Below are 57,671 nucleotides of genomic sequence, written 5' to 3' on the forward strand. Positions count from 1 at the left end.
TGAGAATGAGCAATGGTTGATCAATAGCGGCGAGGAATTGAAATGTTTCGATACCGAATACGGAAGAATCGCAATCAATGTCTGCTACGACAGCGAATTTCCGATGCTGGCGCGAAAACAGGTTGAAGCCGGAGCCAACCTGATTTTGGTACCCAGCTGCACAGACACGCTCGCCGGCTATCATCGGGTCAAAATAGGCTGCCAGGCAAGGGCTCTGGAAAACCAGTGCTATGTTGTGCAATCTCCGACGGTAGGCGAAGCGCCCTGGTCCGAAGCGGTTGACGTCAATATCGGTGCGGCGGCCGTTTATACGCCTGTGGACCGCGGTTTTCCTGACAGTGGCATTCTGGCTATCGGCGAGCTCAACAAGGCGCAATGGGTCATGGCGGAAATCTCTCTCAGCGCTTGCGAGGCAGTCCGGCAACAAGGGCAGGTCTTTAATTACCGGGACTGGCCATTGCAACAAAAATTCAGTTAACTGATGCTACCCAGTCGTTTGGTCGAAGAATTCGACCAAACGACTGCCGTACTTTATAACATGGCAGTATTGCCATCATGCAATGCGAATATCCCCTGTGGCACAAGTTAATCCGTATCTATATGCATATTGATTGCGCTTGACTAAGGCCGCAACGCTCAGCGCAGCGAACAGAATCCGCCATGCGCGCAACATCAGTTCAGTTAATCAAAAAATCGCCTCGAAAGAATAACCGTTAAACTCCAATATTTCTTTCAGTCTTTTTAACGAATCCATCTGAATTTGTCTAACACGCTCTCTTGTTACACCTAACTCTTGAGCGACCTGTTCAAGCGTTGCATTTTCATAACCGCATAGCCCGTAGCGGCGGCAAATCACTTCACGTTGCTTTTCAGATAGTTGAAATACCCAATTGGCAATATTCTTTTTAATGCCGTCTTCCTGTAATTTTTCGGTCGGCGACATCGTCTCGGCATCCGAAATCGTTTCTACCAAAGGTTTGTCAAAATCTTTCCCTCCGGGTATATCCACTGATGTGACCCGTTCATTGAGCTTGAGCATTTTTTTCACCACGCTGACCGGCTTATCGAGATACTCAGCGATATCCTCGGCGCTGGGCTCACGATCCATCAACTGGGCCAAATGATGCTGGGCTTTGAGGTAAACATTCATTTCTTTTACGATATGAATCGGCAATCGGATCGTGCGGGTCTGGTTCATGATAGCCCGCTCTATTGTTTGCCTGATCCACCAAGTGGCATACGTTGAAAATCTGAATCCTTTATCAGGATCGAATTTTTCAACGGCGCGGATCAGTCCCAGATTGCCTTCCTCTATTAAATCCAGCAACGGCAGCCCTCTGTTCAAATAACGGCGGGAAATTTTGACGACAAGGCGCAAATTGCTTTCGATCATGATATTGCGGGCTGCTTCATCGCCTCGCAACGCTTTCTTGCCGTAGAATTTTTCCTGATCCGCGGTCAGTAATTGTGATTTGCCCAACTCGTTTAAATAAAACCGCGTCGCATCGAAGCTATTATCATTATGCGCTTCCATGGAAATTGCCTCGTCAACCTCCATCACTTCACCTAACACGGAATCTGTATCAAGTTCGTCGTCAAACGCTACACAAATATCATCGTCCAATACTTCACACATTTCTTCCTGCATATACCCCCCTCTGGCTAATCGACCTGAGTCGAAACACCGTTATTTTTGGTAAATAATTTAATGGATATGTTTTTTTCCATTATTTCTTATTTCAAAATGCAGCGAAGTTTGCCCGGGTCCGGCTTCTCCAATATGGCCAATAATTTGGCATTTTTTATGGTTTGCCCTTCCGAAACCAGCAAACGGTTATTATTGGCATAAGCACTTAAATACATTTATTGTGTTTGATAATTCAGTAATTACCATAGCCAATCAAACCTTTTCCGCTATACGCAACTTTTCCTGCTCCAGCAGCGCTGACGGCCTGTCGATTTTTCCTCTGATATCAATTCCTTATGTTATTCGATTGAGTAAAGTTTTTATCGGTGTTTTCCTTTATCAATCACTGCTAGTTTACTTTAACACTATTTTTTTATTGTCTGAAAAAAATAGCTTTTTTTGTGAACTACGTCCGTTTTTTTTGATAGGGTTGACCGCAGCCACTGCACTATATCCTTGATCTGAATTGAATAATTTCAGTTTCCGGACAACCGCCAAAGCGTAAGTCGGCGGCAGGTGATTCCATAGCGCCAGACGTTGATAGCCATGCCCGGAGCGCAAGCCGACCAAGTGCACTGCCTGAATTAGTCCCGGAAAATTTGGTCGTATACACACACTGATTAAACTAAGCTTAAAAATTATTATTTGCTTATAGACACTTGAGCAGGCTGGCGATGATTTTTGGGTAAATAATTTAATGGATTTACCGATTTTCCATTATTTCTTATTTCAAAATGCAGCGAAGCTTGCCCGGGTCCGGTTTTTCCAACATAGCCAATAACTTGGCCTTTTTTTATGGTTTGTCCTTCCGAAACCAGCAAACGGTTATTATTGGCATAAGCACTTAAATACCTCTCATTGTGTTTGATAATCAGTAAATTATCATAGCCAATCAAGCCTTTTCCGCTATACGCAACTTTTCCTGCTTCAGCAGCGCTGACGGCCTGTCCTGCTTTTCCGCTAATATCAATTCCTTTGTTATTCGATTGAATAAAGTTTTTTATTACCTTTCCCTCTATCGGCCACTGCCAGTTTAACTTTGCTACTATTTTGTTATTGTCTGGAAAAATCAGCTTTTTTTGCGGCTTACGTTTGTTTTTTTTGATAGGATTGACCGCAGCCACTGCGCTATATCCTTGATCTGAATTAGATAATTTCAGTTTCCGGCCAATCGCCAAAACGTAAGGCGGCGACAGGCGATTCCACTGAGCCAGGCGTTGGTAGCCATGCCCCGAACGCAAACCAATAGAATATAGGGTATCGCCTCTTTCTATCACATAGTATTTTGTTCCGGCAGTAATGCGTTTGGTATTATCTTCCGCCTCGATCTTGTTTTCTGAGGGTTTGGTCTGATTTTCAGAAGAATCAATGTCATAAGATTTTACCGGTTCAGAATTTTCATGTTCTGAACAGGCGCTTAATAGAAACACCAGCATCAGCCTTACAATAAAAACAGGCTGGGCATAACGAGAGCGCATGAGCTATCTGGCCAGCAATATCTTCTTTGCCAAATTTATTTTCGCGGCCAGATAATCTGACCCGCCGCGGTCAGGGTGTATTTTCTGCATCAATTTGCGGTGAGCTTCAATGATTTCCTGTTTCGATGCGCCTATCTTCAACCCCAGCACTTCGTAGGCCTCTTCAGCCGTCATTTTTCCCGAAGAACCTGATGCACGCTGATACGATGACGCCCCCTGCCTGGCGGAATTAAACTCAGTCCATAATCTGTGCAGTTGAGGCGCATAATGCAGCAAGACCGGTATTAATCTGAACAAAGAGGCAACAACGATGCCGACCAGGGCAAAAAGCCAGTTCAAGCGCCCGGTCGCGCCTAAATAAATTAAAATTATACCGACGAGCCCGAGACCGAGAGCTTTGATATAGCGGACCATCTGAACCGGCGGCGTTTTTAAAAACCTGCGCAGGACGAAAAATGAAATAATGATTAGCAATAAAACCAGATAAATTCGAATCAATGTTTTCTCCGGGATCAATATCCGTTTTCAAACCGCTTTTTCTTAGTGGCCTTATGAATAATACCTTAGAATAAGTCATCTCACGATAACAGCCTTAATATTTGATTCCATGCAGAATGCCAAAATTCCAGTCCTGGGTTTTGCCGCTTTCAGCGGCACCGGCAAAACAACTTTACTGTCGCAATTGATCCCGATTCTGAAATCCAATGGCCTGCGCGTAGGTTTAATCAAACACAGCCATCATGATTTTGAAATCGACAAGCCGGGCAAAGACAGCTTCCGCTTGCGGGCAGCGGGGGCTTCGCCTGTCATGCTGATATCGAAATCCCGGCGTGCCATTATTACCGAGATCACACCCGAAAAAGAGCCTAGGCTAGACGATCAGCTAAAGGTACTTGATCAGTCTGAACTGGACCTGATTCTGGTTGAAGGCTTTAGAACAGAACCATTTCCGAAGATAGAATTGCACCGCGCCTCGCTCAACAAACCGTTGCTTTACCCTGATGATACGCACATCATCGCAATCGCCTCGGATTGCGCCTTGGAAACGCCCCCGGAGCTGGTTCAGCTCGATATCAACCAACCTGAAATGATTGCGGCATTCATTCTGAATCAATTCATGAGAGGAAATTATGATTGACTTATGCAGTCAGGACACAAACCCGCTGTTATCACTGCCGGAAGCATTGGCCAGAGTCAGAGCAGCCCTGCTGCCTGCCGCCGGCTCTGAAAAGGTGGCTTTAAAAGACGCCTTGGGACGCACCCTGACGCAACCGGTTTACTCGCCCATCAATATACCTCATGAAAGAAACGCCGCGATGGATGGCTATGCCTTGGCCGCTAGTGACATAGCGCCGAATCAGCCTTTTTCTCTGCATTTAGCCGGCACCTCCTGGGCCGGAAGACCGTTTCAGGGACAACTGCAACCGGGCGAATGCATCCGAATCTTTACTGGCGCGGTATTGCCTGAACAGGCCGATACTGTCATCATGCAGGAGCAGGTGCGCGCCGACCGACAAACCATACATTTTCCGGCACAGGCACGGCCCTATCAGAATGTCCGCGAAATCGGAGAAGATACCCGGCAAGACACCTGTCTGATTGCCCCACCTAAAAAGTTGACTGCCGCGGATTTAGGATTGCTGGCCTCTGCCGGCGTTTGCGAGATTACCGTCAAGCGTCGATTGAACATTGCTTTTTTCTCTACCGGCGATGAACTGACGGCCTTAGGCCAGGCGCTGCAAGCCGGGAAAATATATGACAGCAATCGCTATATTTTGAGCGGCCTGCTGGCCGATCCAGGCTATAGCATAGCCGATAAAGGCGTGATTGCCGATGACCGCGACAAACTGGAAGAAAACCTTGTTGAAGCGGCCAAGAATTACGATGTCATCATCACAACAGGCGGTGCTTCGGTAGGCGAAGCCGATTTCGTCAAGGACGTACTGGCCAGCTGCGGCCAAGTCAATTTCTGGAAGATTGCCATGAAGCCCGGAAAACCCCTGGCATTCGGCAAAATCGGCAATTGTTATTTTTTCGGACTGCCCGGCAATCCGGTTGCCGTCATTGCCACCTTTGACCAACTGGTCAAGCCAGCATTAAAGCAACTGGCCGGCGAGCCGTTTACCAAACCTCTACGATTGACGGCCATCTGCACAAGCTCGTTGAAAAAAGCGGCGGGACGGCAGGAGTTTCAGCGCGGCATACTGACCCAAAGCGATGCCGGCAAATTGCTTGTAGCCTCATCGGGAAAGCAGGGCTCACACCTGCTCGGCTCATTCAGTCGTGCCAATTGCTATATTATCTTGCCGGCCGACTGCACGGGAGTGGAAGCCGGCGAGCAAGTGACCGTCGAGCCGTTCAGCCTGTTTGTGTAGAATAGATTAATAGCGCGGCACCGAATTGTCGCATTCGCAAGACCAGGCGTCGATGCCGCCTCTCAGGTTTGAAACCTTTTCAAAGCCGTAATGCGCCAGATAGTCGGCGGCCTGTTGGCTGCGCATGCCGTGGTGGCAAATCACGACTATGTCCTGCTGTCGATCCAGTTCATCGAGTCTGTATGGAATTTGATTCAGCGGAACCGACACACTCTTTTCGATATGCGCGTACTGAAACTCATGCGGCTCTCTGACATCCAGCAAAAACAGAGGCTCGCCATTTTGGATCTTATTTTTCAATTCAATCGCTGAAATTTGTTTTACAGACATGATTACCTTCTATCTATTAATGAATCTTTCTAAACGGTGCATGGCAACAGCCATTCTATCTATGGAAGTCGTATAGGCAAAACGGATGTAATGATTTGACTCATAGTCGCCAAAATCCTTGCCCGGCGTGATCGCCACGCCTTCGGCCTCTAAAAAATCCAGTGCGAATTGATAGCTGTCATCGGTAAATTTTGCACAATTGGCGTAAATATAAAAGGCGCCTTCCGGCTTAATCGGAATATCAAAGCCTAACCGCAACAGGGTGTCATAGAGAAAATCGCGCCGGGCGGCAAACTCTGCCCGCCTGAATTCAAGCTCATCAAGCGTACGCTCATCAAAAGCGGCTAAAGCCGCATATTGAGAATGCGTGGGCGTGGAAATGAAAATATTCTGCGCCAGCCTCTCGGTGGCTTCAATAAACTCATCGGGCACAATCAACCAACCAATTCGCCAGCCGGTCATACCGAAATATTTGGAAAAACTGTTAATGATAAACACGTCGTCGCTGAACACCAGCGCTGTCGGTGCACTCTTGACATAAACCAGGCCGTGGTAAATCTCATCGGAATAAAAACATCCGCCTAGCTGATTGACCGCTTGAATGGCCGAATTCAGTATCGCCGGGTCGATAATCGTACCGGTAGGATTGGACGGCGAGGCAATCAGCGCTCCTTTAGTCGCTTCCGTCCAGTTCTCTCTTATCAATTCCGCTGTTAACTGATAACGGGTGCTCGAACCTACGGGCACTGCTCGGGTTCTGCCCTCGAACACTTTGACAAAATTACTGTTGCACGGATAACAGGGGTCCGCCATCAGCAGCTCTTCGCCTGGATTCAAACTGCTGCCCAGCGCCAGCAAAAAGGCGCCGGACGCGCCGGGCGTTACAAAAATGCGCTCCGGCGCTACTGCCACACCGTAGCGCTGCCGGTAAAAGCCGGCTATTTTTTCACGCAGTTCGGGCAGGCCCGCAGCCGGTGTGTATTTAATCTCGCCGGTTTGAATATGTTCGATACCAGCATCAATAATGGTCTGCGGTGTAGCAAAATCGGGCTCGCCGATTTCCATATGGATAATATCCCTGCCCTCGCTTTCCAATTGCTTGGCGCGTCGAAGCAATTCCATAACGTAGAATGGAGAAATAGTCTGAGTCCGCTTAGCCAGTCTTTCGCTCATGTCTTATCGCTCGCCAAAAACTCTTAATGATACCAATAATTCTTGCCATCTTATTATGATTCTGATAAAAATGCTCAGTTTTATTTATCTTGTCTTAGGAGTTAAAGGATGACCGATAGTTCTAAAACTGACGCATCACCTTTCAGTTTTACGCCTTATAAAGAAAAAGAAGGCGAAGAATATATGAGCGAGGCTCAACTAAAGCATTTTGAGACCATTCTAAGAAACTGGAAAGCTGAATTAATGCAGGAAGTTGACCGTACTGTGCACCACATGCAGGATGACGCCGCTAATTTCCCTGATCCTAATGACCGGGCGACTCAGGAGTCGGAATTCAGTCTGGAATTAAGAACTCGTGACCGCGAACGCAAACTGATCAAGAAAATTGAAGAAGCCCTGAAAGAAATTGAATCGGGTGATTATGGCTATTGCGAATCATGCGGCATCGAGATCGGTGTGCGCCGCCTGGAAGCCAGGCCAACCGCCACCTTGTGCATAGACTGCAAAACTCTCGATGAAATTCGGGAAAAACAAATGGGGTAGATCTGTCTCAGGACAAACAACCTTATATCGGCCGGTTTGCACCTTCGCCTACCGGCCCACTCCATTTCGGATCCTTATATACAGCCTTGGCCGGTTTTCTTCAAGCCCGATCGCAGAAAGGCAAGTGGCTGCTGCGCATCGACGACCTCGATACGCCGCGAAACGCCAAGGGTTCAATCGATCACATCCTGAAAACGCTGGATATTTTCGGCCTGCATTGGGACGATAGTGTTTACTTTCAGAGCCATAATCTCGACGTTTACGAGGACGCGCTGCATGAATTGACAGAAAACCGGCTTATTTTTGCCTGTACATGCAGCCGCAAAATGCTTACTGAAACACATCCGGAACAGGCTCAGTCCGATATTTATCCGGGCATCTGCCGGGACAGACCTCCCCCACCGCATACCGCCTATGCATTCCGCATCAAAACCGACAATCGCATCATTTCATTTCAGGATGGTCTGCAAGGCTTCATCGCGCAGAACCTGGCTGAACAGCACGGCGATTTTATCCTGAAAAGAAAAGACGGCATCATAGCTTATCAGTTCGCTGTCGTGGTCGATGACCACAGGCAGCAAATCAATCATGTCTTGCGCGGTTTTGATCTACTCGATTCGACGCCCAAACAAATCTATCTGCAGCAGCAACTGGGGCTCGCTACACCGCAATACATGCACGTGCCGATTATCATCGATACCCAGGGCTACAAGCTCAGTAAACAAACCCTGGCGCAGGCAGTCGATTTAAAAGCACCGAACAAGCTGATCTTTGAGCTGTTGACCTTATTAAAACAAGCGCCCCCGGACGAACTTAAACATGCCGAAACCACCGAACTGCTTAACTGGGCCATTGCTCACTGGAACCCGAACCCTCTGGAGAAATTGCGTGCAATCAGCCGATGAATTAACTAAGGCATTTGCCAAATAAGGATTAAAAAAAACATGTCAGACGTTAAAATTTACGACGTACAACCGGAAATCGCTGCCAGCGCGCATATTAACACCGAAACGTACAAAGCACTTTACCAACACTCTATTGATGACCCCGAAGCGTTCTGGGCGGAACAGGCAGAGCAGTTTCTGAACTGGAGCAAGCGCTGGGATACGGTCATGGCATACGATTTCCCCAAAGGCCATATCCGCTGGTTCGAAGGCGGGAAACTCAATGTCAGCGTCAATTGCCTGGACCGCCACTTGCCTACTCGCGGCGACCAGACGGCCATTGTCTGGGAAGGCGACAATCCGGCTCATGATAAAAAAGTCACTTACCGCGAACTGCACGAACAGGTCTGTAAATTTGCCAATGTTTTAAAAGCGCAAGGCGTCAAAAAAGGCGATCGCGTCTGCATTTATCTGCCTATGATTGCCGAGGCGGCAGTCGTCATGCTGGCCTGCACGCGCATCGGCGCCGTGCATTCAATCGTTTTCGGCGGCTTTTCCGCTGACGCATTAAAAGATCGCATCATCGATGCGGACTGCCGATACCTGGTCTGCGCCGACGAAAGCAATCGCGGCGGCAAGACCGCCCCCTTAAAAGTTAATGTCGATAAAGCGGCTGCGAATTGCCCCAGACTTGAAAAAGTCATCGTCATCAAAAATACCGGCGTGGACATAGACTGGCATAAACATCGCGACATCTGGTATCACGAAGCCATGGCCGAAGCTTCAACAGATTGTCCGGCCGAAGCCATGGACGCGGAAGATCCGCTGTTTATCCTGTATACATCAGGCTCCACCGGCAAGCCCAAAGGCGTCCTGCACACGACCGGCGGTTATCTGCTGTATGCGGCCATGACCCACAAATATATCTTCGATTATCACGACGGCGACATTTACTGGTGCACGGCCGATATCGGCTGGGTCACGGGCCATTCCTACAGCATTTACGGGCCATTATGCAACGGCGCCACGACGCTGCTGTTCGAAGGCGTACCGACTTATCCGGAAGCCGATCGGTTCTGGCGAATTATCGACAAGCATCAGGTCAACATTTTCTATACCGCGCCGACCGCCATCCGAGCCCTAATGGCGCAGGGCGATGATTTTGTCACGCGCACCGACCGCAGCAGCCTCAGGATTCTCGGCAGCGTCGGCGAGCCGATCAATCCGGAAGCCTGGGAATGGTATTATCACGTGGTCGGCAATGGCCGCTGCCCGATCATGGATACCTGGTGGCAAACCGAAACCGGCGGCATCATGATTACGCCCCTGCCCGGCGCCATTGCGCTGAAACCAGGCTCCGCCACCTTGCCGTTTTTCGGCATCAAACCCGAGATCGTCGATAATGAAGGCCGTCTGCTGGAAGGCGCCGCCGAGGGCATTCTGGTCATCAGCCGTTCATGGCCTGGACAGGCCCGAACGGTTTATGGCGATCATCAACGCTTTATCGACACTTATTTCAAGAACTATCCCGGCTATTATTTTGCCGGCGATGGTACGCGGCGCGATCAGGACGGCTATTACTGGATCACCGGGCGCGTTGATGACGTGATCAATGTGTCCGGGCACCGCATGGGCACAGCCGAAGTTGAAAGCGCACTGGTGCTGCATGAAGATGTCGCTGAAGCGGCCGTGGTCGGCTACCCTCACGACATCAAAGGTCAAGGCATCTATGCCTACGTGACATTAAATGTCGGTGTAGAGCCCACTGAAAAACTCAAACAGGAACTGATCGAGCTGGTGAGAAAAGAAATCGGCGCTATCGCACATCCTGATGTGATTCAATGGGCGCCAGGGCTGCCGAAAACGCGTTCAGGAAAGATCATGCGCCGAATCCTGCGCAAAGTGGCATCCAATGAGATCAGCAATCTCGGCGATACGTCTACCCTGGCTGACCCATCCGTCGTTGAAGATATTATCGATCATCGAGCCAATAAGTAGGACTCACGCCGGCGGGAAAAGATAACAGCACCTCTCTTTAAGCCGGCTTTACCACTATCTTGCGCCTTTCAAAGAGCGCGACACTTAAAAGATAGACCAGCATCAGTCCGCCGGCAGATAGCCATGCCGGCCGGCCGGCATCGAGCGGCAATTGCTCATGCGCCAGATACAACGCGATGCCGAGGCTGGTATAGCCAACCACGCGCTTGAGGTCATAAGCCACCGGGTAATACTTCCTGCCCAGCACATAAGAGACGATGACCATCGCGCCATAACAGGCCAGTGTCGCCCAGGCCGAACCTATATACCCCATCGTAGGGATCAACCAGATATTGAGCACGATTGTCAAAGCTGCACCGGCCAATGACACAAAAGCACCCATTACGGTGCGATCGGTCAGCTTGTACCAGATCGACAGATTGACATAAATACCCAGGCACAGATTGGCCAGCAACAATATCGGTACAACTTCAAGCCCTGCGCGAAACTCCTCGCCGATAAAATATTTAAAGAAATCGATGAACAATGTCACCATCAAAAAGATAAACACGCAGAAAATCACGAAAAACTTGAGCACATCGGCATAGACCTTGCGCGCATCGCTGTTGCCGGCATAGGCGAAAAAAAACGGCTCGGCGGCATAACGGAAAGCCTGAATGAACAATGACATCAAAATCGAAAGCTTATAGCAGGCGCTGTAAATGCCGAGCATTTTCAGATTAGTGACATCATCATAAGGCAGCAGATATTTGAGCAAGGCGCGATCGAGCATTTCGTTGATAATGCCGGCGAAGCCGATCACGACCATCGGCAGCGAATAGCGCAGCATGCGGCCGAACAATTGCCGGTCGAAGCCCCAGGTCAGTCCTCTAAACTGCGGAATTAACAGTAAAAACTTGAATATGCTGGCCAGCAGATTGGCGATAAAGATGTAGCCCACGCCAATAGCCGGATCATAAACCCGACTTACCCAGGAACCAGGACTTTGCCCGAGCGCCTTGGGGCAATAAACGATGAAAAACAGGCTCAGCAGGATCGTTATCATGATCTCGGCCATCTTGATGCCGGCAAAACGCAGTGCCTTGTTTTCGGCCCGCAGCCTTGCGAAAGGAATTGCAGTCATTGCATCCAGTGTCAGAATGATTGCAAACCACAGCACGTATTCCGGATGATCAGCATAATGCAGTGCTGCCGATAGCGGTGCATTAATCCACCTGATGAGCAGAAAAAAGCCCAGATTGACCAGAACGACAAAGATCAGCGCCGTCGAATATGCCGTATCGCGCCCGGGCGACTCCTTGTCGCGGAAACGAAAATAGCCCGTTTCAAACCCGAACAGCAACAGCACGGAAAAAAATCCCGCATAGGCGTAAAACTCCGACACCACGCCATATTCCGCCGCTGAAAAATAATAGGTATAAAGCGGCACCAAAAGATAGTTGAGAAAGCGCCCGAAAATACTGCTGATGCCATAGATTGCAGTTTGGGACGCCAGTTTTTTTATAATGCCCATTTAAGTTTGTTGATCGATTAAGGAAATACTCGGGCTGATGAGTACGTATGCTCAAGCAGCCCCGGAATTTAGATCGCTCATGCGGTTCCGGTCAGTAGGCTTGGCATTATATAACTGATATTGCCGTGATGAGGTTTTTTGTCACTTGTCGTGCTACAGCAGTTCTTAACTGGATGAACTTTACCAGATAGCGGACTTGATGTTTATCCGAACCAGAAGCTGAACACGATGACATAAAGAACACTAAATTGCTCATCCCTGAGGTAAACAGATCGAAAGACAAGACTATTGGCAGAGCGTTTATCCTATTGGATCAATGCTTTTTTTCGACCCAATCGTCACCGCGCTTTTCATATTTCTTTTTCACGGCCGACCAAGCTACTTTGTGGGCTACCGTCTCTCTGTCGTCGTCACTGGAGCGGCGCTCCTCAGGCTTCTTGTATTCATCCCAGGCATTGTTATAGGCCGACAGATAGATCTCCTGTCCATGCGTGGGCAAATGATTTTTTACATTATCAGGCAAGTCGCTCAAACTCTTGTAAGGCATGATCTTCTCCCGAATTTAAGAAAATATTCAGCTGCCGGATGTTTTTAAATCTCTTGGCTAATGAAACCTGGCAGTCGTCAAGTTCACCGACTCACCCAGGTTATTTGAGGCGGCTTCCAGATCGGCCTTAAGACTTTCCCAAACGTCATCGCGGGCCTGCTGCAGTTCATCCAGTTTTCCCTGCACAATATCCAGTTTCTGCTGCAGCTCGCCGATCTGCTTGTCATACTCAGCTTTGACATCGGCCTCCGTTTCATTCGCCCTGACTTTTAGCTGGTCAATCGCGGCGCTCCACTCGGTCAGCTGTGTTTGCAGTTTGTGCTGATAAACTTCCCGCTGTTTCATGAGGATCTCCTGATACGAGTTAATCAGGGTTTGACGTATACAGCACGATCTCCAAACCGGCTGTCGTGGATTTATTCCAAAATGACTGCCTCCCGGTCGGAGAAGTTCCTCGACCTGCTTGTTCGGGCTTCAGGCATAAAAAAGGGTTGGTTTTTTACGCCAACCCTTTTTCAATTACGAATCGCCTTTTTGCACAGTATCGCAAGACTGATCAATGCCCTCGTTATCGATATCGCAATTTGATTCCAGCCACATAGCGTTGATGACGGCAAAAGCAGCGGCGAAGCTGGCGCCCAATATCCAGGTGAAATACCACATGCGTGTTTCTCCTCTTAATCTTAATAGAGTGTATGTGAATCTTTTAACACGGCAGCTTCAGTGATGCTGCCCCAGATCACTTTGTAAACCCAGCGCGTGTATAACAGCACAATCGGCAGGAAGACCACGGTAATCCAGAATGCCAGCAGTAGCGTAGTGTGGCTGGCCGTCGCATCCCATAATGTCAGGCTGGAACGCGGATCGGAGGTCGAAATCAGCAGGAATGGAAACAGCCCCAATCCCACAGTCAACAATACCCCGCTGATACCGATACTGCTCATCAGGAAAGCCCCGGCCTTGGATTGCCCCTTGCCCAGCAGCCAAGCCAAGGCAACCCCCGCCAAGCCTAGCACGGGCGCAAGCAGCATCCAGGGCGTAGCAAGGAAATGATGCAACCAACCCGAACCAGCGGCAACAACGGTTTTATTGAGCGGATTCGATGCTGCGGATGCCCCCGCCATCTGCGTGATTTCAGGACGGTCAACGGACGACATCAGCCATAACGTTGCTACCGTCAGACTGATCAGCAACAGCGGGCCTAGCACTGATACGGCTGTTCTGGCACGATCATGGATTACGCCTTCCGTGCGCCACTTCAGGAACAGAGCGCCATGAAAACTGGTAACCAGCAGGCCGATTACGCCGCATAATAACGCAAAGGGGCTCAGCAAGGCCCAGAACGAACCGTCATAGAAAGAGCGCAAATCCTGATCAAGGTGAAACGGCAGTCCGAGCAGCAAATTGCCGACCAAAACGCCCAACAGGATCGGCGGCAAGGTTCCACCGATAAATAATCCCCAATCCCAGGCATTGCGCCAAGCCGGATTGCCGATTTTACTGCGGTAGTCAAAGCCTGCCGGCCTAAAAAACAAGGAAAACAGCACCAGCAACATGGCGGCATACAACCCCGAAAACAGTGTCGCATACACGGCAGGCCAGATCGCAAAAATAGCGCCACCCAGCAATATCAACCAGACCTGATTACCTTCCCAAGTGGCGCCTACCGTATTAATGATGACGCGACGTTCCACATCGCTCTTACCCAACAGCGGCAGTAAAGTGCAGATACCGAAATCGAACCCTTCAGTCAGCGCAAAGGCGATGGCAACGACGCCGATAAACAGCCACCAGATCAGGCGAATGGTTTCATAATCGAACATAATATGATCCTTATTGAATAATTAAAGGAATTTCTCAGTGGCCTTGGGCAACCTGTAACTCATGGTGATAACGGCCCGTGTGAAGACTGCTGGGTCCAAGGCGAACATACTTGAACATCAGGTATAGCTCAATAACCAGCAGTGTCGTGTAGAATAATGCGAAACCGCCGATACTAAACCAGAGCTGCTCACTGCTGAGACTGGAAACGCTCATATGGGTCGGCAGAATACCGGAAATGGTCCAAGGCTGACGGCCATACTCGGCGACAAACCAGCCGGTCTCGGCTGCGATCCAGGGCAAAGGAATACTCCATACCGCCATACGCATCAACCAGCGTTTCTGGTCCGCATTGCGGACAGCGCAATGGTAAAAAGCTACGGCAAAAATAAACAGCATGGTAAAACCGCAAACGACCATAATACGGAACGTCCAAAACAACAGCCCTACCTTCGGAATCGTATCGTTGGCCGCTTTTTGAATCATCTCGGCATCGGCATCCACGACTTTGTCGGTATATTTTTTCAGCAGCAACCCGTAGCCCAAGTCATTTTTATGGGCATCAAAACGTTGTCGAGTCTGTTCGCTGTTATCGCCGGCGCGCAGTTTTTGCAGCTCGGCATAAGCCATCATACCGCTCCTGATGCGATCAGCGCTTTCATTGCGAAGATCTTTCAAGCCTTTCACATCTTCATCAATGGAACGAGTCGCTATCAATCCAAGCAGATAAGGCACTTTTACCGCCATGTCGGTTCTTTCATGCTCCTGATCAGGCAAGCCAAACACCGTAAAACTGGCCGGCGCCGGGCTGGTTTCCCATTCCGCTTCGATCGCCGCCAGCTTGATCTTCTGGGTTTCGCCGGAGGTATAGCCGCTTTCGTCTCCAAGCACAATCACCGACAGGATTGATGCCAAGCCGAATGCTGAAGCGATCGAAAAAGAACGCCGGGCAAAGCCGACATCGCGTTTATTCAGCAAATACCAGGAACTGACACCCAACACGAACATTGAACCGGTCACATAACCCGCTGCAACCGTATGGACGAACTTAACCTGAGCAACCGGATTGAAAAACACGTCGGCAAAGCTGGTCATTTCCATGCGCAGCGTTTCATAATTGAATTCAGCTCCCACCGGATACTGCATCCAGCCGTTGGCGATCAAAATCCACAGCGCCGATACGCTAGTACCTATCGCCAGCAGCCAAGTCACAACTAAGTGCTGTACTTTGGAGAGTTTGTCCCAACCGAAAAAGAACAACCCCACAAAGGTGGATTCCAGGAAAAACGCCATCCAGCCTTCACTCGCCAGCAACGGCCCGAAAATATCGCCGACGTAATGCGAGTAATAGGCCCAGTTGGTGCCGAACTGGAATTCCAGCGTCAAGCCGGTGGTAACGCCCATAGCGAAGTTGATGCCGAACAGCTTACCCCAGAACTTGGTCATATCCTTGTAAACCTCTCGGCCGGTCATGACATATACCGATTCCATAATGCCGAGAATAAACGTCATGCCCAAGGTTAGGGGCACGAACAGAAAGTGATAAAGCGCCGTCAGACCGAATTGCATTCTGGACAGCATTACAACATCATCACCGAACATGGCGGAACTCCTTATAAGACTGAGATAAAAGACTTGGGGTTATTGAAGATTGCTTGGCAGGTAGCGAAAAGCGTTGAGCGATATCTGGCTTTTCTGTTGACGATCTGCCTTCCCAGCGGAAAATCAGGAACCAAAGGCCCACCAACAGAATAATTTTGATCAATAATGCAATACCGATTTCCCATCGTAGCAATCCGGGACGCGGCAGAATCCGATTTGTCTTGGCTGAACCAATCATGGCCCCTCCTCTCTGGACTAATTGTTAAATAGTGTTAAAAACAGGGTGTTTCATATTTTCATCAATTATTAAATGGTTTACCGATAACAAGTGTAGATAAAGCCAGTAACAGAATTGATCCGGACACCAGCAAAATCCCCATATCGGCTTGGTGATGCGCCTGTATATCGGAAATCAGCAATCTTGATAGTGCAGTAATGGCGATAAAGATCAGGCACCGTACCGGCATCATATTGGTTTTGAAATAAATGCCGACCATGGCCCCCAGTTCAAGATAAATAAACAGCAGTAATATATCGCCTATGGTGGCATGTCCCTGACTGATCATGCCGGCATACGCCACTACCGCCGACCAGACTACGCTGGCGCCGATAATAAACAAGGCCAAATAGTGAAACACATCTATCAACAAGCTGCCTAACTCATCGACAAATGTTTTACTTGTCTCCCTAAATGCGTTAATCATTTCTTTTTGCATACAACAACCCTCATGCTCGCTCTTTCTATCCCTGAGAAACTAAAAATGTCAGCTGGCAGGCTGTCAATCTGCTGGTTCCAGGCCTGACCGCTACTGCAGCAGCTGAATTTAAGAAACTACAATGCCTATCAAATAAGCGCGGCAGATAACGGTAAACAAGGCCAAAAGCTTAAACGCTATTTGCAAAGCATGAATTGCTTCTTTGCTTGCTATAGTATATTAGAGTTTTATAATTTACTAACTTTATTTTGTGTATCCGCTTTTTTCGTTGTTATTTTTATCTAAATGCCTGTTACGTAAAGAGATTGGAAATGAAACTCCTGCCGAGCCCCAGCTTCAAATGAGACGATGAGACACTCTTGATATATTATATTTTTCTTAACTGATGTTACACACGAATCGATTTATGTTTTGTTTTAGTTTTACTGCAATGCCGTGTTCATTCGCACTGCAGAAGCCGGTACGTGGGCGTTTGTCTCCGGTCGAACACCCAAAGAGCATAAGTGAACTTGCCTCTGCAACGGCGTAGCATCAATTCTTAATTCAAGAATGGCGTTATACATGGATGGGGAATAAACTAAAGGCTGTGCTAACGGATCTCACAAGCATTAGTTCCGGCCCGATTATCTTTATTATTTCAGAGGCATTGGTTCAGCCATGCTGACGATGACCAGAACTTTTCAGAGGAAGGTAGAATCCGCCGACAATATAAGGAGCGGTAGAAAAATAAGAGGTTAATGGGCTCTTATTACGGATGGATTAATGTTTGGCAGAAACGGAGAGACAGCCGGCATTTCTACTTGAACAATAATCTTGATCGGCAATTTCCAACAGGTCGATTCCCTAAATCAATAGAAATGGGATTGTACAAAGCCGCAAAATCGGGACGAATTGCAATAACTGTATGGCAGAGCAACTGATGATGAACTCTATAACTTTATCCTGTTTTAATTAAAAGTTTATTAAATAAATGTATAACAATAAGAAACAATATGTATATATTTTGTAATATTGTTAATGACAAAAGTCTAACGTATAGTTGAGTTGCATTTCAAAAAACTTTCAACTCTATGAGGATTTACCTATGAATGACTTTTATAAAGACGTGTTAACTGGGATTGTATTTGTTACCGGTGTATTAGGATTTGTTTCTGGAGAATTTATTATCTCCTCTACGCTGTTCGCAACGGCGGCCATTGCCAGCAACGTCAACCTGAACCGTAAACGGGCCAATGCTGGACATCTGCAATGCGAGTAATCATCCAATTTAACAAACTGCCTGGATTACTTAACCACGTAGCAACTTAATAACTTCCAAGGCTTAATGGCCTTGGAAGTTTTTTATTTTTAGATCTTCCTTCTTTCAAAATTCCTCAAAGCTCCGTATTTCCACTTTTCCTTTGCAGGAGACTCTGCTTCACCCTTTCGTTGTAATACAGCAACTTAATAGAGATAAACATCCTGATAAATTGAGAAAACAACTTAACTTGTAACCTTGATAGTCTCTATTGGCGAGAGGCAAGAAACTTGTTAAGAATAGTCCTTTCCCCACTTCTGCGAAGTACAAATTTCAGTGGCATTGCAGCAGCACATGTAGGGTTCTTGTAACTCGTCGGATTCCGCAATTTTTTCTTTTGACTCTGAAGAAATAACACCCATTATACTGCGATGAAGATAAAGTTTTTACCAAACTGCTGCTTAATCAGTGCATTCATCTAGCAATATCCGCCCATCCTCATCCATCAAAGCGCCGAAAAATTGCTCTTGGCCTTTTTCAACTTGCCTTTACAAGGATAACTACCTGCCGCAGCTGAGCTATATACGCATTCATCGTTATTTCATTGGCTTCAAATGTGTACTATAACAACACCTTTAAGGAAATTTTTGTTATCACTCTTTAAACCATAGCATCATGCGCGAACTGGACGGTCCCGAACTTTATCGAGCACTCAAATACGCCAAGCACCTGGACGAAGAGGAAGTCAGCGAGATCATCGAACGGTTTCAGTTCGATCAAGCAGCTCTGTCGCAAGCAATTTTCAACGTCTTTCCAGCCGTCATTGCCGAGCAAAACCAGGATATGTCATATCTTTTCCTGACCCTATGCTTCGATGTGCTGTGCGTCTTCCAGCAAGCCTTCGGCCCGTTGCCTTCCCAAGAAGGAATGGACTTCGATTGGTTGGAAAAGCAAGCTATGCTTTTGGAGGCTGAACTGCAATCACTGATCAAGGAGAGAGACATGGACGAGAAGATCAGGGCCCGATTACAGAACCGATTCATGCAGCGCTCAACTCAGGGCAGCCCGCAGCCGGTTCTGGTCAGATTCCTGAATAAAGCCATTGAGGACTTCGCGGCAGAAATTCCCAGCAGGAAAACAACCATCCGAGTGACCCAAACCATGGTTTTCATAGTGGTTCAGCTATTCAGCAATCTCTACAGTCATGCTGAAAGTTAACGTCAATGCCATGAAGCGATCTTCAGATGCAAGTTAAACTGTAGAACAGTGAATTTTATGCTTCTATAAATCACATTAATTATCGATAATGGCACTTTAAACTCTTACACGAGATCAGCCATTCATTGACATTTCCTGTTTTTCGTCAAAAATAGCCTTTTTTCCAATTTTATCGACAATGGCAACCAAAACGATTCCTTGCGTCAAAGGCGATTTTTTGCTGGGCAATTTACACCAATATAAAGCTAATCCTTTTCAAGCGCTCTGCAGTTGGCAGCGCGATTATGGAGACTTGGTCAGTTTCAGGCTAGCCACTCGTCAGCTTTATTTATTCAGTCATCCACAGTTAGTGGAACAGGCTCTAGTCAAACAAAGCCATAACTTTGTCAAAATGTACAATCCGAAAAAGCCGACGGGTCTGTCCTTGATTTTAGGACAAGGACTGCTTACCAGCCAGGGCGATTTATGGCGTAGACAACGACGCTTAATGCAGCCGGTCTTTCAGCGCGCCAATTTAACATCCATGCTGCCACAAATGATCACGGCCGGAAATAACCTGTTGCATCGTTGGCAGCAATTAGGTGATGAGGCGCAAGTTAATCTTGCTGACGAGATGATGCAATTGGCACTGGAAGTCATCACCCAAACGATGTTCAGCACCAGCGTACTCGACAAAGTAGGCGAGATCGCATCAGCTTTGGATACCGGATTAAAGTACGCTGCCAAAACCATATCGAATCCTTTAACCCCGCCTTTATTTATACCGACGCCCGCCAATCGAGCATTCAGACAAGCTACCGGCGTATTAGATGACATTATTTACAGCATGATTAATCAGCGCCGATCCCAATCTAGCGCCCAACGCGATTTATTGAGCATGTTGTTGAAGGTGCGCGATGACGATACAGGCAATCCCATGAGTGACCAGCAAATTCGTGATGAAGTGATTACGATTTTCACTGCCGGCCATGAAACCACGGCAAACGTGCTTACCTGGACATTATATTTATTGGCTCGACATCCAGATGTTCTAGCAAAGCTCAAAGCTGAGCTCCATGATCAGTTGCAAGGCAATACTCCCGATGCCGAATCTCTACAGCAATTGGCTTATACCCGGGCGGTATTGAGCGAAGCCATGCGCATCCGCCCACCGGCAGGCATTCTGATACGCAAAATAAGCCAAGATACTGAAATTGACGGGTATGCCCTTAAAGCTGACAGTCTGGCAATATTCAGCATCTACAATGTTCACCATCATCCCGACTATTGGCAACAGCCTGAACAATTTGATCCTGAACGTTTTTTAACGGCTGAAAAACGGAAATTCGCCTATATGCCTTTCGGTACCGGCGAACGCGTGTGCATCGGCAACCATTTTGCCTTACTCGAAAGTCAGTTGCTGCTGAGTATGATTGTTCAGCATTATGATGTGGAATTGCTCAATGCTGATGAAGTCGAGATTGAAATGGCTGTGACTGTACGGCCTAAAGGGGGCATTCCGGTAAGACTAAAACGGCGCTAAAACAATCTTCAGTCCCATTTCAATATTCTGGCTATTGCATTTTTATGCCTGTAAAACTTTAACCTTGATTTAAACGCCGTTGTAGGGTCGAATTCATTCGGCGGGGGACAAACGCCCACGTACCGGCCTCTGCAGTGCGAATGAGCACGGCATCGCAGTAAAACTAAAACAAAACATAGATCGATTCGTGCGTAACATCAGTTTGATAACTAAAGATCAGTATCCATCAGCCTCAACACATAGCCATTTTGCACTTAAAAATATTAATCCCATGATTGCATAAGCCATAGCCCACTCCCACGCGGGAGTTAATGATAAGGCTGTATCGCTAGCTGTCCACTGGTAAGAATGCATCAGGCCACAAGCCGACAATAGACTGGCCGAGCCGCTCCAGAGCGCAGCCTTGATAAAATGACGTTCGATAATCGCGACCGTCAACGCGGCTAGGATCATCGCTGTCATAATAAAGCCCTGCTCCAACGCAAAAGCGCCTTGAATCCAAACATCCGCCTGTTGAAAACGCGCCAGCATTGCATCCGAAAATGCCGGCATGGGTCCATCGCCATAGTCTGCCGCCCGGATACCACTTTTCGCCATGAAGGCGCCCCAAGCCGCAATACCGGGCAGCAACCCCATTACAACCGCCGGCGCATGGTTTTTCGGAGTTTCCTGAAAAGCTTGCGCTGCAATGACAATGCCGATCCACAACATAATCGCCATACCGGCGTCGATCGGAATTGCCCAAGCGATATAAGACAAACTGCCGGTTAAACAAATCAGCGTGACAAACACTCCGTTTAAAATCGAATAGCCGGCACGAGAGCCCATTGCTTTCCAGCCGGGATGACCTATATAAATCGTCGTCGGAAAACAGGAGCCGAACAAACTAGCCGCTAATGTTCCAATGCCATTGATTGCCAAAGAAGATTGCGTAGGGTAACTGTCACCCGCAGCCTCGGCAGATTCAATATTTTGAAGGGAGCCAATGAGATTAAAGAGTCCCATCGGAATGATGACCGACAAATAAGTTAAACTGTGCCCCGAAGTCAGCACTTCGCATAAATCGCCAAGCACCGGTATAGGCAAATACAGATTCAAATCATTATCCGGTCTATCGCCAACGGGAGCCAATCCTATTAACCAAGCTAGCAAAGCACCTAATACTATAGCTACCAAACCTCCCGGAATATTGCCGCGAAAACGCAGCCGGCCAAAATAGACTAATAAAATCACACCTAGTGTCACCAAACCGACGACAGGATGCGCATAGGTGCGAAATAAAAAGCCCAGAGAAATAAATGTTAAGGCGATTCCGGATAAAGTCGATAGCAAAGCTGCACGTGGCGTCGCTTTTCTTAACTTTTCCACAATAAAGGCGCCGCCTAACTCAATCAAACCGGAACCCAAACAAGCCAACAAGCCTGCTTGCCAAGCAATACGTTCGGGATTTTCAGCCCCATCAGCCTCTGCCAGCATTTTTGCCGGCAACATGACTAAAAAAATATAAGCAAATAAAGACACGGCGTTGATGCCGTAAGGCAAGGCACAAACATCATGGCGCCCAGTCGCCGCAGCCAATTGTTTGGCTTGATGAGCATAATAGATATTACCAATCAATAAAGAAACGGCGACGCCAGGCAGAATATGGCGGTAAATCAAATCTTCTGAAAAACCCAGGACCTGATCACATAACCCCACGATAACCAACAATTGCACAAGGTTATCCAAAGCCAAGCCAAAAAAACCGTCAAGATCGGTGCGTACAAACCATTTCACTACAAAAATCCAAGTCCAAAAATGAAACAGAAAAAGTGTCTATTAGTCTGCTTAGGATACCGCCAGAAACAACTTCCCTGAATTGATACAGCAAATCAGCGATAATAATTTTTTAATCCTTCTCAAACTAAGAAGCAAGGATCGGTTTAGGGCATGGAAGGCGGCGAGTTATCCGCTTGAATTGAGTACCTCTTCCGATTTTTAGCCCATCAAAAGGGCAGCAAAGCTCATTGCATTTACTGTCTTTATAGCGGGCCAGAACTCCGTTATTTCAACCTGGGCTTAACTATAACCCTGGTTTATCAAGGAGGACATGAGTAGTTAAGCTGTCCCTCAACAAACACGCTATAGGTGCATGGATTACTTCCACCGTTGTAAGTGCCGCCAGTATGTAAAACATAAAACCCACTTTTCGATCCGGCAATAATTATACCGTTACACACCATATTTTCTTCGCCAACTTTTTTACTAACCATCGTGAATGGGTCGGTAAACGGACCGTCATCGAAAATTGCAGAATAGGTTATATTTCCGAGCTTAACTTGATGCCAATGTCCATCATGAGGAACGATCTGATTATTATTGATTGCGCTTTTCATATCGTCCATGAGCTTGCCGATATGAATATGCAATTGATGTTTGCTCCGCTTCGGGAGTGGATTAATCGCGAGTGCAATATTCTCAGTGGGAATATTTTCATCCTTAGCCAGATCCCATGCCAAGTTCCAAGACATTGGGTCCCGGTGAGCATGATCCTCTACACCGATAACAGGATAGTTTGGCACAACCAGCCAATGGCCGGGTCCTTTTGAGGTATCGCAACTGTCATACACTGCATTAAACACAGTATGATAATGGGCCGGCATTGTTCCGATATGTTTAATGTATGGTGGATGATGCGGACAGGAATCACCCGGTTGAACATCTTTGCAGTCCTCAGCACTGTGCCAAAGACTACACGCGCCATTAGCACTGTTCTCTGAATCGGTACAATCTTTGTCCAGGTTTGGTGCATCATCGCCCAAAACAGCAGCGCTGAACTGAGTGAGTAAGGCGAAAGTTATCAGCCGCCAAGCTAAATATGATTTATTCATTTGATTTCCTTCTTACTCAATAAAACCGATGTTGGATTTTACTTAAGTAAATCCAATTGATGGAGTTGAAATAATTGAACTTAGCACTCTGGGTTTATGATGGTATGCATTCCAAGAAGTTTCATCATACCTCGCTACTGTTGAAACCTGAATTACAGACCTGCAATACTCTGGATTTTTGGTGAGTTTTATTGTGATTTTTATTTTGAATATGCCCTACCAAGGACACGCAGAAACTTTCAGGCAATAAAAAAGGCCTTGGTAAATTACCTAAGGCCTTGTTTTACTTGGCTCCCCCGGACGGGCTCGAACCGCCGACCTAATGATTAACAGTCATCCGCTCTACCGACTGAGCTACAGGGGAATAAACTTTTTGTCTTCTTCAATGGCGCGCCCGGAGAGATTCGAACTCCCGACCGCTCGGTTCGTAGCCGAGTACTCTATCCAGCTGAGCTACGGGCGCCTTATTGATCCGACTATTATCCTTCTTTACCTCATCCTTGTCAACCTTTATTTTTCATTCTCTTAAAAAACAAAAATCAACCTTTAATTATGTGGCGGAGAGAGAGGGATTCGAACCCTCGATGCGCTTTTGGCACATACTCCCTTAGCAGGGGAGCGCCTTCGGCCTCTCGGCCATCTCTCCTAAAACTTTTACTCTTCTGAACCGGTTAAGCCTGTAGACTCGGCCTGTTCTTTTTTAATCCGTTCGTAAATTTCTTCCCTATGAACAGAGACTTCTTTTGGTGCATTAACACCGATGCGAACCTGATTTCCTTTGACTCCAAGAACAGTGACTGTAACTTCATCACCGATCATCAAAGTCTCTCCTACCCGACGAGTCAAGATAAGCATGGCTTCTCCCTATGTCTATTTAAAAACCACTGTTCTTACACAGCATCCAACCAAGAACGACAATTATAGCAGCTTTTTCAGATAAATAAAGTCCTAAGTTAAAATAAAATCTAAGACTCTATTTCTTGGTCTAGCTTAAAAGCCGCATGTAATGCTCTGACCGCCAATTCCAAATATTTCTCATCAACAACGACGGAAATTTTAATTTCCGATGTCGATATCATTTTAATGTTTATGCCTTCTTTTGCAAGCGTTTTAAACATAGTGCTGGCAATTCCAGCATGAGAACGCATGCCTACGCCTACAATTGAAACTTTTACTATGCTGTCATCTCCAGTCACTTTTCTGGCCCCAAGCTCTGCACATCCATTTTCCAACAAAGCTTTTGCTCTGGGATAATCGTTGCGATGCACGGTAAAGGTAAAATCAGTCGTCGCGTCATCAGCAATATTCTGGATGATCATATCGACTTCGATATTTGCATCAGCTATCGGCCCAAGAATTTTAAATGCAACACCTGGTAAGTCAGGCACGCCAGTAATGGTTAATTTCGCCTCGTCACGATTAAATGCGATTCCGGAAACTAAAGCACTTTCCATTTGTGATTCCTCATAGGTAATGAGCGTACCCTTACCTTCTGTAAATGATGATAATACTCTTAAAGCAACATTATACTTGCCGGCAAACTCTACCGATCTTATTTGCAATACTTTTGAACCCAAGCTGGCCATTTCCAGCATTTCTTCAAAGGTAATCTTATCAAGTCTGCGGGCTTTCGGTTCTACCCGAGGATCAGTGGTATAAACACCATCCACATCGGTATAGATGTGGCACTCATCGGCTTTCAAAGCGGCAGCCAAAGCGACAGCGGTCGTATCAGAACCTCCGCGCCCTAGCGTTGTAATATTGTTGTTTTCATCAACCCCCTGAAAACCGGCGACAACCACTACTTTACCTGCACTAAGATCAGCTCGCATGCGGGTGTCATCGATATTGCGAATGCGCGCTTTCGTATGACTGCTATCGGTCAGAATTTTTACTTGCCCACCTGTATAGGAGCATGCTGGGCATCCAAGCTCATGCAAAGCCATACTTAAAAGCGAAACGGTAACCTGCTCTCCTGTGGAAAGCAGAACATCCATTTCTCTTTCGTTGGGCTGTGGTTGCATTTCTTTTGCCAACGCAACCAGACGATTGGTTTCTCCGCTCATTGCTGAAACGACAACAACAATCTGATCCCCCAGATCATGCACTTTTTTAACTTTTTTGGCGACTGCTTTAATACGCTCTACAGAGCCTACCGATGTACCGCCAAATTTATATACATATAATGCCATTCACTATAACCTTATCTTCAAGCATTCATTTGCTCTTGCACCCAAGCAGGAACTTGAGCCAGTGCCTCAGCCAACTTTGACGGATCGTTGCCGCCAGCCTGAGCCATATCAGGCCGGCCACCGCCTTTGCCGCCGACTTTAGTCGCTACAAAATTAACCAGATCACCGGCTTTTACACGGCCCATCTGATCTTTGGAAACACCTGCGCACAGCATGACCTTATCGCCCTCGACGACTGCCAGCACGATTGCAGAGCTACCTAATTTGTTTTTCAGCTGATCCACCATGTCGCGCATGGACTTAGGATCAACGTCATCAAGTTTAGTGGCCAGTACTTTGATCCCATTGACATCGATGGCCTGAGAGCTGAGCTCACCACCTGCTGAACTTGCCAGTTTCGATTTCAGCCGCTCCAGCTGTTTTTCCAGCGACTTATTCTTTTCTATCAGCTGCTCGACCTTTTCAGATGCCTTATCCGCCGAACTTTTCAAAAGCCCCGCAATACTGCTCAATGCTTTATCGCGGCATTCGATCCAGTCAATACAGACACTGCCAGTAACCGCCTCAATACGTCTGACGCCAGCAGCAATACCCGTTTCACTGATTATCTTAAAGCAACCTATATCGCCTGACCGCTCAACATGCGTACCGCCGCACAGCTCGGTTGAGAAGTCGCCGATTTTTAAGACCCTGACTTCGTCGCCATATTTTTCGCCGAACAAGGCCATGGCTCCGGCATTCATAGCTTCATCTTTTGCCATAATCTGCGCGGAAACAGGATTATTCATGCGGATCTGCTCATTGACCAGGCGCTCAACAGTGCTGATTTCGTCAGCCGTTACCGGCTCAAAATGGGAAAAGTCAAAACGCAAGCGCTCCGGGTTAACCAGTGAGCCTTTTTGAGCCACATGCTCGCCCAAGACCTTTCTTAATGCCGCATGCAACAAATGCGTAGCAGAGTGATTCAATTCGGTTGCTTTTCTATCTGCTGCACTGACACGCGCATCGCACAATTGGCCCTTGTTTAGTGCTCCGGCAGTCACCCTACCTTTATGCAAGAACAGATTACTGCCCTGTTTTTGTGTATCGGTAACTTCAAATACCGCACCACCGGCTTCAATTTTGCCGCAATCACCTACCTGACCGCCGGATTCAGCGTAGAAAGGCGTCTTATCCAGAACCACAATGCCTTCATCGCCTTCTTTGAGGCTATCGACCGGCTGACCTTTTAAATAAAGGCCGAGGATATGCACCTGATCATCGAGTTGTCCGTAACCGGTAAATTCGGTCTGCACGTCCAGCTTGATATCCTGATCGTAATCGGCCCCGAAACTGCTGGCCAGCCGCGCTCGTTCCCGTTGCTCAGACATAGCCATTTCAAATCCGGCGTGATCGACAGTGAGATTGTTTTCACGGGCAAAGTCAGCCGTCAAATCCACTGGAAAACCATAAGTATCATAAAGCTGAAATACAGTCTCGCCAGGAATCACAGAGCCTTCCATTTTGGCCACGCAGGCTTCAAGGATTTTCATGCCTTGTTCCAAAGTTTCAGCAAAACGCTCTTCTTCCTTTTTCAGAACGCGTTCAACCTGTGCCTGCCCATTTTTAAGCTCAGGGTAAGCTTCGCCCATTGCTTCGACCAGTGGCGCGACCAATTTGTAGAAAAACACCTCACGGATACCTAGACGATAACCGTGGCGAATAGCCCGGCGAATGATGCGCCGCAAGACATAACCGCGCCCCTCATTTGAAGGCATGACGCCATCAGCCACTAAAAAGGCACAGGAACGGATATGATCGGCGATCACGCGCAATGAACTTTGCGTTAAATCATGGGTTCCGGCAATCTCGGCCGCAGCCCGCAGCAATTTCTGAAACAGATCAATCTCATAATTGCTGTGTACGCCCTGCATTACCGCAGAAATCCGCTCAAGCCCCATGCCGGTATCAACAGAAGGTTTGGGCAGTGGATGCAAATTGCCTTCACTGTCGCGATCATATTGCATGAATACCAGGTTCCAGATTTCGATATATCTGTCGCCGTCTTCATCCGGCGAACCTGGAGGGCCCCCGGCAATTCCTTCGCCGTGATCATAGAATATTTCAGTACAAGGCCCGCAAGGCCCTACGTCGCCCATAGACCAGAAATTATCCTTGGCGCCGATTCTTGAGAACCGGTTTGGATCAATCCCAACATCCTGAAGCCATATTTTTTCCGCTTCGGAGTCTTCCTCAAAAACAGTTACCCATAATTTCTGCGGCGGAATATCCAACTCTTTCGTTAAAAATTCCCAAGCATAATAAATCGCTTCTTTCTTGAAATAATCGCCGAAACTGAAATTGCCCAGCATTTCAAAAAAGGTATGATGGCGTGCCGTATAACCGACATTTTCCAAATCGTTATGCTTGCCACCCGCCCTGACGCAGCGCTGACTAGTCACCGCCCGGTTATAATCACGGTGCTCTCTGCCTAGGAATACATCTTTAAACTGCACCATGCCGGCATTGGTGAATAACAATGTCGGGTCATTGCCGGGCACCAGGGAGCTTGAAGGCTGTACAGAATGTCCTCGTTCACGAAAGAATTCCAGAAAAGCAGTGCGCAGTTCTGAGCTAGTCATTTTTTTCATGGTAATGGTAAATAAATGATTTTTAAAACTAAAATTTATTCTTGTTAATATTCAAATGGTCAAGCAAAGCGCTGATCATTTCACCAGTAAAGCCGCGGTGCAACAAAAATCGACTGCGTTTAGCCCACTCGTTTCTGTCCAGATTTTTTTTATGATTATATTTTTTGTTGTAAACCTGTTCCAGCAAGTCCATCCAGCTACTGTCAGACTCCTGCAAAACTGCGTCTAAATCAATCTCGTCAACACCATTTTGCCGCAGTTCATATTCAATGCGAACAGGTCCGTAGCCTTTCTGCATGCGGTAGCGAGCGTAGTTCTGCGCATAACGTTGGTCATCCTGCCAGCCTTGCTGTACCAATTCATCAATGACAGCCGATACATCTTCCCTATCAAAGCCTCTGCCTGTCAGTTTATTGAGCAATTCTTTCCGGCTGTGATCTCTACGGGCCAGCAATCGCAGGCAAGTTTCTTTAATATCCTTATGAACGTCATTCACAACAGGCTATGAGGACTAAATGGACTATTCGCCTTCATCAGTAAAGCTAGGTTCCTCACTGAACTCGACTCTTCGGCCGAACGCTTCGGCCCGTATTTTGTCTTCGATCTCTTTGGCCATGTCGGGATGCTCTTTCAGGAAGGCTTTGGCATTATCCCTGCCTTGGCCAATTTTTTCATTACCGTAACTATACCAGGAACCTGATTTTTGAATAAAACCGTAATTGACTCCTAAGTCAACCAACTCGCCCAGAAACGACACGCCTTCGTTATACAAAATCTCAAATTCGGCCTGCTTGAAAGGCGGAGCGACTTTGTTTTTAACCACTTTTACGCGGGTTTCATTGCCTATCACTTCCTCACCTTTCTTAACCGAACCGATGCGTCGGATATCCATCCGCACTGAAGCATAGAATTTAAGCGCATTACCGCCGGTTGTGGTTTCCGGACTGCCGAACATGACCCCGATTTTCATCCTGATCTGGTTGATAAAAATAACCAGTGTATTGGAGCGTTTGATATTGGCCGTCAATTTCCTTAATGCCTGGGACATTAAACGTGCCTGTAGGCCCATGTGCGAATCGCCCATATCGCCTTCAATTTCGGCTTTAGGCGTCAAGGCCGCGACCGAGTCGACGACGACCACATCAACAGCGCCTGAACGCACCAGCATATCGGTGATCTCCAAGGCTTGTTCGCCAGTGTCGGGCTGGGACACCAACAAATCATCGACATTGACACCGATTTTTTCGGCATAACCGGGGTCCAATGCATGCTCAGCATCGACAAATGCCGCCGTACCGCCGAGCTTTTGCATTTCAGCGATGACTTGCAGTGTCAAGGTCGTCTTACCGGAAGATTCAGGCCCATAAATTTCCACGATACGGCCGCGAGGCAAGCCTCCACAGCCCAGCGCAATGTCTAAACTCAGAGAACCGGTAGAAACCACTTCGATATCACGCGCGGCGGCCACATCGCCCATGCGCATGACAGAGCCTTTGCCGAACTGTTTTTCTATCTGCATCAGCGCTGCACCCAGCGCTTTCTTCTTGTTCTCGTCCATTGTTTATGTCCTGTATGTAAAGAAGTATTACCCAATCGAACTGTTTATTATCACATAGAGATATGCATTCGGATAGTTTTGATTTTCAAATCAAGATTTATCTTTATGATATTAAATTGCTTCATTTTTAGACAGCATAGTCCAAGCGAGTTCCGCCATGTTCTTTGAGCCTCCGCCTTCGCCCAACTGCGCTTTAACCTGGGTTAAATTGTCGCGCATCGCATCGGCATAGACCTTGTCGGTCAAAATCCGGTTAACTTCCGCAGCCAGATTTTCCGAAGTCGCTTCATGTTGAATAAACTCCTTTACGATCCCTCTGCCGGCAATAATGTTGGGCAATCCAATAAACTGCGTCTTTACCAGCCATCTGCCAAGTATGTAGGTCAGCGATGAAAGCTTATAGGTGATAACCATAGGCACGGTTAATAAAGCAATTTCCAGCGTTGCCGTGCCCGAAGTCGTCATGACTACATCGCAGCATTGAATCACATCATAAGGCTGATTTTTTACCGTAATAATTTTAACCGGCGACTGACTCAAATACGCTTCAAGTAAGGCATCGCTGATCGAGTCGGCCTGAGGCAGCAGAAACTGGACTTCATGCATATCATTTTGAATTTCTTCGGCGGCTTTCAGCATGACCGGCAGCATGCGCTTGATCTCATTGGCGCGACTTCCCGGCAATAGGCCGATAATCGTCTTTTTTTGATCCAGCCCAAAACGCACTAAATCTTCTTCCTTCGAATGCTGGGCGCGGACTTTGTCGACAGACGGATGCCCAACATAACGCACCGGCACACTTTCGGCTTCATAATAAGCCGTCTCAAAAGGAAAGATAACGGCCATCATATCGATCACTTCGCCGTATTTCTTGACTCGCCCGGGGCGCCATGCCCATATCTGTGGACTGACATAGAACAATACTTTGATACCGCATTGCTTGGCATATCGCGCCAGTTTGAAGTTAAACTCCTTATAATCGACGCAAACCAGCAAATCAGGTTGCTCATCGGAGATTAGCTTCTGCATGAGCTTTAATGCGCGGCGGATTTCGCCATAATGCTTTATAACCTCGACAAGACCGATTACGGCGATATTCGATGAATCATAGCGAACATCGATACCCGCCTGAGCCATTTTTGCGCCGCCCATGCCAATGCCTTGGATATCAGGCCGATATTTGCGCAATTCCAGAAACATATTGGCAGCATGCTGATCACCCGAGGATTCGCCAGCGCTAAACAGGACAGTTAAGGGTTTGTTTTGTGACAAGAAATAACCTATTAAGTAAATAATATCAGCGACTACCAAACAAAAGGCCGACTAAGAGCCGGCCTTTATTGGTATTGCGTCAGTTTTTATCGCTTGATCAATCCTGCGATAAGTTTAAGCGGTTAAAACCTCGCGGATAACACTGACAATTTCTTTGATAGTCGCATCAGCCAGATAAGGACAGATCGGCAGCGAGAAACAATTGGCCGCAACAGACTCAGTCACAGGCAGGCTCAATTCCGCGCACTCCTCTTTGAAAACGTTTTGCTTATGCAATGGCACCGGATAATACACGGCGCAGCCTATTTGCTTGTCCTGCAAGGCTTTTATCACATCATCCCGGCGATCGCACAGCAAGGTATACTGATGATACACGTGCTCGCCCAGACCATCTTCAAACGGCGTCGCCAATGGCAAGTCAGCCATTAATTCCGAGTAAAGATGCGCGGCATGACGGCGGCCTTTATTGTACTGATCGATCCGTTTCAGCTTGGCTCTCAGAATTACCGCCTGCATGTCATCGAGGCGGCTGTTATAGCCAATGACATCATGATAATAACGTACGTCGGAGCCGTGGTTGCGCAGCTGCTTAATCTTGGCAGCGGTTTCATCGGAGTTTGTCGTCACCAGACCGCCATCTCCGAAGGCGCCCAGGTTTTTGCTCGGAAAGAAGCTGAAGCCAGCCGCATGCCCGATAGCGCCGGTCTGTTTGCCATTGATGCTGGCGCCGAATGATTGACAGCAATCTTCGATCAGCTTCAGATTGTGTTCATCGCATAGCTTTTGAATTTTAGCCATGTCAGCCGGCTGGCCAAACAAATGCACGGGCATCACCGCTTTAGTTTTAGGCGTAATGGCTTTTTCTATGGCTTCCGGCGAGATATTGAAAGTCTTTGGATCGATATCGACAAAGACCGGCTTGGCGCCGACGTATTTGATCGCTTCGGCCGTAGCAATAAAAGTGAAGGCGGTAGTGATGACTTCATCACCAGCGCCGATGCCTTCCGCAATCAATGCCAGATGCAGGGCATCGGTTCCTGAAGCCACGCCGATGGCATGTTTGACCCCCAGATATTCAGCCGCTTCTTTTTCAAATGCCTGTACATTAGGGCCTAGAATAAACGAGCAGTTTGCTATTGTCTCAGCCAGCCCTTGCTCAATTTCGTCTTTAATTTCAGCGTATTGAGCCTTCAGGTTTACCATTGGTATCATATTGTTATTGCCTTTTATTTATTCAGAAAATCTTATAGCGTAATATAAAAAGTGCGGTTATTTATCGCCCAATAAGCGCGTAATCTGTATCGCCGTCTCGAGTGCTCTTTTGCCGGCTTCACCGGACACCAGAGGATTCTCGCCGGTATGAATGCAATTGATGAAATGCTTGATTTCTTCCAGCAAGGCGTCGCCGCTTTCAAACACAGATTCTTCGGTTTCTATTTCGAGAATACCGGGGAACATTTCCTTGGTGCCGGTACGGTGCTTGGTCAGAATACGGTTTTGGAAATCGACCGAGACATATGAATCGGGACGGAACATGCGCATTTTGCGCTCCATCTTCATGCTGATGCGGCTGGCGGTCACATTGGCCACACAGCCGTTCTTAAATAACAGCCTGGCGTTGGCGATGTCAGTGCCCTGAGTCAGTACCGGCGTGCCGCTGGCATCGATGCGCTCTACTTCGGAATCCACCAGGGCCAGAATAATGTCGATGTCATGAATCATTAAATCCAGCACTACGCTGACATCATTGGCACGCGGATTAAAAGGCGATAAGCGATGAGATTCGATAAACAGCGGCTTTTGTTCGTTATCGAGTCCCAATACGGCCGGATTAAAACGCTCCAGGTGCCCTACCTGCAAAATCAAGTTTTTTGCCTTGGCAATTGCTATCAATTCGTCGGCTTCCTCAACCGTTACGGTGATCGGCTTCTCCACCAGCACATGCGCGCCATTTTCAAGAAAATCCTTTGAAACCTCATGATGCAGCGTCGTTGGCACGACAATACTTACGGCATCGACTTCACCAAGCAGCGGTTTGTAGTCTGTCAGCGCTTTGGCGCCATATTGCCCGGCAACATCTCTAGCCGCCGCTTCATTAATGTCAACAACAGCAACCAGCTCGCAATCAGGCAATGATGCGTATTTCTGTGCGTGGAACTTCCCCAAATAGCCTGTACCAATAACAGCGCATTTTATTTTTTTCATGTAATTACTTTATATTTAGTTCAACTTGCACCCCAACAAGAAGGCTTGATAACAACAGAAATTTCGCGATGTCATCTGCTCTGTTACGGGATAAAACCGGGTATTGTAAACCATCAGTCTATATTCAGAAAATTTTGTACAGCCGCCCTATTCGCAATAAAGTCAAACACTTTTCAGTTTTATTGCCTCATCTACGAACTTGAGCTGTTAAATAATAATCCAAAGCAAATCGATATTTACAACCCTGAGCCGCAGCCTGTGTAAAAATGGTTACGAGTGGGTATGCTGAGACTCTTTTTCTTCCGTAATCTTGCGGGCGCTAATATCGACACCCAAAGTCAAAATAACCATCTCGTTATTCTCGTCATTGGATTTCAGTAGCGTGTGCAACCAAGAGACATTCAGCAACTTACTGGATTCAGTCAATAAGAAGCCGTCAACCTGAAACCGGCCGGAACCCAAATCGCCCGCTCTTAATTGGTTCAACTTGTTTAGGTGCTCCTTGTCCGATTCCGGCAGGAAAGCATCAAACACTTTGCCGATTATAGATCGGCTATCGGACTCAAACTCATCAACGCCGGCCTGATTGATGGTTAAAATTATGCCGTTCAATTTTTGGGTAATAATAATAATGGGCGCCGCTTCAACTAATTGCCGGATAAAATCCCTCTCTTTTCCGAGAGCCTGGCTTTTTTCCAGCAATTTGAGCGTATTACGGCGCACCGCCAACTCCAGAGACTCCAATTGGTCCGACAAGGTTAAGGCCGTATCATTTAATTTATCCAACTCATCGTAGCCCAGATTAGAAAAATTTTTTATCGCTATCTGTTGCTTAAATGCCTCGTATTGATTCTGCGATAATAAAGGCAAAGCCTGTGAAAGTTTCGTAACGCGGCGCAACAACAAATGCAGAACCACTACCAGCGATATAAGGGAAACCAAAAAACTGACAGCCCCCTGAAACCAGACTTGCTTCAGATCATCCTTAAAGCCTTTGAAATCAGCAGTAATGTCATCGACAAACAGAAAAAAGGGCGGCCCTGCCGCCTCTTGATGAACGGGGAAAACTCTAACCTCAAAAACAGCATTATCCAGTTTTATCGTCTTGCTGTGCTCCAACAGCTCATCAATCTTGAAATGTCTGGAGATATAGTCATATACCGGTATATTTTTTTCAGGCAATGTCATGCCAGATAGTTTATAAGGCCATTGATGCTCACCTGTCGCTTCATCCATGATTAAAAGACCGATATCTGAGTGCGTTGCCCGCTTGTATTTAATGATAACGTCGGCAAATGACCGAATGACGCTAAAAGCACCGGTTATTTCGGAGTCTGCCATAACCGGCGTAATAGTCTGCTGAAAACACGTGTGGGGGCAAAAAATCTGATGCGCCGGCGCTTCATTGCTCAGAACTTGCTTGACGGCCGAATTTACGGCAACCAGTTGACTGCCCCAGGACTTTACAGGCTGTGCTTGTCTGTCGAAAAAAGTGACATTTTCCATGTCCCAACTGAACTGCCATTTCGACAAAGTTTCATCCAGCACCGATAATGTTTGGTTTCGCGACTTGTCGTGAGACGAGAGAAGATCGATCAACGACAACAGTTCACCAAATTGCTCTAGCACTAAAAATGAGTCTTCAGTTAGCGCTATAGCGATATTGATATGATTATTTTGAATTTTTTTTCGGCCTATCTCAAAATTATCTATAGCTTCCAGATAGGAAAAATAGGAAAAAACGCTATGCAATATCAAAAAGACACTACCAAACAGAATAGCTAACTTCCATCTCAAACTAAAAAAGATTCCCTTGATATGCATCTGCTTAACTAAAACCTGAACGATAATTGCAATCCATACAAATCCCAATCCTGAATAAGCGAACTGGTGACGGGATTATCCGCCAGAGGCAACCAGGCCGTACCATGAACGCGATGATATTCTGCTCTTAACATCCACGATGCTGCCGGGTCCCAGCGCAGACCAAACATCCAATCATTAGCATAGGCAATATGATTGGGCAATCTGCTATTAGCAAAGCGTTGCCCATGCTTATCATCTATATCGTTATAAATAACATCATAACGAACATTCGCTTGCAACTGCGGCAAAATCTGATATCCCCCCTGAATATACCAACTTTCCGTAATCGATTTAGAATCTGGAAGAGAATTTCCAAAGTCACTGATATTGTTCCAACGGTGGTCAAATTCGCCTGTTAACGAGAATTTTTCACCATTATATTGAGCAGAAAACACTAATGACTGAATATACGCCTCACCGTTTAATAACGTCTCGCCCGCTGCAGGCTGATATTCAAGGTCAATACTTCCGTAACTCACAGCAAAAATATATTCTCCACCATTAATCTCATAATTAAGCTGCGCAGCAACAGCCGGCTTCGACTGAAACTCGCCTTTAGCATCAGGACCGAGTATAGATGACCGTATCTCGCTGTTATTCCCTAACGGAATCCCGACATTAAGCTTGACGGAAAAATCTCCATAGAGCGTGCGCTGTTCAGCGTAAAGTGAGCCGCCATCCGAAGATACCAATAGCGAGCGTGAACGTTCGAAATAGATTCCCTGAGGCAATAATATAGTCGGATGCGTAAAAGAGACATCCCGAGTTTCATTATATAAACCGAACGGTGTCTTAATCCGGCCGGCGCGCATGCCGACCCTGCCGCTCTCATAATTCAACAACGCTATGTCAACCAGGCCATAATCAAGGTTTACGCTGCCCCGGTCCAAATCGCCATTGCGTCGATATAGACCTTGAGCCGTAAACCTTAATCGATCAAGCGGTTGATAGGAGCCATTCAAACCTATTTCGGTCAATCCGGGACTGATGCCATCGTCACTTTGCCCAAAAATATTATTGTCGGATGAATGAAAAAAGCCCTGCGTTAAAAAACCATGAAACTCAATTTCATCCGGCATAATACCGGCTTGTACGATGCCGGACACGCAGAATACGCCCAACAACAAGATGCCGTTATTGGTATTCAAACAAGCGTATTTTTTCATTGTCCGGCCTGCTATTTAAATACCCGATTGCATAAGGGGTATTCGCTATTTTATCAATCATTTCCTGTTCTGAATCCAACTGAACGGGTGTCGCGCCTGTCCCTGAAAAAAGCATTCTGTCCCATATCCTCCTGAGTTGATGAGGAAACATATCAAGATTATTTTTAACGAAATCCTTATGCAGGAGGTCAGCGTCAGATAGAGTAAAGACCTTTATTTGCTCGCCATTAGGCCAGAATCGTTGCCGCATCATAAAGATGGCGCGCGCATCTGCCAGCGTATATTGCTTTGAGGGTACTGTTTGATTGACAACTATTTCAGCCGCATTGACCGAGGAACTACCCATTGCCGAGACGATAATGCCGACTTTTATGAAACTGATGAGTTTTTCATAGACATACGGATGCAACGTAAAAAGTTCCATTAATTTCTATCTAACCGCATGAGCCTCTATAGACGCGTTTACCAACTCTGATTCTAGTGTTTGCAGCTACCTATTCTTACTTCTAACACTAAAAACAAAAAGTCCGTACGCCAAGGTCTAATGCCAGCCCCCATATTGCTTAGTAGGATCGCCCTTGAAACCGGCTGTCGTGTTTTTGCCGCTAGCCGTTTTGCTTTGTGAAATTGCGTTGATCGCTGCTCTGGCCATGTTTTCTTTGGTTACGCCGCCCAGATCTCGTGCTGAGCGCACCACTAATGAAGACATGGGGGTGATATCTTGCTTCACTGCCATAGGGTCGAGGACTACTGCTTCCAATAATTCATCGTGCCCCTCAATTTCTAGAAAAACCGGATAAGCGGTATTAGCCGGAATATCCGCCGAGTATCTGTAGTCTCCGTTAAGTGTTACCGAGGCTATTGCGGCGCCATTTTTATCCTTGATTATAACCTTACCACTGGTTATCGGCCCGTCTCTATCTGTGACAATTCCCTCAATACGGGAATAATTTCCAGCACCCCCCCCCTTATCATTTGATGACTCGCCGCAACCGCCTAAAAGCAGCAGCATCGCAACAATGGCAAATTGATACATGTATTTCATTATTTACTCTCACTGAACTTTGTCCAACGCAAACGGTTGGCGTTTGAAACCACAGTCACAGAAGACATAGCCATTGCTGCGCCTGCAATCATCGGATTCAATAAAATTCCAAATAGCGGATATAACAGGCCTGCCGCGACAGGAATACTGATTGTATTATAGAAAAAAGCGCCCAGCAGATTCTGTTTTATATTGACCAAAGTGGCTTTGGACAATTCGACAGCTTCAGGCACTTTCAATAACGAACCCTGCAAAATTACCACATCGGCGCTCTCAATCGCGACATCGGTACCGGTACCGATAGCCAGCCCGACATCGGCCTGAGCCAATGCAGGTGCATCATTAATGCCGTCGCCGACCATGCCGACGATTTCCCCTTGCTGCTGCAACGCTCTCACCACCGCCGCCTTATCCTGCGGCAATACCTGAGCCCTCACTTCAGAAATGCCTGCCTGACGCGCAATGGCCTGGGCTGTGACTTCATTGTCGCCCGTCACCATTATCAGACGGATGCCCTGGCTTTTCATAAGCCGTACAGCTTCCGCCGAATCTGCCTTAATAGGGTCGGAAACGGCGATAATGCCGACGACTTCCTGATCCACTGCCAACAGCATCGGCGTCTGACCCGACGCTGCAAGCTTTTCCAGCTTGCTATTATGCCTGGAATATTTAATACCTTTCTGATCCATCAGAGCCCTGTTGCCGAACAGTACGAGCTGTTCATTAATCTGCGCCGCTACGCCATGCCCTATAACCGCCTCAAACTTTCTTGCTTTTTCCAGCTTGAGCTTTCTTTCTTCCGCGGCTGATAAAATAGCTGCCGCCAACGGATGCTCAGAGCCTGCTTCAAGGCTTGCAGCCCATCGCAAAATAACTTCGTCGCTGTAATCGCCTATCGGTTCAATAGCTGAAACAACGGGTTTGCCCTCAGTCACGGTGCCAGTTTTATCAAGAACTATACAGGTCAGCTTGCCTGCCGTCTGCAATGCCTCGCCATTGCGAATCAAAATCCCTGATTGGGCGGCTCTGCCGACTGCGACCATGACCGAAATGGGCGTCGCCAACCCCAGCGCGCACGGACAGGCGATAACCAGAACCGTCATGGATGTCACGAAGGCGTAACCCAATGCGGGTTCAGGCCCCCATGCGTACCAGATCAAGAACGTCAGCAGTGAAAGTGCGACCACTGACGGCACAAAAACAGCCGAGATCTTGTCCGCTAAGCGGGCGATTTCAGGTTTGCTGCTCTGCGCCTGACGCACGCTTTTAATGATTTGTGCCAATGCGGTATCGCGGCCAATGCGCGTTGCTTTGAACAGGAAGCTGCCGTTCTGGTTTATTGTGCCGGCGGCAACTTCTGATCCAGCTATTTTTTCTACCGGCAGCGGCTCGCCCGTCAACATGGATTCATCAACAGTGGAATGCCCTTCAAGCAGTATACCGTCCACCGCGATTTTTTCGCCGGGCCTTACTCTCAAGGTTTCGCCCAGTCCCACCTGCTCAATGGGAATATCCGTTTCCACACCATTTCTGATCACACGCGCCGTACGCGGCTGTAGGCCGATTAACTGGCGAATGGCACCGGAGGTCTTGCCCCTTGCCCGCATTTCCAGCGCGGACCCGAGATTGATAAAGGCCAGAATGACCACAGCCGCTTCAAAGTAGGCATGTTGAGCCAGAGAAGGCAGCGTGTCGGAATAGTCGATTATGATGGTGGAATAAAGCCACGCCGAGCCCGTACCTAATGCGATCAGTGTATCCATATTGGCCTGGCCCAAACGTAACAGCTTGATGGCGCCACTGAAGAAATGGCCGCCCGAATAAAACAGGATAGCAAAGGTAATCAGCGCGACTTCCGGCCAGAACCACTGCCCTGTCGCCGAACCGATTTCCGGCAGCCAGCCGAAATGATCGCCGAGCATGAGCGGCAGGCCGATAACTGCGGCCACGGCTGCTTTCTTCATCAGATTCCGGTAGCGTTGCAGTTCCAGTTCTTCCTGCTCGGTTATATCTTCGAGACCCTCCATCACCGCTGCGTCATAACCGGCTTCCCTGGCAGCCCGCGTTAAAACGTCGGGATCGGCCTGCCCTTTCACCATTGCCGAGTGATCGGCAAAATTAACGCTGACCGATGTCACGCCGTCTACCGCTGCCAAAGCACTCTCAACAGCACTCACGCAGCCCGCGCAGCGCATGCCCAGAATTGACAACCGCAATTCTTTCTCTGTCATATTAGAAGTCACTTGCGCGTCCATAAATTACCCGGCCTGATAAAGATGTTTATCCACTAATAACAGCTACCGCTACTCTACGCTAAAGCCTGCTTCAGTAATGGCTTCCTCAATCGCATCCAGATCCGTTTTTTCAGCGTCATATTCAACGCTGACTTCATTATCTTTGGCGGATGCTTTAACCGATAAAACACCTTCGACAGCCTTCAGCTTGTTTGTTACATTCGATTCGCAACCACCGCATTTCATGCCGGTGACAGTTAATGTTACTGATTCAGTCATTTCGCTCTCCTTAAATAATACTTTTCATCTTTAATATCATACTCGACTGGCAGCCGATAAGCATGATGTAAATTGACCGTTCCAATATGTTCGTTTGCTTTGCTATTTATCCTGATCATATTAACAGGGAAATATATTATTCCCGCTGAAAATCAAAGCTTCAAGTCTACCTTATCAGTCGGCTTTTTGATTCAAACAATAAATTTTGTTCCAATATTCAAAATTTAGTTTCTTACCTTGGATTAAAAGAATTAAAACGCTAGGTAAATATACTAATTGTAATGTCCTTATCGAACAGACCAAACCCTTTTTCAAATTAATATATTGTCCAGCCTGGGCAGTATCGGACGTATTGCAATAAAGAAGCGCTTGCCCAGTCAGCATTGACGTGCGGCATGACTTCGGCCATATTAACGGGCGAAGAGCCAACCGGAGAAGTGCAGCAATGCATTATCAACTATAATGACTGGAACATTTCGGCCAGACCATGGCTTTTCATGATCTGGATCTAAAGTTTTTTAGCAAAACCTATATCTAAGTATCAACTGGGCAAAAGATGTTCTGAGCAACATCATCTTTGATATAAACTGCCCGGCTTCCACATCGATAAATAACCATGCAATTAAACACGATTACCAACCAAACTATTGCGCTTGCCGGCATTGCGCAAGCAGCGGCGCTGGTTCAACAACTGGCAACAACCGGCACGGCCGATGCCGCCGCCATGGAAGCCAGCATTACCAGTATTTTAAAAATCGATTCCGATAGCGTTTCCGATGTTTATGGCGGTCTGTCCGGTGTAAAACTAGGGCTTGAACAACTTAATGAGCAAATGACCGGTTATAAAATTGTCAACCCTGAACAGGCGCGTTATTCCGCGTCCCTGGTTTTTCTGGAGAAGCAACTGTCCAGCCGTCCGGACATGATCAAGGCCATACGAAACGGCGTGGAAAAAGCCCAGATCCAAAGCGGGCATTTCGAACCGATGCATGAAAATGTACTGGCCAACCTTGGCGAGATATACCACAGCACCATCAGCACCCTGCAGCCGAGAATCATGGTCAATGGTAATCCGGCCTATATATCCCGGCCCGACATAGTCAATAAAATACGCGCATTGCTGCTGGCAGGCATTCGCTCGGCCATATTATGGAAACAATGCGGCGGCACCCGTTGGAAATTTCTGTTTTTCCGCAAAAAAATTCAAACCGAACTGGCAAGCCTGCTGAAACAAGTTTAACCGCCAACATGACAACTCTTATAGAAGCCGAGCATTTGTATCGCTATTACGGCAAGCATTGCGCCGTTCATGATGTCAGTTTTACCCTGTCCAAAGGCGAAGTTCTGGGTTTTCTGGGACCCAACGGCGCCGGCAAAACCACAACCATGCAGATGCTGTGCGGCAATCTGGCGCCCAGCGCCGGCCAGATTAAAATTAACGGTTTTGATCTGCTCGACCAACCCAGACCGGCCAAGCAGAGCCTGGGCTATTTACCCGATACACCGCCTCTCTACCGCGAACTGAGCGTGCAGGAATACTTGCATTACTGTGCGCAACTGCATGGCGTCCCGCGGCATTCGATCAGGCAGGCTGTCGATAAGGCCAAGGAGCGCTGCGGCCTTGGCGACGTCGCCGACCGGCTGATTACCAATCTGTCAAAAGGTTTTCAACAGCGGGTCGGTATCGCCCAAGCTATCCTGCACAACCCGGAAATCATCATACTGGATGAACCGACCGTTGGCCTCGACCCTATACAGATCCGTGAAATCCGTGAATTGATCCGCGAACTGGGCCAGGATCATGGGGTCATTCTGTCCACGCATATTCTGACCGAAGTGCAGGAATCCTGCTCGCATGTGCAAATCATCCATCAGGGACGGCTGATTCTGAATGAAACCATCGCCGGACTTAACCGGCAAATGAATACGGGCACGCTGCGGGTCGCTACGCGTCTTGAGCCTAATGTAGGCGTGTTATTGACGTTGCCCGGCGTGACATCCATAGACAAAATAACCGAACATCAGATCAAAATTCATCACAGCATGACTGACAACACCGTTGAGCGAATTGCCGAGACCATCATCGCCTCGGGATGGGGTTTGCAAGAACTGACACCCGTAAAGCAATCGATGGAAGATATTTTTATTACCCTGACCCAAGAGCCGAAACAGATCGATTTATGATTCTAGCTATTGCTGCGCGTGAGTTTAAAACCCTGTTTTTATCGCCGATGGCTTGGACGATATTGGCTATCCTGCAATTTATCCTGGCTTTTTTATTCTTATCCCAAGTTGAAACCTTCACCATGCTCCAACCTAAGCTGACCGCTATTGAAGGGGCGCCGGGGCTGACCGATATTGTCGTCACGCCTTTGTTCGGCAACGCGGCCATCATCCTGTTACTGGCGACTCCCTTGTTGACCATGCGGCTGATCTGCGAGGAACGCCGAAACAAAACCCTGTCATTGCTGCTTTCCGCGCCTGTTTCCAACGGCGATATCATCATCGGCAAGTATCTGGGCACGCTCGGCCTATTATTGCTGATTATCCTGCTGACCGCATTGATGCCGTTATCCCTGCTGGCGGGCGGCGAACTGGATTTCGGCAAATTATTCGCCAACATGCTGGCATTATTGCTGCTGGTTTCGACTTTCGCCGCCATCGGCCTTTTTGTATCCTGTCTGGCCGGCCATCCGACTGTCGCCGCCCTGGGCACGTTCGGCCTGTTATTGGTGCTGTGGCTTATAGACTGGACCACGGGCATTGAAGACCAGCGCAGCGAATTGTTTGAATACCTGTCCCTGCTGAGACACTTTCAGAACATTCAAACCGGCCTGATCAGCAGCGCCGATATCAGCTATTTTCTGCTAGTTACCGGCACATTCATCCTGCTCAGCATTCGCAGACTCGATAACGACCGTTTACAAAAATGAAGATATCCCAACGCATACATCAGCGGATACGCTTGAAAAACCTGTTTCTGACGCTGGTCTTATTGAGCGCCATCGGCGGACTGGCCTGGTTAAGCAATCGCTACACGCTGGAAGCAGACATAACCGCCAATGCCGGCAACACGCTGTCGCCCGCTTCCATCAAACTGCTCGCCTCCATGCCGGACCCAATAGCCATCACGGTTTACATGAAAGCGGATCAGCCAATACGCAGCCAGATTGCGCAATTGATCGATCGTTACAAACGGCATAAACCCAACCTGAGCCTTGCTTTTATAGATCCTGATGCGCAACCGGAGAAAACGCGCGCCCTGAATATCGGCGCGGCCGGCGCCATTCTGGTCGATTATCAGGGCCGTACCGAGAAATTAACCTTTGTCGATGAATCCTCATTGACCAATGCCCTGCTGCAATTGGCCAATGCTCATGAGCGCTGGATCACCTTCCTGACCGGCCATGGCGAACGCGCCATTGACGGACAAGCCAATTTTGATCTGGAGCAGTTCGGCAAGGAATTGGCCCGGCGCAAGATCAATGCCCAAACCATTAACCTGGCCACGCTGCCAGCCATACCCGACAACTCTGCCCTGCTGGTCATGACTGCCCCGGCCGTGCCGCTGCTGGCCAATGAAATCGAGATTATCAATCGCTATGTAGAACAAGGCGGCAATCTGCTCGTGCTGACCGATCCTGACGCCAAGCATCTGGATATATTGGAACAGCGCCTGGACATACACCGGTTGCCAGGCGCTATTATGGACGGCAGCACCAAGCTTTACGGCATTACCGATCCGAGCTTTGTCCTTGTCGCGGAATATGCGCAACACGCCGTTACCCAAGGCTTTCAAACCACCACGATCTATCCTGCGGCCGCGGCGCTGGAGATGGATGCGGAGTCGAATTTCCAAGCTGAAGCCCTATTCGACAGCGCGCAGCAATCCTGGACAGAAACCGGCCCTATCAACGGAGAGGTCCGTTTTGATGCCGACAGCGACGAAAAACAAGGCCCGTTGCCCGTAGCCTATGCATTGACGCGCACCGTCAATGGAAAAAACCAGCAACGCATCGTCGTTGTCGGCGACGGCGACTTTTTGTCCAATGCCTATATCGGCAATGTCGGCAATCTGGACATGGGCCTTAGAATCGTCAACTGGCTGATCCATGAAGACCAGTTTATCGACATCCCGGCCAAGACCGCTACCGATAAAACCCTGCAGTTAACGGAAACCTCCGTCGCGGTCATCGGTTTTGGCTTTCTGGTTGTCATACCGTTATTGCTAGCGGGCTCCGGTTTTTTCGTCTGGCGCAAACGTAAACAGCGATAAAAACCGAATAAAGCTTCGCGTCCTCTGTATACTTCGTGGTCTTATGCTTTAATAAATAAAATACAACTCCTTATAATGCTTTAGCTTTACTTTCATGCCTGAATTACCCGAAGTTGAAACGACCCGGCGCGGCATAACGCCTTATATTGAAAGGCAAACCGTCAAACGCGTCATTATCCGCCAGCCCAGGCTGCGCTGGCCCATACCGGAAAATCTCGAGCAAACCTTGAAAGGGCTGCGCATACAAACGGTTTCCAGAAGAGCGAAATATCTGTTGCTTGCGACCGATGCCGGCACGCTGCTGCTGCATTTGGGCATGTCAGGCAGTTTGCGGATCATCTCCGACAGCCAGACGGCCGGCAAGCACGACCATATCGACTTTATTTTCGCGGACGAAATCATCCTGCGCTTCAATGATCCGCGTCGGTTCGGCGCGGTGTTGTGGACGACGGAACCGGCCAACCAACATCCCTTGCTCAAAGATTTGGGCCCCGAACCGCTGCTGGAGGATTTCAGCGGCGATCTTCTCTATGATCTGTCCAGAAACAAGAAAACACCCATCAAATCATTCATTATGGACAGCCACATCGTCGTCGGCGTCGGCAACATCTACGCCAATGAAGCCTTATTCATGGCCGGCATACACCCTGCGCGCCAGGCGGGAAAAATCTCCTTGTCCCGCTATCAGAAACTGGCCGGCTGTATTCAAGTGATCTTGCGCCAGGCTATTGAACAAGGCGGCACGACATTGCGCGATTTCGTCAATGAAGCCGGAAAGCCGGGTTATTTTCAGCAACAACTCAATGTCTACGGGCGCGTCGGACTGCCTTGCACCCGATGCCAACAGATTTTAAAGGAAATCAGACTAGCCAACCGGTCAACGGTATTTTGCAGTGACTGCCAGCGGTAGAGCGATAATCCGTCTCACTAGCCTGCAGATTAAGCGGCGGAATTCAAAAAAACCTGCGTAAAAGTCATTCTGAATTCCACTCACTTCAAATTTATTGATTAAAGCTGATCGTTGCCTGCCGATTATTTTAAGGGAACGATGCCGCCCAATACAGGAATGGGCTTGTCTTTCGAGCCGTAAAAAACCGGCAGATTGTTATCAGTATTTAACCGGAACGACCCTGTAATGCCATTGACATCGAATTCGTAAGTACCCTGACTCAGCCCGTAAACAGGCAGAGGAATAATGCGTTCGAACGGCTCAATAACCTGAGCGCACACGGCAAAAGTTTGCAGTGGAACAAGCCCCAGCGCCACTTCGAATCGTCCCGCCGGCAGGTTGGCTTCCGGTATGCCGAAGACAGGCTCATAGCGCTGTCCGGCCTGCTCCAGTTGATAACAGGGGCTAGGAAGATAGCCGCTCACCTTTAGAAATATTTGCACAGGACGAGAGCGAATTTTGATTACTTCGACTTTTTCTACTGTCGCCAATTGGGTTTCTGTCATGCCTGACAATGTCCAGGCACCGTCTTTTTCATTCCGTTGAAACCTGGCATCCCGATATTGCCCGACCTGCTCAGGCGTATCGACATGAGAGATTGCCAATGAATCGCCCTGCAACACGGGATTATCTGCTGCAAAGACGAGATGGATCGGTAGCAAAGCCGCGATTATGGCTAAATTTAGACGCATTATCTGCCTCCTGAAGTTTAAATTTGGATTGAATGAGGAATTTATAATATAGAGCATGCTAAAGCAGAGATATTTCAATCTATCTCAAACAGAATCTTAATCCTTTATAGATTTCGATCAACAATGTAATTTTTCACAATAAGCAGTGTAATTTTTTCACAATAAATACTGCGTTCTTTGAGCCTGATCATCAGACTTAGAAAATACATAAACTACGGTCTGCTTCAAACCGGACCATTGCATATTTTCTCCAATACCAATTGCTTGAAGCATACGCAGTCAGCATAAATTTGCTTTATCCCGGTTACCCCTTATAATTGCCGCCTGCTTTCAGGTTCTGTCAGGTTTTTACCTGATGATTAAACGGGAAGTCGGTCAGGTCCTGCCAAAGCCGACGCTGCCCCCGCAACGGTAGATAAGTAAAAGAATCGTTAAAATGCCACTGTGTCATGCACGGGAAGGTGACGATTCAGGCCCATGCCACTTATAAGCCCGGAGACCGGCCCGAAAGTTTAATTCGGTACAGCGGAGGGCTGTCTACGAAAAAGACTGCACATCCCTGTCGTCTTCTTTTGTCCTCCGTTGTAATTACACACAACCTTGATGCGCGGGCGGCGCAGAGGACACATGCAAAAATTCATAGTCGGTTCATTAGTGTTGGCCGGTTTTAACAGCCCGTTACAGGCTCGGGAAACCCAGGCGGACAATTCACTCAATTTACCCGAGATGGTCATAACGGCCACACGAACGGAAACGCCGAAAGACCAGTTGGCGGCTGCATCAACAATTTATACACGGGCCGATATCGAACGTCTGCAGTCAAAAACCCTGCCGGAACTATTACGAAATACGACCGGCATCGATATGGCGCAAAGCGGCTATGGCCAAAATACCAGCGTATACATGCGCGGCACCAATTCCGATCATGTGCTGGTCCTGATCGACGGCATCAAGGTCGGCTCGGCCACTGCCGGCACGACGCCGTTTCAGTTTATTCCCATCGACCAGATCGAACGGGTTGAGATCATCAAAGGCCCTCAATCGAGCCTGTACGGCTCGGAAGCGATAGGCGGCGTCATCCAGATTTTTACGCGCAAAGGCAGTCAGGAAGAAAAGCCCGGTTTCACGCTGGACGCCGGCGGCGGGTCATACGATACAATTAAGACTTCCGGCACGGTCAGCGGCAAATGGAAAAACAGCTGGTACAGCCTGGGCGCATCGCATTTCAACTCTCAGGGCTTTAATAACCGTGAACCGATTCCGGGGCGTTTCGGTTTCGATCAGCCCGACAAAGACGGCTACCGCAACACAGGCTTGAATGCGCGGCTTGGCCACCGCTTCGACAATAACGCCGAAGTAGAAGCGTTTTTCATGCGTGCCGAAGGCAAAAACGAATACGATGGCAACGCCCAGAATAAAACCAAATTCGTCGACCAGGTTGTCGGCGCCTCCGCCAGCATGGATTTTATGGAGGACTGGCGATCAACATTACGTTTAGGCCAAAGCCGCGATGACAGCGACCAGTTTGCGCCCGACGGTTCATTCACCAGCCGTTTCAACACGACGCGCTGGAACACCACCTGGCTGAATGATTTCACCTTATCTGATAACCATCAATTGATTGCCGGTACGGATTACCGCGTCGATGAAGTGGACAGCACAACGTCTTATAAGGAAAAGTCCCGCTATGATGTCGGCGTGTTCACGGAGTTGCACAGCCGCGTGCTGGATAATCACTTTGTCAATGCCTCGTTGCGCTGGGATGAAAATGAGGCTTTCGGCGATTATGTCACAGGCAATTTCGGCTGGCGCTATAACTCAGACTTCGGCATCAGCCCTTTTGCCAGCTTTGGCAATGCTTTCAAGGCGCCGACATTCAACGATCTTTATTTTCCGAATTATGGCAATGCCAACCTGAAACCGGAAAAATCGACCTCGTTCGAAGCGGGGCTTGCCGGCGACCACTGGCTGCAATGGGAAGTGCGGGCCTATCATACCAACATCGACAACCTGATCACGCCGGTCACGAATCCGGTCACATTTCAATTCAGCGCGGAAAACATCGGCAAAGCGCAAATCGACGGTATTGAAGTTGAAATCAGCAAGCAGTGGCTGGGCTGGGACGGCAAACTGGGCCTCGATCTGTTAAGCCCCAAAAACCGGGAAACCAATGCCCGCCTGCCGCGACGCGCCGAGAAAACCCTGACATTCGACCTGTCCAAATCGTTCGGATCGCTTGATGTGGGCACGCACATACTGGCCCAAGGTGACCGATTCGATGACATAGGCAATAAAACGAAACTAGCCGGTTACGTAACCGTCGACCTGCGGTCAGCCTATCATTTCAATAAAAACTGGATGCTGAGCGCGCAGCTCAATAACTTACTAGATAAAAATTATCAAACCATCAATACTTATAATACGGCGGATAGAAACTTCTTCCTGGCTATCCATTATAATAATTGACCACAAGCTGGATCTTAATCACTAACCCATTTGGAGATAACAATATGAACATGAAACAATGGCTGCAAGTCGAGTATTTGCCTATTCCCTTGATTGCATTGATGGCACTGACCCGCTTTCATCACTTCGGCGATGTCCTGCATCTGCCCGACGCATCTCTGGCGGTTTTTTTCTTCGCCGGCTTTTATCGCAAGAAAGCCTTTTTCGTCTTTTTGTTATTGTTGGCAGGTTTGATCGATTATATCGCTATCGCAAACGGCACCAGCAGCTGGTGCGTATCCCCGGCTTACGTGTTTTTGATTCCGACTTATGCAGTCATGTGGGTAGCGGGCCGCTACTGCTCGAAATTCAAGTCCTTGAACGCATATGAACTGGCTAGTTCTATCGGCCTGATGACTCTGGCTGCATCGGCTGCGTTCATTATCTCGAACGGCAGTTTCTATCTGTTCTCAGGACGTTATACGGATTTGTCATGGGCACAATACTTCGCTCGCGTAGTAAAGTATTATCCGCCTTATGTAGGCTTCGCCATGGTTTACGGACTGACTATCTACCTAATCATCAAGCTGTTCAAATCAATGCCTAATACGCAGACAGCCTATAAAGAAATTTAATTGATGTTGCCCACAGAGGGCATAAAGGCCCTCTGTGACGATCATTTTCTTACTCGGCTAAATCAACCCGCTTCTTTGGCATGATCAACCGACCACAATTTTTCCAATTGATAAAATTCACGCGCTTGAGCAGTCATCACATGGACGATGACATCGCCCAGATCCAGTAATACCCAGTCAGAACCCTGCCCGCCTTCAATACCCAACGGTTTTAAGCCGCTCTCTTGAACTTTTTCCGACACATATTGGCATAAAGACTGTATATGACGGTCGGAAGTACCGGTAGCGATAACCATGTAATCGGTAAAACTGGTCTTGCCCCGCACATCTATTGTGGTGATGTATTGCCCTTTGCGTTCATCCAAAACCGTCTGGACAATGTGTAATAACTCATCTGTCTGCATTCAAATTCCTATACTAAATAATTATGAAAGCTTTATTTCTCATAAAGCGCATGCTGCTTAATGTATTCTATGACAGCATCAGGTAATAAAAAACCCGGATTGCGTTTTTCCGCAATCATTTTCCTGATCGCCGTCGCCGAGATTTCGAGCTGCGTGATGGGCTGAAAAAATAATCTGCCGGCCGGTGCTTGCGCCAGCTCTGTTATCTCAATGGCCTTTTTGGCCGCAAAATAGCCATCAAGTTCCTGCAGTTGAAATCCCGGACGGGTCATGACGACTATATGCGCATAATCGAACAACTGCTGCCATCGATGCCAGGTTGCCAGATTTTTAAACGCATCGCTGCCGATAAACAGCAATAACGGCTGCTCCGGGAATTCCCGCCTGAAGGATTTCAGCGTATCGACCATATAAGAGTGACCCGCCCTATCCAGCTCTCGGGTATCGATGATAAATCCCGGCTGGTTTTTAATGGCCAGTTCCAGCATCTGCACCCGCATCAGCGCTGTGGCCACGGGCTGTTCGCGATGAGGCGGCTGGGCGCTGGGCAGCAAGCGGATTTCAGTCAGTCCGAAGATCTCCTTGACTTCCAGCGCCGAGCGTAAATGCCCGTAGTGAACGGGGTCGAACGTACCGCCAAAAATACCGATCATTTATTGCCGGATATGCCCATCGCCGAGCACGATGTATTTCAGCGAAGTCAATCCTTTCAAACCGACCGGGCCGCGTGCGTGCAGCTTATCGGTGCTGATGCCGATCTCCGCGCCCAGGCCATATTCAAAGCCGTCGGCAAAACGCGTCGAGGCATTGACCATGACAGAACTGGAATCGACTTCTCTCAGAAAGCGTCTGGCCAGCGTGTAATCTTCCGTAACAATGGCTTCGGTGTGGCCTGAACTGTATTGGGCAATGTGCTCAATAGCCTGATCTAGCCCATCGACAATCCTGATCGATAAGATCGGCGCCAGATATTCAGTGCGCCAGTCCTCCTCGGCCGCTCGTGTGCACGATGGAATCAGAGAACAGGTCCTCAAGCAGCCGCGCAGTTCCACGCCTTTGTCGCCATATTCTGTAGCCAGTATCGGCAATACCTTTGCGGCAATGCCTTCGGCCACCAGCAATGTTTCCATGGCATTGCAAACGCCGTAGCGATGGGTTTTGGCGTTGACGGCAATTCTGACCGCCTTATCGATATCGGCTTTATCATCGATATAAACATGACAGATGCCGTCCAGATGCTTGATGACAGGAATCGTGGCGTCCCTGGAAATGCGCTCGATCAGGCTTTTGCCGCCGCGCGGCACGATCACGTCCACATAGCGGTCCATCGTAATCAATTCACCGACGGCCGCGCGATCAGCCGTTGCAACGCATTGCACGGCTTCTACCGGCAAGCCGGCCGCCGCCAGTCCTTTTGAAATACATGCCGCAATCGCCTGATTGGAATGCAGCGCTTCCGAACCGCCGCGCAAGATGCAGGCATTGCCCGATTTGAGGCACAAAGCCGCCGCATCAACGGTTACGTTAGGGCGGGATTCGTAAATGATGCCGATTACGCCCAAAGGCACGCGCATTTGCCCGACTTGTATGCCGCTGGGCCGATAGCTTAAATCAGTGATTTCGCCGACAGGATCGGGCAAAGCGACAACCTGCTTCAAGCCTTCAATCATCGCCTGAATGCGTGCCGGCGTCAGGGCCAGCCTGTCCAGCGATGCCGCATCCAGACCGTTCTGCTTGCCGGCCTCCAAATCCTTGGTGTTTTCCGCAATCAGCATGTCCTGATCAGCATCGATGGCTTCTGCAATCTTTAACAATGCCAGATTTTTTTTGCCCGACTCAGTCCGGCTGATTTCTCTGCCGGCCGCTCTGGCTTTAAGGCCAAGACTGCTCATATATTGTTTGATGTCCATGATTCTCTCTCAAACGGATCCAAATTAACTTTCCATTATAAATCGAATCTGCAGGGTTTGACAGTAAGCATTATTACTTAGATTTTTTCTTGCTTTTCAGTCACTTAAATATAAGTTGACTTTTCATCTGTTTCGTAATTACATTCGATATTGCTAGTTTCCGACAAATATCCGATTCATCTGCCGGACCGGCTGAATCTCCAGCATTGCACCAGCCCCAATAACAATAAAAACTGAGGAGAAGCTATGAGTCAATTAAGCGAAGAAGAGCGGGAAAAAATCATCAAAAGCCCGCCTGTCGGCACCTGGGCGCTAATGCTTATCGTTAGCGCCGGCATGGTTGCAGCCTGGCTATTTCTTTATTACGGCGTATTTCTGCCGCGTGGCGCTATAGATTCGCTATAAATTATAAGGTGATCTTATGCATATCGATCCGTTGGAAAAGAAATGGGGCTATGTAATCCTGGCCATAGTCGGCCTGCTGACCGCCATCATCGTGATAGATGCTCTGGTTCATCACATTAATCCTCCCAGTCATGTTGAAACCATCGATTCAGCCCGCCTGCATCTGAGCGAAGAATTCGCTGAAGATAATCTTGGCGTTCAGGTCGACGACAAAGGCAATATCATGGTCAGGATAGTGGCAGGGCGTTACGGCTTTTACCCCAAGCAGATTACCGTGCCTTCCGGCACGCCTCTGACGTTCCGTTGGGCCAGCATGGATGTCTTGCATGGCATCCATTTGCCGATGACCAATATGAATACCATGATACTGCCAGGCTATGTTGCAGAGTTGAAGACGGACTTTCCGAAACCCGGCAATTATCCGCTGCTGTGCAATGAATATTGCGGCATGGGCCATGACCACATGTGGGCCAGCATTACAGTTGTCGCCAAAGAACACTGGGCCGCGCCGATAAAAACAACGTCTAAAGGAGGCAGCAGCCATGAATGATGCGGAAGAAAAAAAACTGGCATTAAGCCACATGTGGATTGCTTTCGGAGCATTCCTTATCGCCTCCTTCATGGGCGCTTATCAGGTTCTGGAACGCAGCGGCTTTCTGCCGCTGATTGAGTCAGCTCCGGTTTATTTTGCCGCAGTCAGCAGCCACGGCGTGCTGATGGCCTACGTTCTCACCATTTTTTTTGTGCCCGGATTCGGCTATTACATAGCCACGACCAGTCTCAATCAGCCGGTATGGAATATCAAGTGGGCCTGGACCGGCTTCGGTGTTTCCCTGCTGGGCACGGTTCTGGCGGCCATACCGCTGCTGACCGGATCGGCTTCCGTACTTTATACTTTCTATCCACCGATAAAAGCGCATACGCTGTTTTATGTCGGCGCGACTTTATTGCTCGCCGGCTCCTGGATCTGGTGCGTGATCATGATTGTCATGATGCGGCAGTGGAAACAGGCCAACCCCGGCCAGCCTGTGCCTCTGGCAATGTTTTCAACCGTGGCCAACGCCTATTTGTGGCTGTGGACCAGTGTCGGCGTTGCTGCCGAAGTCCTGTTCCAAATCCTCCCATGGGCTTTCGGCTGGATGGATACGGTCGATCCCGGCCTGGCGCGTACGCTGTTTGCCTGGACCTTGCATCCTATCGTTTATTTCTGGCTGATTCCCGCTTATACGGCCTTTTATGTGCTGGTGCCCAAGCAGGCGGGCAGCTATATACTGAGCGATGAAATGGCCAGAGTCGCTTTTATTGTGCTGGTCGTTTTCAGCCTGCCGATTGGCTTCCATCATCTGTATATGGATCCGGAACAGGCCAAAGGCTGGAAGTTATTGCACGGCGTCGGCACTTTCATCGTGACCTTGCCGACTTTATTGACCGCCTTTGCTGTGCTTGCTTCCTTGGAAATAGCCGGCAGACTGCGAGGCGGCAAAGGCTTGTTCGGCTGGATCGGCGCCCTGCCCTGGCGCAACTCGATGGTGCTGGCCATGATTCTAGGCTTGCTGATGCTGATACTGGGCGGTTTCGGCGGCATCATCAATGCCAGTTATGCCATGAACGCCATGATTCATAATACCGCCTGGGTCCCTGGCCATTTCCATCTGATATTTGCCGGCACGACCGTGATCATGTACTTTGCCGTCGCCTATTATTTCTGGCCGATATTGACGGGCAAGCCGCTGTTCTCGAACAATATGGCCTTGCTGCAATTATGGACCTGGTTTATCGGCATGGTTGTCCTGACGACGCCCTGGCATATCCTGGGCTTATTAGGCCAGCCTCGGCGCATTTCCAGCGTTCAATACAACAGCCCGCTGACGCTGGCCTGGGATACGTTTGAGCTGGCTATGATAGTGGGCGGGCTGATAATGCTGGGATCAGCCTGTCTGTTTGTCTATAACCTCGTGAAGACCCAGTTGAATCCTGTAACTGAAGCCTATACAGGCAAAATCGAATACGCTGACCCGATTTATCCGGTCAATAATCTGCCCGAGTTTCTGAATGACTTCAAGATCTGGAACTGGGTCATTGCAGCCTTCATGTTCATTAGCTTCGGCTACCCTATTCTTCAGTTCTTTATTATGGACACGTTCGAATCAAGCGGATGGGGGTATTAATCATGAATAAAATGATTCAAACAGCATTGTTGGGTCTTTTTGCTGCAAGCCTTGCACATGCCCAGCCCTCGTCTCAAGTTGCCTGGACACCCGATAAACTGAATTTCATAAAGCAGGCCAACAGTAAAAATGGCAAGGAGTTAGCTATGCAGTGCGCCGGTTGCCATGGTGATAACGGTGTCAGTTCAGCACCGGAGTTTCCCTCGCTGGCAGGCCAATTGGCAACCTATACTTATAAACAGTTACAGGACTATAAAACCGGCCAGCGCACCCACACGCTCATGACTTCAATCGCTGCAGGACTAAGTGATCAGGATATGGCCGATATGGCCGCCTGGTACAGTTCCCTGCCGCTGCCCAAGAATAAAGCCGGCAAGAAAGATCTGGAAATTGCCGAGCAGCTGGTTTCCGAAGGTGACGGCAAACGCACCCTGCCGCCCTGTTATACCTGCCATGGCTCAGACGGTGAAGGTGAAAGAATGGATATACCCGCCCTAGCGGGTCAACAGGCTGAATATTTTGTCGCCACGCTCAAGGCCTATAAAAACGGTGAGCGCCACAACGACATATACAGCCGTATGCGCATACTCAGCCAGCAGTTAAGCGATACAGAAATACAAGAGCTTGCGCAATATTACCAGCAATTGCAGTGATGGTGAGACTATGAACCTATTTCATGCAGGTTTGTTAATCACTGTACTGACAGGCAGCCTGCCGGCCATGCCGGCCCTCGCCCAGAAAGCGCCCCAAGCGGACACTATCAAAACCTTTAAGGAGAATGAACGGAAGCCGAAGAACGATTACAACATCACTATCAACTATGAACTGGGCATGCACTGCACCGGGTTTGACTTTTCCTATTGCTGTGTTTTGCCGCCTTATAATTCCATTCAAAGCCAGGTAATCAAGACGTCCGGCGCGCCGAATCAGTTTCCGCGCTTACTAGGCGCCGACCCGAACGATCCGACCGTGCTGGTCGATGGCGACAAGCGCATGAAACTTGAGTATGGCCATGTCGGCAACACCTATTCAGAAGGTACCAAACTGGCTTACTGGAACATACCGTATGACGTCAATCATGACGGCAAATACGGCAATAACGAGAATGTCGCCAACGCTTATTTTACGCATCTGTATATCTATAAGGATCTGAAAGGCAGCAACCCCGGCCAAACCAGCAAGGACAGCGAGAAGAAACGGGTCGGCATCGAGATACCGATCCCGCGCGACATGGGTCCGGCCGGCGCGGCAGTCCCAAGCCCCATGAGAGGCGGCCACCTGCACTACACGGGCGAGGACGGCACCGTTGTCTATACCAAATCGCCCGTATTGGACAATGTGCCTATCATGCTGACCGATCCAGGCATCTGGGATGCGCTAGGCTTGCCGCTGACGCCTTTCTATGATGACATGGTGAAAAAAAGCCCGCTTGAAATTGTGGAAAGCGACATTCGGCCTTATCAGGAAGCCTGGGTAGGACTGGTCGACGCCAAAACCAACCAGCCCGTCATTGACAGTCATTCCGGCAAGCCCGTGAAATTCATCGGCACCAATCCGATCGATGTACCGAATTGCGCCAACTGTCATGCCAATGAAAATGCCAATGGCAACACCTTCAATTTATATAAACAGGAAAAAGCGTTCTGGAAAGGCCTGGGTGCCAGCGATTATATGGCCGACTTAAAAGCCACTTCCATTTCCATTTTACAGATCCACGATGCTCGCCACGGCACCCAGTTTACGGCCAAATACAATCCCGCCAGCCGTGACACTCAAAACCGTCTTGGCGCTGATCCGGTTTTATGTCAGCAATGTCATGCCGATAACGTCATAGGCGTACTGCAATCGAAAGGTGTCACTGAAGTGATATCAGGCGGTCAGAAAGTTGAAAACGACACGCCGATCATGCCTCTTTCGGAAGCCCTGCACCGGCTCCATCAAACCATTCGTCCCATGCCTGATTCGCACGGACGCACCGGCACTTGCGCCGGCTGTCATCCTTCGCACAGGCAGGACGGCTCTATGGACGGCTATGCCATCACGCCGGACGGCAAGAACTTTTATGCCTCATCCGATAACCGCGACTCCAAAGGCGGCTGTTTTGCCAGTCGCGACGTCCACTCCAATCCCGACAAGGAGAAAGACGGCGCCGGCACACCCGAACATCTGAATGAAATCGGTAAATGGATACAGACCAATGTCTCCAAAATCGGTACCGGCGAAGGCGGCAACGGCGTCTGGTGCACGAACTGCCATACCCAACTGTCCAGAGAATTGTACCAGCGCGATGATCTGGAAAATGCCTTTAAACAGACCGGCAAAACCATCCGCAACCAGTCGCTGGATGATATCGCCAAGGCGATAGGCGTTGATCGCAGAACACTCGAAGAGCAGTATCTTGACCCTAAAGTGGTACCTGATAAGGACGGACATGATACGCCTGATAAGTCCGGCATCCTGAAAAACAGGGCTAAAGGCCACATGGTGCCAGACATTGCCGTCATCGCTACCAAAAACGGCAAGCCGCTGATCCACAAGGATGAAGACGGTGATGCCAATGTCTCGATATTGTCGCCCAATCCTTCCGTGCAAATGTCCAAACTGACCGTTCCGGAAGAGGCAAACGGCGTCACGGCCGTCTCCTATGATGCGGCATCACATGGCCGGGATTATTGGCTGTCGCCGGGCGAACCGCATTGCGCCGATTGCCACGCCCCGCCTTATGTTGAAAGCCAGGGGGGCGTGGCTTTCCCTATCAATCAGCCCGGCAAATACAGCCTGATGCGTTATTCGAAAGGACATGCCGGCCTTGCCTGCCAGTCTTGCCATGAATCTATCCATGGTTTATTTCCGGTAACGCCGGTAGTCGACCCGACAACCTATAAACAGGCGCCGCAATACAATCCGGACGGCAGCCACGGTCCGCTGTTGTGCGCCACCTGCCATCAGACGAACAAGTTCGGCGTGCCGGTTGTCGCGGAAGCGCTCACCTGGAACGGCAAGAAAATCAAGGATGACCTGGATGCAGCGATCAGCTGGATACATGCCAATGCGCCTGATTTGGGCGGTAAAAACCCCAAATAGCTGCAAAACGCCGGCAGGGCCTTGGCCCTGCCGGCACTAATGCCTAGATGAGACAGTTTTTATGCCTTTAAAAAAGATCAGCTTATTATTCTGGCTGTCCTGCACACTCTGCGGCGCCGCCGTAGCCGACACCGTGTTAGTCAAAGTCGGCAGCGGCCAGGTTACCGAGCAGCAACTGGAAAAAGCCATGAATGCGGCGCCTTTCGCCAGCCAGTTTCCGGCTATGGATGAAAGAGATCAGGCTTATCTGCGCGGCGATATGCTGATGCGGCTGGCCAGATCGGAAGCGCTTTATCAGGAAGCCGTCGCTTTGGGCAAGACTGAAACGCAGGCCTATAAACAGGAAATGAGCAATTTCCGTACTTCCCTGCTGGCCCAACGTTATTTAACGCATCTTCGCGATCAAATCAGCGTTCCGGGCAAGCTGGAAAGCCAGCTGAAAGGCGATTTAAAAAACAACACTGATGCGCTCGCCGCGGCCCGGGCCTCGTATATCGCGCAGCAATTCAAGGCATTAAAGGAAAAGCGCATTGCCGAGCTTAAACAGCAAGCCCGGATCAAAACTTACTTCGAGCGCCTGGATAAAAATGCAAAAGCCGATACAGTACTAGCGGAAGCTACAGGATACACTATCAGATATGCCGATCTGGTACCGCCGCAAAGCGGCGCTAACGCAGATCCTCAACAAATAAAAAACCGAGTAAACGAATGGCTGGAGCTGATGGTTCTGGCGCGTGCGGCA

The 57,671-nt window shown here is 48.5% G+C and carries 56 protein-coding genes, 3 tRNA genes and 1 riboswitch (2 of these 60 cut by a window edge); of the genes, 22 read left to right on the plus strand and 37 right to left on the minus strand.

Features of this window, described 5'->3' with window-relative positions:
- Positions 1-478 carry the 3' portion of a carbon-nitrogen hydrolase family protein gene (locus IT781_RS01455; RefSeq protein WP_194968356.1) on the plus strand. 386 nt of this gene lie to the left of the window's left edge, so 478 of the gene's 864 nt are visible here — the last part of the coding sequence; the start codon falls outside the window, past its left edge; its stop codon occupies positions 476-478.
- Positions 479-685: 207 nt separating this feature from the next.
- Here IT781_RS01455 and rpoS read toward each other — a convergent pair whose 3' ends face one another.
- The 4 genes from rpoS to IT781_RS01475 form a co-directional block, all read right to left on the minus strand.
- Positions 686-1,648 (minus strand): RNA polymerase sigma factor RpoS, encoded by a 963-nt coding sequence (gene rpoS / locus IT781_RS01460; RefSeq protein WP_194968357.1) that lies wholly within the window; start codon positions 1,646-1,648, stop codon positions 686-688.
- Between the two features lie 393 nt (positions 1,649-2,041).
- Positions 2,042-2,257: a hypothetical protein gene (locus tag IT781_RS01465; protein ID WP_194968358.1), complete on the minus strand. Its 216-nt coding sequence runs from the start codon at positions 2,255-2,257 to the stop codon at positions 2,042-2,044.
- A 71-nt stretch (positions 2,258-2,328) separates the two neighbouring features.
- The gene (locus IT781_RS01470) at positions 2,329-3,165 is read right to left on the minus strand and encodes a peptidoglycan DD-metalloendopeptidase family protein (RefSeq protein WP_194968359.1); all 837 of its coding nucleotides are present in this window, start codon (positions 3,163-3,165) and stop codon (positions 2,329-2,331) included.
- Positions 3,166-3,168: 3 nt separating this feature from the next.
- Positions 3,169-3,663: a DnaJ domain-containing protein gene (locus tag IT781_RS01475; protein WP_194968360.1), complete on the minus strand. Its 495-nt coding sequence runs from the start codon at positions 3,661-3,663 to the stop codon at positions 3,169-3,171.
- A 109-nt stretch (positions 3,664-3,772) separates the two neighbouring features.
- Between IT781_RS01475 and mobB the strand changes: the two genes are divergently transcribed.
- Both mobB and glp read left to right on the plus strand, forming a co-directional pair.
- Positions 3,773-4,303 (plus strand): molybdopterin-guanine dinucleotide biosynthesis protein B, encoded by a 531-nt coding sequence (gene mobB / locus IT781_RS01480; RefSeq protein WP_194968361.1) that lies wholly within the window; start codon positions 3,773-3,775, stop codon positions 4,301-4,303.
- Positions 4,296-5,540, plus strand: a complete 1,245-nt coding sequence (gene glp, locus IT781_RS01485; RefSeq protein ID WP_194968362.1) for a gephyrin-like molybdotransferase Glp — start codon at positions 4,296-4,298, stop codon at positions 5,538-5,540. The genes mobB and glp overlap by 8 nt, the downstream gene beginning before the upstream one ends.
- A gap of 6 nt (positions 5,541-5,546) precedes the next feature.
- Here glp and IT781_RS01490 read toward each other — a convergent pair whose 3' ends face one another.
- Both IT781_RS01490 and IT781_RS01495 read right to left on the minus strand, forming a co-directional pair.
- Entirely contained in the window at positions 5,547-5,870 is a 324-nt protein-coding gene (locus IT781_RS01490) for a rhodanese-like domain-containing protein (protein ID WP_194968363.1), read from the minus strand.
- A gap of 9 nt (positions 5,871-5,879) precedes the next feature.
- Entirely contained in the window at positions 5,880-7,043 is a 1,164-nt protein-coding gene (locus IT781_RS01495; RefSeq protein ID WP_194968364.1) for a pyridoxal phosphate-dependent aminotransferase, read from the minus strand.
- A gap of 108 nt (positions 7,044-7,151) precedes the next feature.
- Here IT781_RS01495 and dksA point away from each other — a divergent pair, with 108 nt between their 5' ends.
- From dksA to acs, 3 genes are read left to right on the plus strand one after another with little or no spacing between them, the layout of a single operon-like run.
- Positions 7,152-7,586 carry an RNA polymerase-binding protein DksA gene (gene dksA, locus IT781_RS01500; RefSeq protein ID WP_194968365.1) on the plus strand — a complete coding sequence of 145 codons (435 nt, stop codon included), beginning with the start codon at positions 7,152-7,154 and terminating at the stop codon, positions 7,584-7,586.
- A 2-nt stretch (positions 7,587-7,588) separates the two neighbouring features.
- Positions 7,589-8,491 (plus strand): tRNA glutamyl-Q(34) synthetase GluQRS, encoded by a 903-nt coding sequence (gene gluQRS / locus IT781_RS01505; RefSeq protein ID WP_194968453.1) that lies wholly within the window; start codon positions 7,589-7,591, stop codon positions 8,489-8,491.
- 39 nt (positions 8,492-8,530) lie between these two features.
- Entirely contained in the window at positions 8,531-10,468 is a 1,938-nt protein-coding gene (acs, locus tag IT781_RS01510) for an acetate--CoA ligase (RefSeq protein ID WP_194968366.1), read from the plus strand.
- A 37-nt stretch (positions 10,469-10,505) separates the two neighbouring features.
- Here acs and IT781_RS01515 read toward each other — a convergent pair whose 3' ends face one another.
- From IT781_RS01515 to IT781_RS01550, 8 genes are all read right to left on the minus strand, one after another.
- Entirely contained in the window at positions 10,506-11,981 is a 1,476-nt protein-coding gene (locus tag IT781_RS01515; protein ID WP_194968367.1) for an oligosaccharide flippase family protein, read from the minus strand.
- A gap of 313 nt (positions 11,982-12,294) precedes the next feature.
- Entirely contained in the window at positions 12,295-12,528 is a 234-nt protein-coding gene (locus tag IT781_RS01520) for a ChaB family protein (protein WP_194968368.1), read from the minus strand.
- A gap of 57 nt (positions 12,529-12,585) precedes the next feature.
- Entirely contained in the window at positions 12,586-12,873 is a 288-nt protein-coding gene (locus IT781_RS01525) for a coiled coil domain-containing protein (RefSeq protein WP_194968369.1), read from the minus strand.
- A gap of 174 nt (positions 12,874-13,047) precedes the next feature.
- A complete protein-coding gene (cydX, locus tag IT781_RS01530; protein ID WP_194968370.1) occupies positions 13,048-13,191 on the minus strand; it encodes a cytochrome bd-I oxidase subunit CydX in 144 nt (47 codons plus the stop codon).
- A gap of 20 nt (positions 13,192-13,211) precedes the next feature.
- A complete protein-coding gene (gene cydB / locus IT781_RS01535) occupies positions 13,212-14,351 on the minus strand; it encodes a cytochrome d ubiquinol oxidase subunit II (protein WP_194968371.1) in 1,140 nt (379 codons plus the stop codon).
- Between the two features lie 34 nt (positions 14,352-14,385).
- Positions 14,386-15,951 (minus strand): cytochrome ubiquinol oxidase subunit I, encoded by a 1,566-nt coding sequence (locus IT781_RS01540; RefSeq protein WP_194968372.1) that lies wholly within the window; start codon positions 15,949-15,951, stop codon positions 14,386-14,388.
- Entirely contained in the window at positions 15,941-16,189 is a 249-nt protein-coding gene (locus tag IT781_RS01545; protein WP_194968373.1) for a hypothetical protein, read from the minus strand. The genes IT781_RS01540 and IT781_RS01545 overlap by 11 nt, the downstream gene beginning before the upstream one ends.
- Before the next feature lie 61 nt (positions 16,190-16,250).
- Positions 16,251-16,655, minus strand: coding sequence for a phosphate-starvation-inducible protein PsiE (locus tag IT781_RS01550; RefSeq protein WP_228778847.1), 405 nt, complete (start codon positions 16,653-16,655; stop codon positions 16,251-16,253).
- Positions 16,656-17,751: 1,096 nt separating this feature from the next.
- On the opposite strand from IT781_RS01550, the gene IT781_RS01555 reads away from it, so the two are divergent.
- The 3 genes from IT781_RS01555 to IT781_RS01565 all read left to right on the plus strand — a co-directional run bounded on the left by IT781_RS01555 (position 17,752) and on the right by IT781_RS01565 (position 20,644).
- Complete coding sequence (locus tag IT781_RS01555) at positions 17,752-17,925, plus strand: hypothetical protein (RefSeq protein WP_194968375.1); 174 nt, start codon at positions 17,752-17,754, stop codon at positions 17,923-17,925.
- A gap of 654 nt (positions 17,926-18,579) precedes the next feature.
- Positions 18,580-19,122 carry a hypothetical protein gene (locus IT781_RS01560; protein ID WP_194968376.1) on the plus strand — a complete coding sequence of 181 codons (543 nt, stop codon included), beginning with the start codon at positions 18,580-18,582 and terminating at the stop codon, positions 19,120-19,122.
- 178 nt (positions 19,123-19,300) lie between these two features.
- Positions 19,301-20,644, plus strand: a complete 1,344-nt coding sequence (locus tag IT781_RS01565; protein WP_194968377.1) for a cytochrome P450 — start codon at positions 19,301-19,303, stop codon at positions 20,642-20,644.
- A gap of 216 nt (positions 20,645-20,860) precedes the next feature.
- On the opposite strand, the gene IT781_RS01570 is transcribed toward IT781_RS01565, so the two are convergent.
- From IT781_RS01570 to IT781_RS01660, 19 genes are all read right to left on the minus strand, one after another.
- Complete coding sequence (locus IT781_RS01570) at positions 20,861-22,420, minus strand: NCS2 family permease (protein WP_194968378.1); 1,560 nt, start codon at positions 22,418-22,420, stop codon at positions 20,861-20,863.
- Positions 22,421-22,722: 302 nt separating this feature from the next.
- The gene (locus IT781_RS01575; RefSeq protein ID WP_194968379.1) at positions 22,723-23,514 is read right to left on the minus strand and encodes a CDP-diacylglycerol diphosphatase; all 792 of its coding nucleotides are present in this window, start codon (positions 23,512-23,514) and stop codon (positions 22,723-22,725) included.
- 288 nt (positions 23,515-23,802) lie between these two features.
- Positions 23,803-23,878, minus strand: a tRNA-Asn gene (locus IT781_RS01580).
- Between the two features lie 22 nt (positions 23,879-23,900).
- Positions 23,901-23,977: transfer RNA gene (locus IT781_RS01585), tRNA-Arg, on the minus strand.
- 92 nt (positions 23,978-24,069) lie between these two features.
- Positions 24,070-24,160, minus strand: a tRNA-Ser gene (locus tag IT781_RS01590).
- 8 nt (positions 24,161-24,168) lie between these two features.
- Positions 24,169-24,369, minus strand: coding sequence for a carbon storage regulator CsrA (gene csrA / locus IT781_RS01595; RefSeq protein WP_027157308.1), 201 nt, complete (start codon positions 24,367-24,369; stop codon positions 24,169-24,171).
- Between the two features lie 110 nt (positions 24,370-24,479).
- Positions 24,480-25,706 (minus strand): aspartate kinase, encoded by a 1,227-nt coding sequence (locus IT781_RS01600; protein WP_194968380.1) that lies wholly within the window; start codon positions 25,704-25,706, stop codon positions 24,480-24,482.
- Between the two features lie 17 nt (positions 25,707-25,723).
- Positions 25,724-28,327, minus strand: coding sequence for an alanine--tRNA ligase (gene alaS, locus IT781_RS01605; RefSeq protein WP_370526874.1), 2,604 nt, complete (start codon positions 28,325-28,327; stop codon positions 25,724-25,726).
- Between the two features lie 37 nt (positions 28,328-28,364).
- Positions 28,365-28,832 (minus strand): regulatory protein RecX, encoded by a 468-nt coding sequence (locus tag IT781_RS01610; protein ID WP_194968382.1) that lies wholly within the window; start codon positions 28,830-28,832, stop codon positions 28,365-28,367.
- 24 nt (positions 28,833-28,856) lie between these two features.
- Positions 28,857-29,894 carry a recombinase RecA gene (recA, locus tag IT781_RS01615; RefSeq protein WP_194968383.1) on the minus strand — a complete coding sequence of 346 codons (1,038 nt, stop codon included), beginning with the start codon at positions 29,892-29,894 and terminating at the stop codon, positions 28,857-28,859.
- Between the two features lie 111 nt (positions 29,895-30,005).
- Positions 30,006-31,166, minus strand: a complete 1,161-nt coding sequence (gene lpxB, locus IT781_RS01620) for a lipid-A-disaccharide synthase (RefSeq protein ID WP_194968384.1) — start codon at positions 31,164-31,166, stop codon at positions 30,006-30,008.
- Positions 31,167-31,280: 114 nt separating this feature from the next.
- Positions 31,281-32,378, minus strand: a complete 1,098-nt coding sequence (locus IT781_RS01625) for a DegT/DnrJ/EryC1/StrS aminotransferase family protein (protein ID WP_194968385.1) — start codon at positions 32,376-32,378, stop codon at positions 31,281-31,283.
- Positions 32,379-32,435: 57 nt separating this feature from the next.
- Positions 32,436-33,371 carry a Gfo/Idh/MocA family protein gene (locus IT781_RS01630; protein WP_194968386.1) on the minus strand — a complete coding sequence of 312 codons (936 nt, stop codon included), beginning with the start codon at positions 33,369-33,371 and terminating at the stop codon, positions 32,436-32,438.
- 270 nt (positions 33,372-33,641) lie between these two features.
- The gene (locus IT781_RS01635) at positions 33,642-35,000 is read right to left on the minus strand and encodes a cache domain-containing protein (protein WP_370526875.1); all 1,359 of its coding nucleotides are present in this window, start codon (positions 34,998-35,000) and stop codon (positions 33,642-33,644) included.
- Positions 35,001-35,203: 203 nt separating this feature from the next.
- Entirely contained in the window at positions 35,204-36,403 is a 1,200-nt protein-coding gene (locus IT781_RS01640; RefSeq protein ID WP_194968387.1) for a hypothetical protein, read from the minus strand.
- The gene (locus IT781_RS01645) at positions 36,372-36,827 is read right to left on the minus strand and encodes a hypothetical protein (protein ID WP_194968388.1); all 456 of its coding nucleotides are present in this window, start codon (positions 36,825-36,827) and stop codon (positions 36,372-36,374) included. Before IT781_RS01645 ends, IT781_RS01640 begins: the two co-directional genes overlap by 32 nt.
- 117 nt (positions 36,828-36,944) lie before the next feature.
- On the minus strand, positions 36,945-37,448 hold the full coding sequence (locus IT781_RS01650) for a hypothetical protein (protein ID WP_194968389.1): 504 nt from the start codon (positions 37,446-37,448) through the stop codon (positions 36,945-36,947).
- Positions 37,448-39,679 carry a heavy metal translocating P-type ATPase gene (locus tag IT781_RS01655; RefSeq protein ID WP_370526876.1) on the minus strand — a complete coding sequence of 744 codons (2,232 nt, stop codon included), beginning with the start codon at positions 39,677-39,679 and terminating at the stop codon, positions 37,448-37,450. Before IT781_RS01655 ends, IT781_RS01650 begins: the two co-directional genes overlap by 1 nt.
- 72 nt (positions 39,680-39,751) lie before the next feature.
- Positions 39,752-39,961: a heavy-metal-associated domain-containing protein gene (locus IT781_RS01660; RefSeq protein WP_194968391.1), complete on the minus strand. Its 210-nt coding sequence runs from the start codon at positions 39,959-39,961 to the stop codon at positions 39,752-39,754.
- Between the two features lie 616 nt (positions 39,962-40,577).
- Between IT781_RS01660 and hflD the strand changes: the two genes are divergently transcribed.
- From hflD to mutM, 5 genes are all read left to right on the plus strand, one after another.
- Positions 40,578-41,201 carry a high frequency lysogenization protein HflD gene (gene hflD, locus IT781_RS01665; protein ID WP_194968392.1) on the plus strand — a complete coding sequence of 208 codons (624 nt, stop codon included), beginning with the start codon at positions 40,578-40,580 and terminating at the stop codon, positions 41,199-41,201.
- An 8-nt stretch (positions 41,202-41,209) separates the two neighbouring features.
- Positions 41,210-42,145, plus strand: a complete 936-nt coding sequence (locus IT781_RS01670) for an ABC transporter ATP-binding protein (RefSeq protein ID WP_194968393.1) — start codon at positions 41,210-41,212, stop codon at positions 42,143-42,145.
- On the plus strand, positions 42,142-42,894 hold the full coding sequence (locus IT781_RS01675) for an ABC transporter permease subunit (protein WP_194968394.1): 753 nt from the start codon (positions 42,142-42,144) through the stop codon (positions 42,892-42,894). The genes IT781_RS01670 and IT781_RS01675 overlap by 4 nt, the downstream gene beginning before the upstream one ends.
- Positions 42,891-44,237, plus strand: a complete 1,347-nt coding sequence (locus IT781_RS01680; RefSeq protein ID WP_194968395.1) for a GldG family protein — start codon at positions 42,891-42,893, stop codon at positions 44,235-44,237. Before IT781_RS01675 ends, IT781_RS01680 begins: the two co-directional genes overlap by 4 nt.
- 94 nt (positions 44,238-44,331) lie before the next feature.
- On the plus strand, positions 44,332-45,147 hold the full coding sequence (gene mutM, locus IT781_RS01685; protein ID WP_194968396.1) for a bifunctional DNA-formamidopyrimidine glycosylase/DNA-(apurinic or apyrimidinic site) lyase: 816 nt from the start codon (positions 44,332-44,334) through the stop codon (positions 45,145-45,147).
- Between the two features lie 122 nt (positions 45,148-45,269).
- On the opposite strand, the gene IT781_RS01690 is transcribed toward mutM, so the two are convergent.
- The gene (locus tag IT781_RS01690) at positions 45,270-45,878 is read right to left on the minus strand and encodes a hypothetical protein (protein ID WP_194968397.1); all 609 of its coding nucleotides are present in this window, start codon (positions 45,876-45,878) and stop codon (positions 45,270-45,272) included.
- 315 nt (positions 45,879-46,193) lie between these two features.
- A riboswitch (cobalamin riboswitch) is annotated at positions 46,194-46,401 on the plus strand.
- Between the two features lie 104 nt (positions 46,402-46,505).
- Between IT781_RS01690 and IT781_RS01695 the strand changes: the two genes are divergently transcribed.
- Complete coding sequence (locus tag IT781_RS01695; RefSeq protein WP_194968398.1) at positions 46,506-48,344, plus strand: TonB-dependent receptor domain-containing protein; 1,839 nt, start codon at positions 46,506-46,508, stop codon at positions 48,342-48,344.
- Between the two features lie 44 nt (positions 48,345-48,388).
- Positions 48,389-48,958: a hypothetical protein gene (locus tag IT781_RS01700; protein WP_194968399.1), complete on the plus strand. Its 570-nt coding sequence runs from the start codon at positions 48,389-48,391 to the stop codon at positions 48,956-48,958.
- 62 nt (positions 48,959-49,020) lie between these two features.
- Here the strand turns inward: IT781_RS01700 and rsfS are convergent, their stop codons facing one another.
- The 3 genes from rsfS to IT781_RS01715 are packed head-to-tail and all read right to left on the minus strand — an operon-like array spanning position 49,021 to position 51,272.
- On the minus strand, positions 49,021-49,362 hold the full coding sequence (rsfS, locus tag IT781_RS01705) for a ribosome silencing factor (RefSeq protein ID WP_194968400.1): 342 nt from the start codon (positions 49,360-49,362) through the stop codon (positions 49,021-49,023).
- Between the two features lie 32 nt (positions 49,363-49,394).
- A complete protein-coding gene (gene nadD / locus IT781_RS01710; RefSeq protein ID WP_194968401.1) occupies positions 49,395-50,015 on the minus strand; it encodes a nicotinate-nucleotide adenylyltransferase in 621 nt (206 codons plus the stop codon).
- Positions 50,016-51,272: a glutamate-5-semialdehyde dehydrogenase gene (locus IT781_RS01715; RefSeq protein WP_194968402.1), complete on the minus strand. Its 1,257-nt coding sequence runs from the start codon at positions 51,270-51,272 to the stop codon at positions 50,016-50,018.
- Between the two features lie 246 nt (positions 51,273-51,518).
- Here IT781_RS01715 and IT781_RS01720 point away from each other — a divergent pair, with 246 nt between their 5' ends.
- From IT781_RS01720 to IT781_RS01745, 6 genes are all read left to right on the plus strand, one after another.
- Positions 51,519-51,677 carry a hypothetical protein gene (locus IT781_RS01720; protein WP_194968403.1) on the plus strand — a complete coding sequence of 53 codons (159 nt, stop codon included), beginning with the start codon at positions 51,519-51,521 and terminating at the stop codon, positions 51,675-51,677.
- Positions 51,678-51,693: 16 nt separating this feature from the next.
- Positions 51,694-52,227: a cytochrome C oxidase subunit II gene (locus IT781_RS01725; RefSeq protein ID WP_194968404.1), complete on the plus strand. Its 534-nt coding sequence runs from the start codon at positions 51,694-51,696 to the stop codon at positions 52,225-52,227.
- Positions 52,220-53,845: a b(o/a)3-type cytochrome-c oxidase subunit 1 gene (locus tag IT781_RS01730; protein ID WP_194968405.1), complete on the plus strand. Its 1,626-nt coding sequence runs from the start codon at positions 52,220-52,222 to the stop codon at positions 53,843-53,845. The genes IT781_RS01725 and IT781_RS01730 overlap by 8 nt, the downstream gene beginning before the upstream one ends.
- A gap of 2 nt (positions 53,846-53,847) precedes the next feature.
- Positions 53,848-54,498 (plus strand): cytochrome c, encoded by a 651-nt coding sequence (locus tag IT781_RS01735; RefSeq protein WP_194968406.1) that lies wholly within the window; start codon positions 53,848-53,850, stop codon positions 54,496-54,498.
- A gap of 10 nt (positions 54,499-54,508) precedes the next feature.
- Positions 54,509-56,929: a hypothetical protein gene (locus tag IT781_RS01740; protein WP_194968407.1), complete on the plus strand. Its 2,421-nt coding sequence runs from the start codon at positions 54,509-54,511 to the stop codon at positions 56,927-56,929.
- A gap of 61 nt (positions 56,930-56,990) precedes the next feature.
- On the plus strand, positions 56,991-57,671 hold the 5' portion of the coding sequence (locus tag IT781_RS01745) for a peptidylprolyl isomerase (RefSeq protein WP_194968408.1). The gene runs 567 nt beyond the window's last position; 681 of the gene's 1,248 nt are visible here — the first part of the coding sequence; its start codon is at positions 56,991-56,993; its stop codon lies beyond the right edge, outside the window.

The sequence above is a fragment of the Methylobacter sp. BlB1 genome, from assembly GCF_015476545.1.
Classification (GTDB): domain Bacteria; phylum Pseudomonadota; class Gammaproteobacteria; order Methylococcales; family Methylomonadaceae; genus Methylobacter.

What these genes read in the sequence shown, in the direction of transcription:
- rpoS (WP_194968357.1), bottom strand. Translation starts at nt 1,648, where the DNA reads ATGCAGGAAGAAATGTGTGAAGTATTGGACGATGATATTTGTGTAGCG.
- IT781_RS01470 (WP_194968359.1), bottom strand. Translation starts at nt 3,165, where the DNA reads ATGCGCTCTCGTTATGCCCAGCCTGTTTTTATTGTAAGGCTGATGCTG.
- mobB (WP_194968361.1), top strand. Translation starts at nt 3,773, where the DNA reads ATGCAGAATGCCAAAATTCCAGTCCTGGGTTTTGCCGCTTTCAGCGGC.
- glp (WP_194968362.1), top strand. Translation starts at nt 4,296, where the DNA reads ATGATTGACTTATGCAGTCAGGACACAAACCCGCTGTTATCACTGCCG.
- IT781_RS01490 (WP_194968363.1), bottom strand. Translation starts at nt 5,870, where the DNA reads ATGTCTGTAAAACAAATTTCAGCGATTGAATTGAAAAATAAGATCCAA.
- IT781_RS01495 (WP_194968364.1), bottom strand. Translation starts at nt 7,043, where the DNA reads ATGAGCGAAAGACTGGCTAAGCGGACTCAGACTATTTCTCCATTCTAC.
- dksA (WP_194968365.1), top strand. Translation starts at nt 7,152, where the DNA reads ATGACCGATAGTTCTAAAACTGACGCATCACCTTTCAGTTTTACGCCT.
- acs (WP_194968366.1), top strand. Translation starts at nt 8,531, where the DNA reads ATGTCAGACGTTAAAATTTACGACGTACAACCGGAAATCGCTGCCAGC.
- IT781_RS01515 (WP_194968367.1), bottom strand. Translation starts at nt 11,981, where the DNA reads ATGGGCATTATAAAAAAACTGGCGTCCCAAACTGCAATCTATGGCATC.
- IT781_RS01520 (WP_194968368.1), bottom strand. Translation starts at nt 12,528, where the DNA reads ATGCCTTACAAGAGTTTGAGCGACTTGCCTGATAATGTAAAAAATCAT.
- IT781_RS01525 (WP_194968369.1), bottom strand. Translation starts at nt 12,873, where the DNA reads ATGAAACAGCGGGAAGTTTATCAGCACAAACTGCAAACACAGCTGACC.
- cydX (WP_194968370.1), bottom strand. Translation starts at nt 13,191, where the DNA reads ATGTGGTATTTCACCTGGATATTGGGCGCCAGCTTCGCCGCTGCTTTT.
- cydB (WP_194968371.1), bottom strand. Translation starts at nt 14,351, where the DNA reads ATGTTCGATTATGAAACCATTCGCCTGATCTGGTGGCTGTTTATCGGC.
- IT781_RS01540 (WP_194968372.1), bottom strand. Translation starts at nt 15,951, where the DNA reads ATGTTCGGTGATGATGTTGTAATGCTGTCCAGAATGCAATTCGGTCTG.
- IT781_RS01545 (WP_194968373.1), bottom strand. Translation starts at nt 16,189, where the DNA reads ATGATTGGTTCAGCCAAGACAAATCGGATTCTGCCGCGTCCCGGATTG.
- IT781_RS01550 (WP_228778847.1), bottom strand. Translation starts at nt 16,655, where the DNA reads ATGATTAACGCATTTAGGGAGACAAGTAAAACATTTGTCGATGAGTTA.
- IT781_RS01555 (WP_194968375.1), top strand. Translation starts at nt 17,752, where the DNA reads ATGAATGACTTTTATAAAGACGTGTTAACTGGGATTGTATTTGTTACC.
- IT781_RS01560 (WP_194968376.1), top strand. Translation starts at nt 18,580, where the DNA reads ATGCGCGAACTGGACGGTCCCGAACTTTATCGAGCACTCAAATACGCC.
- IT781_RS01565 (WP_194968377.1), top strand. Translation starts at nt 19,301, where the DNA reads ATGGCAACCAAAACGATTCCTTGCGTCAAAGGCGATTTTTTGCTGGGC.
- IT781_RS01575 (WP_194968379.1), bottom strand. Translation starts at nt 23,514, where the DNA reads ATGAATAAATCATATTTAGCTTGGCGGCTGATAACTTTCGCCTTACTC.
- csrA (WP_027157308.1), bottom strand. Translation starts at nt 24,369, where the DNA reads ATGCTTATCTTGACTCGTCGGGTAGGAGAGACTTTGATGATCGGTGAT.
- IT781_RS01600 (WP_194968380.1), bottom strand. Translation starts at nt 25,706, where the DNA reads ATGGCATTATATGTATATAAATTTGGCGGTACATCGGTAGGCTCTGTA.
- alaS (WP_370526874.1), bottom strand. Translation starts at nt 28,327, where the DNA reads ATGACTAGCTCAGAACTGCGCACTGCTTTTCTGGAATTCTTTCGTGAA.
- recA (WP_194968383.1), bottom strand. Translation starts at nt 29,894, where the DNA reads ATGGACGAGAACAAGAAGAAAGCGCTGGGTGCAGCGCTGATGCAGATA.
- IT781_RS01625 (WP_194968385.1), bottom strand. Translation starts at nt 32,378, where the DNA reads ATGATACCAATGGTAAACCTGAAGGCTCAATACGCTGAAATTAAAGAC.
- IT781_RS01630 (WP_194968386.1), bottom strand. Translation starts at nt 33,371, where the DNA reads ATGAAAAAAATAAAATGCGCTGTTATTGGTACAGGCTATTTGGGGAAG.
- IT781_RS01640 (WP_194968387.1), bottom strand. Translation starts at nt 36,403, where the DNA reads ATGAAAAAATACGCTTGTTTGAATACCAATAACGGCATCTTGTTGTTG.
- IT781_RS01645 (WP_194968388.1), bottom strand. Translation starts at nt 36,827, where the DNA reads ATGGAACTTTTTACGTTGCATCCGTATGTCTATGAAAAACTCATCAGT.
- IT781_RS01650 (WP_194968389.1), bottom strand. Translation starts at nt 37,448, where the DNA reads ATGAAATACATGTATCAATTTGCCATTGTTGCGATGCTGCTGCTTTTA.
- IT781_RS01655 (WP_370526876.1), bottom strand. Translation starts at nt 39,679, where the DNA reads ATGACAGAGAAAGAATTGCGGTTGTCAATTCTGGGCATGCGCTGCGCG.
- IT781_RS01660 (WP_194968391.1), bottom strand. Translation starts at nt 39,961, where the DNA reads ATGACTGAATCAGTAACATTAACTGTCACCGGCATGAAATGCGGTGGT.
- hflD (WP_194968392.1), top strand. Translation starts at nt 40,578, where the DNA reads ATGCAATTAAACACGATTACCAACCAAACTATTGCGCTTGCCGGCATT.
- IT781_RS01670 (WP_194968393.1), top strand. Translation starts at nt 41,210, where the DNA reads ATGACAACTCTTATAGAAGCCGAGCATTTGTATCGCTATTACGGCAAG.
- IT781_RS01675 (WP_194968394.1), top strand. Translation starts at nt 42,142, where the DNA reads ATGATTCTAGCTATTGCTGCGCGTGAGTTTAAAACCCTGTTTTTATCG.
- IT781_RS01680 (WP_194968395.1), top strand. Translation starts at nt 42,891, where the DNA reads ATGAAGATATCCCAACGCATACATCAGCGGATACGCTTGAAAAACCTG.
- mutM (WP_194968396.1), top strand. Translation starts at nt 44,332, where the DNA reads ATGCCTGAATTACCCGAAGTTGAAACGACCCGGCGCGGCATAACGCCT.
- IT781_RS01690 (WP_194968397.1), bottom strand. Translation starts at nt 45,878, where the DNA reads ATGCGTCTAAATTTAGCCATAATCGCGGCTTTGCTACCGATCCATCTC.
- IT781_RS01695 (WP_194968398.1), top strand. Translation starts at nt 46,506, where the DNA reads ATGCAAAAATTCATAGTCGGTTCATTAGTGTTGGCCGGTTTTAACAGC.
- IT781_RS01700 (WP_194968399.1), top strand. Translation starts at nt 48,389, where the DNA reads ATGAACATGAAACAATGGCTGCAAGTCGAGTATTTGCCTATTCCCTTG.
- rsfS (WP_194968400.1), bottom strand. Translation starts at nt 49,362, where the DNA reads ATGCAGACAGATGAGTTATTACACATTGTCCAGACGGTTTTGGATGAA.
- nadD (WP_194968401.1), bottom strand. Translation starts at nt 50,015, where the DNA reads ATGATCGGTATTTTTGGCGGTACGTTCGACCCCGTTCACTACGGGCAT.
- IT781_RS01715 (WP_194968402.1), bottom strand. Translation starts at nt 51,272, where the DNA reads ATGGACATCAAACAATATATGAGCAGTCTTGGCCTTAAAGCCAGAGCG.
- IT781_RS01720 (WP_194968403.1), top strand. Translation starts at nt 51,519, where the DNA reads ATGAGTCAATTAAGCGAAGAAGAGCGGGAAAAAATCATCAAAAGCCCG.
- IT781_RS01725 (WP_194968404.1), top strand. Translation starts at nt 51,694, where the DNA reads ATGCATATCGATCCGTTGGAAAAGAAATGGGGCTATGTAATCCTGGCC.
- IT781_RS01730 (WP_194968405.1), top strand. Translation starts at nt 52,220, where the DNA reads ATGAATGATGCGGAAGAAAAAAAACTGGCATTAAGCCACATGTGGATT.
- IT781_RS01735 (WP_194968406.1), top strand. Translation starts at nt 53,848, where the DNA reads ATGAATAAAATGATTCAAACAGCATTGTTGGGTCTTTTTGCTGCAAGC.
- IT781_RS01740 (WP_194968407.1), top strand. Translation starts at nt 54,509, where the DNA reads ATGAACCTATTTCATGCAGGTTTGTTAATCACTGTACTGACAGGCAGC.